Below are 56,021 nucleotides of genomic sequence, written 5' to 3' on the forward strand. Positions count from 1 at the left end.
ACCTTCTTCGCCTTGGTCCGGCTCATGGTCCGTCCGGCGCCGTGGCTGCAGGAGCAGAACGACTCTTCATTGCCCAGCCCACGGACGATGAAGCTCTTGGCACCCATCGAGCCGGGAATGATGCCGAGCTGACCCTTCTGTGCGGACACCGCGCCCTTGCGGGTTACCAGGACCTCCTGGCCGAAGTGGCGCTCCTTCTGCACGTAGTTGTGGTGGCAGTTGACCGCCTCCAGGTCCGCCTCGAAGGGCTTGGTGATCACCTTGCGTGCGGCCTCGATCACGGCATGCATCATCAGTGCCCGGTTCTGCCGCGCGAAGTCCTGGGCCCAGCCCACTGCCTCCACGTAGTCGTTGAAGTGCTTGCTGCCCTCTTCGAAGTAGGCCAGGTCCCGGTCCGGCAGGTTGGCGATGTGCTGGCGCATATCGGCCTGGGCCAATTCGATGAACAGGCTGCCGATGGCGTTACCCACGCCTCGCGAACCGCTGTGCAGCATGAACCAGACGCGATCGGCCTCGTCCAGGCAGACCTCGATGAAGTGGTTGCCGGTTCCCAGGGTGCCCAGGTGATTGCGGTTGTTGGTTTTCTCCAGTTTCGGGTACTTGCCGGTAATGGCCTTGAAGCGTCCGGCCAGGGCCGACCAGGCATGGTCGGCAACCCCCGGCACATGCTCCCAGGCGCCCTGGTCGCGGCGGCCGAAGGTCTTTCCGTGGGGGACGGCACGTTCGATGGCGCTGCGCAGGCCGTGCAGGTTGTCCGGCAGGTCGGCGGCCACCAGCGAGGTACGGGCGGCGATCATTCCGCAGCCGATATCCACGCCGACGGCGGCCGGAATGATGGCGCCGACGGTGGGGATCACGCTGCCGATGGTCGAGCCCTTGCCCAGGTGTACGTCTGGCATCACGGCCAGGTGCTTGAAGATGAAGGGCATCTTGGCCGTGTTGATCAGTTGTTGGCGGGCGTCGTCCTCGACCGGCACGCCCTGGGTCCAGAGCTTGATCGGCTTGCCATTGGCGACTTCCAGCAGTTGGTATTGCTTGTTCACGGTCCTGTCCTCTCTGTAGCCGGCGGCACGCGGGCCGCCGGCGTCCTATTCAGTGTGGGGCGATTTTCACCAGACCGTTGAGCACCTGGTCCAGTCCGCCGAATACCGAGATGCGGTCGATGCGCTCGGCCACGCGCTCCAGGGTTTCCAGCTCCTTCAGGCGCAACGCCACCGGGTTCTCTTCCATCACCTTGGCGGTATTCAGAAGCGAGCGGGTCGCAGAGGTCTCTTCGCGACGGCGGATCACGTTGGCCTGGGCGGCCTTTTCCGCTTCCACCACCTGTGCCAGCAGGGTCTTCATCTCGCCCGGCAGGATGATGTCGCGCACACCCAGTCCGCACAGTTCAAGGCCAGTACCGGCGAGCTTCTCCGCAAGGTAAGCGCTGACCGATTCGTCGATTATCCGCTTGTTCTCCAGCAGCTCATCCAGGGTGCGGGTTCCTACGGCTGCACGCAGGCCGAACTGCACTTCGCGATACAGGTGTTCCAGCGGTTTGGTCAGGGTCGAGAACGCTGCCAGGACATCGCTGTAGCGCCAGTTCGCCGCCAGATTGAGGCGCAGGCTCACCTTGTCGCGGGTAAGGATTTCCTGGCCGCTCACTTCCAGCGCCTGGATCCGGGTATCCACCAACTCGACGCTGATCTGACGGTTGAAGCGCCAGAACCCGTAGCTTCCGGCCGGCAGGAGTTCAACCAGGGCGCCGTCGACCTTGAGCACGCCGATCTGGAAGGCCGGGACCTGGGCTACCAGCACGGCATCCAGGCCCGCCAATGCACGGCCGCGCAGGCCTGGCTGGTTCAGTTGGGCCACCAGGGCGGCCAGCAGGCGGTAATCCTGGCCAAGGTCGATGCGCTCCAGCCGTTGCTCGGTCTGGCCTTTCCAGTAAAGCCGGCGGCTGCCCGGTGCCAGCAGTTCGACCAGTACGTCGTCTTCGTAGCGCAGGCCGGCTTCGCTTTCGCCCAGGTCCATCCGGGTGAAGAAGCGCTCCACCAGTTCCGGCTCGCTCTGACGCAGATAACCGGCCAGGTGGTGCTCGAACAGCGGGGTGTTCAGGCTGAAGGTTTCCAGGCTCAGGCGATTGCGAGGGTCGAAGTGGCGGTAGGTGCCCGGCTCGAGCACGGCGAGGAAGTCGCCCTCGGAGTACAGCAGGCCACGTTCATTCTTCTTCACGATAAAGCGCTTCAGCATGTTCATCTCGATAGTCCTTCGTTCTTCCGTGGTGCCGGTGTTCGCCGACCCACCGGGGGCCACGAGTGGAGTTCGAGGGGAGGTGGCGTGTCCGGGCTTCCTGCCCAGGTGGCTGAGTCCCTCAGCCTGACGCGTGCCTTGCCGCGAACCCGATGCGTGGACCGGGTGGGTCGGCGTTGGCCTCGGCTCCTTTGCGTGTTCCAGCCATCCTGGCTGCGGGCGCAGTCGCCTCGGCCACACCGGCGGTGTTGCCGTTTTCATGAACTGCCGTGTGAGGGCAGTGTTCGAGCGGGACTCGAACCCGCGACAGACCCTCCGTAGAGGGTTGCTCTACCCGACTGAGCTATCGAACGCGTCCGGGCAGGATTCGAACCTGCGACCCTCCCCAAAGGGGCGCTCTACCTGACTGAGCTACCGGACCTGACCTTTCGTTGCGGCGGCGGCATGCACGACACCGACACCTGGGTGGGTTCGTGCACCGGCGGGACTGGAAGTCCCTTGCCCGTTGGCCTGCCTGGCGATGCGGTCGGAAGGGATATAGCGAGAGCTGTGCCAGCTTCTGTGGCTTTGCCGCAGATTTCTTTTAACTGATTGTTTTCTAACGATTAACTATTTTTCCGCGTCAGGCGGCCAGTTCGCGGATGGATAAAGTGCTATCAGAAAACATATAGTTTGCTATCTGCTTTTATCCTGAGGGATAAGTCATGGTTTCCAAGCGCACCGTCGCTATCGGATTTGTCGGCGCCACGCTGGACCGGGTCGGCAAGGGGGCTGCGCGCTGGCAGAAATGGCGGCCGACCGTCGCGCTGTGCCAGCAACAGGATCTGCTGGTCGACCGTCTGGAGCTGATCCATGGCGTTGATGCGCGGGATGTCAGTCTGGCCGAGCGCATCCGAGCCGATATCGCTGCGATTTCGCCGCAGACCGAGGTTCAGCTGCGGCCGATGGCGCTGCGCAATCCCTGGGATTTCGAGGAGGTCTACGGTGCCCTGCACGATTTCGTCAGCGCCTATGCGTTCGACATCGAGCAGGAGGACTACCTGGTGCATATCACCACCGGTACCCACGTGGCACAGATCTGTTGGTTCCTGCTCACCGAGGCGCGTTACCTGCCGGCCCGCCTGGTGCAGACCTCCCCGGCGCGGCGCAAGGACGAGGCACGGCACCCCGAGGGGACGGCGACCCTGATTGATCTCGATCTGTCGCGTTATGATCGCATCGCCTCGCGCTTTCGCCGGGAACAGCAGGAGAGCCTGGCGTTCCTCAAGTCCGGTATCGCCACCCGCAATGCCGCGTTCAACCGCAGCATCGAGCAGATCGAGCGGGTTGCGGTGCGCTCGCAAGCGCCGATGCTGCTGGTGGGGCCGACCGGTGCGGGCAAATCGTTCCTCGCCCGGCGCATCTTCGAACTCAAGCGCAGCCGGCATCAGTTGGAAGGACGGTTCGTCGAGGTGAACTGCGCGACCCTGCGTGGCGACGGCGCCATGTCGGCGCTGTTCGGCCATGTCAAAGGGGCCTTCACGGGGGCGCAGAATGCTCGCGAGGGCCTATTGCGCGCAGCTGACGGAGGGATGCTGTTTCTCGATGAGATCGGTGAACTGGGCGCCGACGAGCAGGCCATGTTGCTCAAGGCCATCGAAGAGAAGCGTTTCTTTCCGCTGGGCTCCGATCGCGAAGTGGAAAGTGATTTCCAGCTGATCGCCGGCACTCATCGCGACCTGCGTGGGCGGGTGGCGGAAGGTCTGTTCCGCGAGGACTTGTACGCCCGGATCAACCTCTGGACGTTCGAACTGCCGGGTTTGGCCGGGCGCAGGGAGGACATCGCGCCGAACATCGACTTCGAGCTGGAGCGCCATGCGCGGGACCAGGGACGGCAGGTGCGTTTCAACGTGGAAGCCAAGCGGCGCTACCTGGCGTTCGCCGACTCGTCCGAGGCTCGCTGGACAGGTAACTTCCGCGAGCTGTCAGCGTCCATCACGCGGATGGCGACCCTGGCCGACAGCGGGCGCATCGACGAATCGCTGGTGGAGGAGGAAATTGCGCGGCTCCGTCAGGCCTGGGGCGTGGCGCAGCAGCCCGAGCCATTGCAAGCCCTGCTGGGCAGGCAGGTGGCTGACCTCGACCTGTTCGACCGGGTGCAGTTGCAGGCGGTATTGGCGGTTTGCCGCGAGGCGAAGAACCTTTCGGATGCTGGACGCCGTCTGTTCGCCGTATCCCGTCAGGGGAAACAGAATCCCAACGACGCCGACCGCCTGCGCAAGTATCTGGCGCGCTTCGGTCTGGGGTGGTCGCAGCTGCGAGATTAGGAGGGCCGGCGAGGATTACCCATGGCCGGCCCTTCTCCGCTTAGTAGTGGTACCACTTCAGCTCCAGCATCACCTCGTTTTCCGGCGCGGTGAGCTGGCTGAACTCCCGTTGTGCAGACAGGCGCACGCCGAGGTTGCGGGAGAGTTCCCATTGCTGGTTGAGGGACAGGCGACGGCGCACTTCGCCGTTGTGGAAGTAATCGCCGGACGCCTCCAGGCTGAGGCTGCCCAGGGGGTTGTGCCAGAGCAGGCCGGTATTGAAGCCGGCGGCGGTGGCGATGAAGGGTGCGAAGTCTTCATTGTGCTCGACGCGGGCGGTGGCCAGGGCGAAGCCGAGGGTATCGTCGCCAAGGTTCCATGAACCGCCGATACCACCGTTGAGGTGGCTGACCAGACGCTCGTCGCCGTCCACGCCCGGTACCCGCTCCAGGCCGCCGGCCACTTGCCAGGACCAGGGCTTGAGCAGTTCGCCGCGAGGGGTGAGGGAGCGGATGGTCGCCAGGTCCAGGCGCTGCAATTGCCAGTGGTGGTCTTCGTACTGGCGCAGTTTGAGCTGGAGGATTTCGATCTGCGCGCCCAGGGGGAACCCGGACAGGTTGTCGTTGAGGTCGTGGTAGGCCATGCGCAGGCCGTATTCGGCGAAGGCTTTGTCCTCACGGGTGCCCGCGCCCAGCTGCCAGGTACGCGATTCGTGACCTTCCTCGGGTAGATCGGGGCGATCGACGTCCAGTTGCGGCGGCGGATTGCGGTTGATGCTCTGCAGCAGCTTGTAGCTTCGGGTGGCGTTCTCGCGGGTGCGGTCCTCGCCGGCGGAGCGGTAGCGCACCAGGCGGAAGGCGGCGTCCTGGATCAGCGCGCGGCGTGGAGCGGGGAGGGCGAGGAAGGCCGGGTCGTCCAGCAGCTTCTCGTCATCGGCCAGACGCAGCACCCAATGCTGCTCAGCCGCGTCCAGGGGCTCGGCGCGGGCCAGCAGCTCTTTCTCCCGCGAGGGACGGTAGTCGATGGATTCCACCAGCCCCCCCTGCTTGACCGCGCGCACTGTGTCGGTGGGAATCGCCGTGATCGGGAACTGGTCCGTGAGTTCGGTGCCGGGGCGGGCGATTTCCAGCAGCTCCAGCAGGCGATAAGAGCAGTTCTCGTCGAAGAAGTAGTAATCGAAGCGAATCTGCTTGAGCTCCCAGACGTGCTCCACCATGCGCCCGGTTTCCTCGGGGGTGAGGTTCAGGCGGTATTCCCAGAGGTCACGGTTCTCCAGGCGGCTGTATTCCTTGAGCTTGTCGCGGTAGGGGACCAGGGCGAACAGGCCGGGGTAACCACCCATCAGCCCCTTCCAGGCGTAGAGGATGCTGTTGTCCGCGCCTTCGATGAAGGCGCCGAAGTTCAGCGCGTAGCTGAGCATCACGGTGTTGTTTTCGTGGATGTCCGGCTGGTCGATGCGCAGCAGGGTGTGGCCGAACATGGACGACGGGCTGTTCAGGTAGGCGGCGGGGAACACCAGCACCGTGCTGTGCGGGTTGATGTCGGCGTACCAGGCCTTGTACTCGCTGCAGTCCGGCTGCGGCAGGTCGCTGAGCTGGAGCTGTTCCTTCAGCCAGCGGGTGCGCGCCGGGTAGGTGCACTGCGGGTGTTTGTCACCGAGGTTGGCCGGTGCATAAAGGGCGTCCAGGGTGGCCCTCAGCTCGTCGGCAGGGTTGCTGGCCCCGTTCTCGGCGAGGAAGAAGTCGGCGTCATCCACGTAGCTGCGCCAGCCGCCCAGCTTGCCGGTCTCGTAGTGGCCCAGGGCTATCCAGTAGGGATCGCCGGCCAGCGCCTGGAGGCGTTCGACGGAGACTTGCGGGGAGGCGTGTGCGGTGATCCAGGTGCAGAGAGCGAGGTACGGCAAAATCCGTTTCAAGGGCGCAACTCTTCTTCTTGAGAGGTTCGTCGGCCGGAGCTTTGAGTAAGGCCGGGGCGGGTGTCAAGCAAGGCGATGGCGCGCTTTTGCGCAAGTTTGCAGGCGCGGGATGCAGGCTGCGTTACAGCGTCCACACTTAGGGAGTGAACCGGGGAGATTCCAGCATGACCGTTACTGATCCAGGGGCTGCTCTTGATGCCCTGATAGTGGAGTACACCGCCCGCGCCAACGCCATTCGCGAGGACCTGGCCCGCAGCCATTCGCCAGATTTCGCCGAGCAGGCCATCCAGCGGGAGAATGACGAGGTACTGGAGGCCATCCTCGTCGAGACCGAGGCGGCCTTGCGTCGCGTGGGCATGGCGAAGCTGCGCCTGGCAGACGGCAGCTACGGCTACTGCCAGCGCTGCGGCGAACCCATCGAACCGGCGCGCCTGGCGGTGCTGCCAGCGGCTGAGTTCTGCCTGAGCTGCGCCGATCTGGCGCGCTGATCCTGCACTGGCGCCATGCCTTGCCAGTGATGTCAGGGCGGCGCCAGAATGCGGCCATCGCTTTCTTGCCGAGCCAATAAGGACACTCGATGCCTGACTCCTTCGCTGCCAGCCTGCGTCTGGCGCCCGATGCGCTGACCCGTCCCTTCGAGCCTCATCAGTTCAGCTTCACGAGCACCGACGACCTGGAGCCCTTTCGCGGCGTGCTCGGCCAGGAGCGTGCGGTGGAAGCCCTGCAGTTCGGCGTGGCCATGCCACGACCCGGCTACAACGTCTATGTGATGGGCGAGCCGGGCACCGGCCGCTTCTCCTTCGTGCAGCGCTACCTCAAGGCTGAGGGCAAGCGTCTGCCGACGCCGATGGACTGGGTCTACGTCAACCGCTTCGACGAACCGCGCGAACCCCGTGCCCTGCAGTTGCCGCCGGGGGAAGCGAGCGATTTCATCTGTGACATCGAACACCTGGTGGACAACCTGCTGTCCACCTTCCCGGCGGTGTTCGAGACGCCCACCTTCCAGCAGAAGAAGAATGCCATCGACCGTGGCTTCAACCAGCGCTACGACCGCGCCCTGGATGTGATCGAGCGCCTGGCCCTGGAGAAGGACGTCGCCCTCTACCGTGACAGCGCCAACATCGCCTTCACGCCCATGAAGGACGGCAAGGCCCTGGACGAGGCGGACTTCGCCCAGTTGCCGGAAGCTGAGCGCGAGCGCTTCCATGACGACATCGCGGCCCTGGAGGAGCGTCTGAACGAGGAGCTTTCCAGCCTGCCGCAGTGGAAGCGCGAGTCCAGCAATCAACTGCGCCAGCTCAACGAGGAAACCATCACCCAGGCCTTGCAGCCGCTGCTGTCGCCCCTGTCGGAGAAGTACGCGGAAAACGCCGGCGTGGTCGCTTACCTCCAGGCCATGCAGGTGAACCTGCTGAAGACCGTGGTGGACCAGTTGCTGGACGAGAAGCCGGACGCCCAGCGCCGTGAGCTGTTGGAAGAGCAGTATTGCCCCAGCCTGGTGGTGGGCCACCACGCCAGCGGCGGTGCGCCGGTGGTGTTCGAGTCCCATCCCACCTACGACAACCTGTTCGGCCGCATCGAGTACGGCACCGACCAGGGCGCCCTTTACACCAGCTACCGCCAGTTGCGGCCGGGCGCGCTGCACCGCGCCAACGGCGGCTTCCTGGTGCTGGAGGCGGAGAAGCTGCTGGGTGAGCCGTTCGTCTGGGATGCTCTGAAGCGTGCGCTGCATTCCCGGCAGCTGAAGATGGAATCGCCCCTTGCCGAGCTGGGCCGCCTGGCTACGGTGACCCTGACGCCCCAGGTGATTCCGCTGCAGGTGAAGGTCGTGATCGTCGGCTCGCGCCAGCTCTATTACACGCTGCAGGACCTGGATCCGGACTTCCAGGAGATGTTCCGGGTGCTGGTGGACTTCGACGAGGAAATCGCCCTGTCGGACGACAGCCTGGAGCAGTTCGCCCAGTTGCTGAAGACGCGGACGTCGGAGGAGGGCATGGCGCCGCTCACCGCTGCCGCCGTGGCCCGCCTGGCCACTTACAGTGCCCGCCTGGCTGAGCACCAGGGGCGTCTGTCGGCCCGTATCGGCGACCTCTTCCAGTTGGTGAGCGAGGCCGACTTCATCCGCCACCTCGCCAGTGAACCCGTTACCGATGCCGGCCACATCGAGCGTGCCCTGAAGGCCAAGGCCACGCGCACTGGCCGGGTTTCGGCACGCATCCTGGATGACATGCTGGCGGGCATCATCCTGATCGACACCCAGGGCGCCGCAGTGGGCAAGTGCAATGGCCTGACCGTGCTGGAAGTGGGCGATTCGGCCTTCGGCGTGCCGGCGCGGATTTCCGCCACCGTCTACCCGGGCAGCTCGGGCATCGTCGACATCGAGCGCGAGGTCAATCTCGGCCAGCCGATCCACTCCAAGGGTGTGATGATCCTGACCGGCTACCTCGGCAGTCGCTACGCCCAGGAATTCCCCCTGGAAATTTCCGCGAGCATCGCCCTGGAGCAGTCCTACGGCTATGTGGACGGCGACAGCGCTTCCCTGGGCGAGGCCTGCACCCTGATCTCCGCCCTGTCGCGCACGCCCCTCAAGCAGTGCTTCGCCATCACCGGTTCGATCAACCAGTTCGGCGAGGTGCAGGCGGTGGGCGGGGTCAACGAGAAGATCGAGGGCTTCTTCCGCCTCTGCGAGGCCCGTGGCCTCACCGGCGAGCAGGGGGTGATCATCCCTCATGCCAACGTCACCAACCTGATGCTCGACGAGCGTGTGCTGGAGGCGGTGCGCAAGGGCAAGTTCCACGTCTACGCCGTGCGCCAGGCGGATGAGGCCCTGAGCCTGCTGGTGGGTGCACCGGCGGGGATGCCGGACGAGAAGGGACAATTCCCCGAAGGTAGCGTCAACGCCCAGGTCGTGGCGCGCCTGCGGGAAATCGCGGAAATGGGCCTGGAGGAAGAAGAGAAGCCCGCGCCGGCGCAGGAGGTGGCGGACGTCGTTTCCAAGGCCGCCGCGCAGCCGAAGCCTTCTCGCAAGGGACCGAAGCAGGAGCCGGGCAAGACGCCGGTTCCGGAAAAGACTCAGGGACCGTCCTGAGTGATGCCGCGACCTGCCGGCCGTACCGGGTTCCCGGTGTGGCTGGTCGGTCACTGAGCGGCAGGGACGAAAGCCTCCATGGTCTGCATCCTGCCGCCTTTCCCTCATGCTATTCACAAGGTTATCCACAGCTCGCGTGGATAAGCATCGCGCTTTCGCAGGTCCAATCTCGGGTGTAGGCTGAAAACAGGCTCCTGTGAGGAAAGCCGCCATGACGCGCAACCTCTGCCTTACCCGCCAATGCCTGGGACTGGTAACCCGGATCGAATGCGTGATCCGTCCGCTGGCGGGAGAGAACGGACTCTGGACGCTGCTCTGTGCGGCGGGGATGTCGGGGGAACAGCCCTCGGCAATCAAGGCCCAGGGTCCGTTCCATGGGCCGCTGGTGGCCGAATCGGTGCTCACCGCCATCGCTGAATGCTTGGCCGAGCAGGGCTACATCGAGGCCCACGATCCGCCGATCTGGCGCATTCACCTCCAGGGTGAGCTGCGGCGGATCAACGGAACGCGCTGCCGCAATCTGGGTGACTGCCAGTTCCACCCTGAAAGCTGACGCGCCCGTTGGCCAACTTCTGAGCAGCTGCCGCGGGCCGGCGGCGGAAGCGCCCTACGCAGGACATTCCAGTGCTCGCCCACAGACTTATCCACAGCGTTTGGGGATATGTGAGGGGCTGTTTCGGTTGGGAGCTTGCCGGCGTTTTCGTGGATAGCGGCAAGGCTTTGGCCAGGCTCTACCTGGACAAGGAGGCCGGAAACGACCATTGATCGTCGTTTTGCTTCCTTCCAGACCCGGCAGTTACCGAAAGCGGACGGGCGGTTGCGTTTCCGTCGCCCGTATTCAGTCCTGTGCATTAGATTTGAGGTGTACAGCGCGCGAGGGCGACGCCATGAAATTGCACGACCTCACCAGCCATGCCCGTGCCGGGCACGTCGAAGAAATCAACCTGATCTCCCTGGAAGGTGGCATCTACCTGCTGGAAGCCCGGATCGATGGCCGCTCCCATGCCCTGGACGATGGCCATGGGCACGCCATGCACCTGCGGTCCGTGGAGCACGCCCGGGAGGTACTGCACGAGTTCCCTGAACTGCCATTCCACCTGGTGCACGACGTGGTGCATGACGAGATGTGCGGGATGGAATCGGACACCCAGGATACGGTGCGTGTACCGATGTCCACCCGGGTTTCCCACTGAAGGGCCTCATCTGACCGGAGCTCGCGCCGGGAAAAGGAAGCTGTGCTAGTCTGGCCGACCTTTTTCCCGGAGCGGAGTTCCGCCATGTCTCAACTCGATCTTTCCACCGACGAAACCCGCGTCAGCTACGGTATCGGCCGTCAGCTCGGCGACCAGATCCGCGACAATCCTCCGCCCGGCGTGAGCCTGGACGCTGTCCTGGCCGGTCTCAGCGACGCCTTCCAGGGCCTGGAAAGCCGCGTTGACGGCGCCGCCCTGTCCGCCAGCTTCCGCGTCATTCGCGAGCGCATGCAGGCCGAAGCCGAGGCCAAGGCCGAAGCCGCTGCCGGCGCGGGCCGTGCTTACCTGGAAGAGAATGCCAAGCGTAACGGCGTGACCGTCCTGGCGTCCGGCCTGCAGTACGAAGTACTGGTAGCGGGCGAGGGTGCCAAGCCGTCCGCCGAGGACACCGTGCGTACCCACTATCACGGCACTCTGATCGACGGCACCGTGTTCGACAGCTCCTACGATCGTGGCCAGCCGGCGGAATTCCCGGTGGGCGGCGTGATCGCTGGCTGGGTCGAGGCTCTGCAGCTGATGAACACCGGCAGTAAGTGGCGTCTGCACGTTCCGAGCGAACTGGCCTACGGTGGCCAGGCTGTCGGCAGCATTCCGCCTCACAGCGTGCTGGTATTCGACGTGGAACTCCTGGATATCCTCTGATCCGGAAATTGCTCCCGGGCGAGCCGTCCCTGGCCTGCCCGGGAACCGGCGAGGGCGCCCTTGCCCTCGCTGCAGGTCCGGCCCCCCGGCGCGAGACCTGCGGATGACGCCGTCCTGGCGTCACCGAACCCCTTCGTTTATGTCTGCTCAGTGGGGCTCGCCATGGGGCCGCAGCGCCCTGGCGTAGCAGAACAGGAAGAGGTTGCGCACCAGTTCCTTGAGCACCAGAGGCTCGCTGGAACTCAGGCTGGCCAGGTCGAGGTCGCCCTGGTCCCGCAGTTCGTCGAGATCATCTTCTTTCAGCACGGCGCAGACTTCGCCGGTGTCCCGGTTGAGTATCCGCAGGTAGGGGTGGGGTCGATCCAGCCAGGCATCGATCAGGTAGGTCATGGCTCATCTCCTTGAAAAGCGTAGAGATGAGAATAATTATTATTAGCCAAATGACAAGTGCCAATGGATGCTTTTCGTCGAGGCAGAAAAAAGCCCGTCGCGGGGACGGGCTTTTCGTCGGTGCCGAACTCAGTGGGTTCGGGCTACGGCGAACTCGGTGAGTTCGGTCAGCGCATCGCGGTAGGGGCCGGACGGCAGCACGTCCAGGCAGGCGATGGCGCGGGCTGCGTAGTCGCGGGCCAGGCGCGCGGTGTAGTCCAGGGCGCCGGCGGCTTCCACGGCGGCACGGATGCCTTCCAGGTCCTGGCTGCCGCCCTGCTGGATGGCCTTGCGTACCAGCGCGGCCTGCTCCGGGGTGCCATCGCGCATGGTGGCGATCAGCGGCAGGGTGGGCTTGCCTTCGGCCAGGTCGTCACCGACGTTCTTGCCGAGGGTGGCGGCGTCGCCGCGGTAGTCCAGCAGGTCGTCCACCAGTTGGAAGGCGATACCCAGGGCGTCGCCGAACTGGCGCAGGGCTTCTGCTTGCTCGGCGGGGGCGCCGGCCAGCATGGCGGCGCTGTGGGTGGATGCCTCGAAGAGCATCGCGGTCTTGCCGCGAATGACTTCCATATAGGTTTCTTCGGTGGTGCTGGCGTCGCGGATCTTCGACAGCTGCAGCACTTCGCCTTCAGCAATCACCCGGGTGGCCTGGGAGATGATGCGCATCACCGGCATGGAGCCGAGATCCACCATCATTTCGAAGGAACGGGCGTAGAGGAAGTCGCCGACCAGCACGCTGGGTGCGTTGCCCCAGAGCGCGTTGGCGGTGGAGCGGCCGCGGCGCATGCCGGAGGCATCCACGACGTCGTCATGGAGCAGGGTGGAGGTGTGCAGGAACTCGATGGTGGCGGCCAGGAGGCGCAGTTGGTCACCGCCGAAGCCCAAGGCGTTGCCGGTCAGCAGGACCAGCAACGGGCGCAGGCGCTTGCCGCCGGCGGACACGATGTAGTCGCCAATCTTCTCGACCAGGGGAACGCGGGAGGTCAGCTGCCGACGGATGATGTCGTCGACTGCGGTAAAATCGTCCGCCACCACGCGGTAGAAAGCCTGGGGTTGCATCGGCCTGAGGTGCTCCTATTGGGATGCGCGGCATGCTAGGGACCGGGCCGGGGGCTGTCAAGGCGAGCCCTGGCGGTGCTTGCGCGGCAATCGCGGCTTGCGTACAATCGCGGCCCCTGAACTTCCTTGGGCATTTTCCTGCCTTACGCAATTGCACGGGCGTCAGTTCCGGCCCCATGCAGCCATGCCGACCCATTTCTCTTTTTATAAAGCGTCGGGTGAGCAGGTTTAACGGAGAAAATCCATGTACGCAGTTATCGTTACCGGCGGCAAGCAATACAAAGTCGCTGAAGGTGAATTCCTGAAAGTCGAGAAGCTCGAAGTCGCCACCGGCGAATCCGTGACTTTCGACCGCGTCCTGCTGATCGGCAATGGCGAAGACGTGAAAATCGGTGCTCCGGTTGTTGATGGCGCCAAAGTAGTCGCTGAAGTGGTCTCTCAGGGCCGTCACGACAAAGTGCGCATCATCAAGTTCCGCCGTCGTAAGCACCACATGAAGCGCCAGGGCCACCGCCAGTGGTTCACTGAAATCAAAATCACCGGCATCCAGGCCTAAATTTCCTTTTTGGAGGATTTGACTCATGGCACACAAAAAAGCTGGCGGTTCTACCCGCAACGGCCGCGATTCCGAAAGTAAACGCCTTGGCGTGAAGCTGTTCGGCGGCCAGGCTGTCAAGGCCGGCAACATCATCGTGCGTCAGCGCGGCACCAAGTTCCACGCCGGCGTCGGCGTTGGCCTGGGCAAGGATCACACCCTGTTCGCGAAAGTGGACGGCGTGATCAAGTTCGAGGTCAAAGGTGCTTTCAACCGCAAGTACGTAAGCATCGTCGCAGCCTGATCGCGACCTCGCTGGAAAAGCCCCGTCTTGCGACGGGGCTTTTTTGTTTCTGCTTCACGGAAACTCTGCATTGAGCGGGGTTCCCTGTATCCTATGTGCTTTGTTTCACTCAACCCGTCCCCGTGGCGGGAGGCGTCCTGATGAAATTCGTCGATGAAGTATCGATCTTTGTAAAAGCGGGCGACGGCGGCAACGGCCTGATGAGTTTCCGTCGCGAAAAATTCATTGAAAAGGGCGGCCCCAACGGTGGTGACGGGGGCGATGGCGGCTCCGTGTTCATGGAGGCTGATCCGAACCTGAATACCCTGGTGGACTATCGCTATACCCGTCGTTTCGACGCGCAGCGCGGCGAGAACGGCGGCAGCAAGGACTGCACCGGGCGCAAGGGGGATGATCTGGTCCTGCCGGTGCCGGTAGGCACCACCATTATTGATGCGGCTACCCAGGAAATCATCGGTGACCTGACCAAGCCGGGCCAGCGCCTGCTGGTTGCGCAGGGTGGCTGGCATGGTCTGGGCAACACTCGCTTCAAGTCCAGTACCAACCGTGCGCCGCGCCAGACCACCAAGGGGAAGCCGGGCGAGTCCCGCGACCTCAAGCTTGAGCTGAAGGTGCTGGCCGACGTCGGTCTGTTGGGTCTGCCGAACGCGGGCAAGAGCACCTTCATTCGTGCCGTATCCGCAGCCAAGCCGAAAGTGGCCGACTACCCCTTCACCACCCTGGTGCCGAACCTGGGCGTGGTCAGCGTCGGTCGCTTCAAGTCCTTCGTCGTGGCTGACATCCCTGGCCTGATCGAGGGCGCTGCTGACGGTGCCGGCCTGGGCATTCGTTTCCTCAAGCACCTGGCGCGTACTCGCCTGTTGCTGCACATCGTCGACATGGCGCCGCTGGATGAAAGCGACCCGGCCGAGGCTGCGGCAACCATCATCGAGGAGCTGGGTCGCTTCAGTCCCGCCCTGACCGAGCGTGATCGCTGGCTGGTGCTGAACAAGGCTGACCAACTGCTCGACGAGGACCGCGACACGCGCTTGAAGGCCGTGCTCGAGCGTCTGGGCTGGGATGGTCCGGTGTTCGTGATCTCCGCCCTGGAGCGCGAAGGTACCGAAGCGCTGTCCCAGGAGATCATGCGCTACCTCGACGAGCGCACCCTGCGCATGGAAGAGGAGCCGGAGTACGCTGAGGAGCTCGCCGAGCTGGATCAGCGCATCGAGGACGAGGCCCGTGCTCGTCTGCAGGCGATGGATGACCAGCGCGCCCTGCGCCGTGCCGGTCTGAAGAGCGCCGGTGCCGATGATGATGACGATTTCGATGACGACGAGGATGACGGCGACGGGCCGGAAATCTTCTACGTACCCTGATCCCCGCGCCGCCCGGCGCTGTGGGGTGTTCGCATGGCCGCGCGCCTTGCCGCGCGGCCTTCTAGCTAAGGTTGGACGATATGCGGGACAAGGTGACTGGCGCGCAGCGCTGGGTGGTGAAGATCGGTAGTGCTTTGCTGACGGCCGACGGTCGTGGGCTGGATCGCTCGGCCATGGCGGTCTGGGTCGAGCAGATGGTCGCCCTGCGTAACGCGGGCGTCGAGCTGGTACTGGTGTCCTCCGGTGCCGTGGCGGCGGGCATGAGTCGTCTGGGCTGGAGTTCCCGCCCAAGCGCCGTGCATGAGCTTCAGGCGGCGGCGTCGGTGGGGCAGATGGGGCTGGTCCAGGCCTGGGAGTCCAGTTTCGCCGAGCATGGCCGTCACACTGCGCAGATCCTGCTGACCCATGACGACCTGTCCGACCGCAAGCGCTACCTGAATGCCCGCAGCACCCTGCGTACGCTGGTGGAGCTGGGAGCTATCCCGGTGATCAACGAGAACGACACCGTGGTTACCGATGAGATCCGCTTTGGTGACAACGACACCTTGGCGGCCCTGGTGGCCAACCTGGTGGAGGCCGACCTGCTGGTAATCCTCACTGACCGCGACGGCATGTTCGATGCTGATCCGCGCCACAATCCCGATGCCCAGCTGATTTTCGAAGCCCGTGCCGACGACCCGGCCCTGGATGCCGTGGCTGGCGGTACCGGCGGTGCCCTGGGGCGTGGTGGCATGCAGACCAAGCTGCGTGCGGCTCGTCTGGCGGCGCGTTCGGGTGCCCACACCGTCATTGTGGGTGGTCGTATCGAGCGAGTATTGGATCGCCTCAAGTCGGGCGAGCGTCTGGGAACCCTGCTGGCGCCTGAGCGTGGTCTCCTGGCGGCGCGCAAGCAATGGCTGGCTGGCCACTTGCAGACTCGCGGCACCCTTGTCCTGGACGCGGGGGCGGTAAAGGCCCTGCGCGATGACCGCAAGAGCCTGCTGCCGGTTGGGGTGAAGGCGATCCAGGGAAGCTTCCGCCGCGGCGAGATGGTGGTCTGTGTCGGGCCGGATGGTGCCGAGGTGGCGCGCGGTCTGGCCAACTACAGCGCCCTGGAGGCGCAGAAGATCATTGGTCAGCCGTCCGACCTGATCGAAAAGTTGTTGGGCTATGTGGACGAACCGGAGTTGGTGCACCGGGATAACCTGGTCCTGGTCTGAGTTGCGGAGGGAATCATGGGTCTGATCAAGGGATTGGTGGCGGCTCTGGCGGCGCTACCGCTGCTGGTGGCGGCCGAGGAAGTCGGCTCAGTGTCCACCGTGTTCAAGTGGGTGGGACCGAACGACAAGATCGTGGTCGAGGCCTTCGATGACCCCAAGGTGGAGGGGGTGACCTGCTACCTGTCGCGAGCCAAGACTGGCGGCGTCAAGGGTGGGCTGGGGCTGGCGGAGGATCGCGCCGAGGCGTCCATCGCCTGCCGTCAGGTGGGGCAGATTCGCTTCAATGGTGAGCTCAAGGATGGCGAGGAGGTGTTCAAGGAGCGCACTTCGCTTGTGTTCAAGACCATGCAGGTGGTGCGCTTCTTCGATCGCAAGCGCAACACCTTGGTCTATCTGGTCTACAGCGATCGGATAATCGAGGGTAGTCCGCAGAATGCGGTGACCGCCATTCCGATTCTGCCTTGGCCGAATCGGCCTTGAGCTGACGAAAAAGCCCGGTGAGTCCGGGCTTTTTTGTGGAGTTGAAAAACTCCAGGCAATAAAAAACCGGCCCGAAGGCCGGTCTTCTACAAGAACTCAAGCTTAGGCAGCAGCCTGGCCGAGCGCCTTGATGTGGGCGTTCAGGCGGCTCTTGTGACGAGCAGCTTTGTTCTTGTGGATGATGCCTTTGTCGGCCATGCGGTCGATCACCGGTACAGCAACGGTGAAAGCGGCTTGGGCCTTGGTCAGGTCCTTGGCGTCGATCGCCTTCACTACATTCTTGATGTAGGTACGGACCATGGAGCGCAGGCTGGCGTTATGGCTACGACGCTTCTCAGCCTGTTTGGCGCGTTTTTTGGCAGAAGGTGTATTGGCCACCGTCAAGCTCCTCGAAACTGGGGAATTGAATCAATTTAAGGCCGCGAATCATGCCGACGCAGTTTGGCCTTGTCAAGGGTAATCAGGCAGGTCCGGCGACGAGCGTCAGCTTTCCACGCCAGATGATTTTATCCTGCCCGGACTCTACACTCGGCAGCCTTGACCGCCCGGCGCGCCAATTGCCGCCGGGGTGCGCGATTCCAGCCCGGACCCCTGAATGAACCTGCTCAAGTCGCTGGCGGCCGTCAGCTCCATCACCATGCTTTCCCGCGTCCTGGGCTTTGTCCGCGACACCATCGTCGCGCGCTACTTCGGCGCCGGCATGGCCACCGACGCCTTCTTCGTTGCCTTCAAGCTGCCCAACCTGCTGCGCCGCGTCTTTGCCGAGGGGGCTTTCTCCCAGGCCTTCGTGCCCATCCTGGCGGAGTACAAGACCCAGCAGGGCGAGGAAGCGACCCGGACCTTCATCGCCTATGTGTCCGGTTTGCTGACCCTGGTACTGGCGCTGGTGACGCTGTTGGGCATCCTGGCTGCGCCCTGGGTGATCTGGGTCACCGCACCGGGCTTTGCCGACACGCCCGAGAAATTCGCCCTGACCACCGACCTGCTGCGGGTGACGTTCCCCTACATCTTCCTGATCTCCCTTTCGTCCCTGGCTGGCGCGATCCTGAATACCTGGAACCGCTACTCGGTACCGGCGTTCGTCCCGACCTTGCTGAATGTCAGCATGATCATCTTCGCGCTGTTCCTGATTCCCTATTTCGACCCGCCGATTATGGCCCTTGGTTGGGCGGTGCTGGTCGGCGGCCTGGCCCAACTGCTCTACCAACTGCCGTCCCTGAAGCGCATCGGCATGCTCGTTCTGCCGCGCCTGAATCTGCGTGACACGGGCGTCTGGCGTGTACTCAAGCAGATGGGGCCGGCAATCTTCGGGGTATCCGTCGGACAGATCTCACTGATCATCAACACCATCTTCGCGTCCTTCCTGGCGGCGGGGTCGGTGTCCTGGATGTACTACGCCGACCGCCTGATGGAGCTGCCGTCCGGGGTCCTGGGTGTGGCGCTGGGCACCATCCTGTTGCCCTCACTGGCGAAAACCTACGCCAGCGACGACCGCCACGCTTACTCACAACTGATGGACTGGGGCCTGCGCCTCTGCTTCCTGCTGGTGCTGCCCTGCACCCTGGCGCTGGCGCTGTTGGCCGAGCCGCTGACGGTGGCATTGTTCCAGTACGGCAAGTTCACTGCCAACGATGCGCTGATGACGCAGCGCGCGCTGATCGCCTATGCCGTGGGCCTGCTCGGGATCATTCTGGTGAAGGTGCTGGCGCCCGGCTTCTACGCCCGGCAGAACATCCGCACGCCGGTGAAAATCGCTGTCTTCACCCTGGTGGCGACCCAGCTGATGAACCTCGCCTTCGTTTTCCCCCTGCGTCACGCCGGCCTGGCCCTGGCCATCAGCCTGGCAGCCTGCATGAATGCCGGCCTGCTCTATTGGCAGCTGCGCAAACAACGCCTGTTCCAGCCGCAGCCGGGATGGGGGCGGTTCCTCGCCAGGCTGGTGCTGGCTGTCCTGGTGATGTGCGCCGTGCTGCTGGGCGTGATGTACCTGCTGCCGGCCTGGGAGCTGGGCAACATGACAGCGCGCCTGCTGCGCCTCGGTCTCCTGGTGGGTTCCGGTGTGATTGCCTATTTCGGCATGCTGGCGTTGCTGGGCTTCCGGCTTCGCGACTTCGCCCGGCGCGCCGTCTGACCTGCATGCGACCGGTCGCCGCTTATCGTGCTGGCCGGTTTGCGGCGCCTGTTGTCCGGCGTCGGCTGTGCGTATAATCGACCACTTTGTGAACAAGACTTGTGCTATGCAGCTGGTTCGAGGCCTACACAACCTGCGGCCCCAACATCGGGGCTGTGTCGCCACCATCGGCAATTTCGACGGCGTGCACCGCGGCCACCAGGCCATTCTCAAGCGGTTGCGCGAGCGTGCGGCTGAGCTGGGATTGCCCACCTGCGTGGTGATCTTCGAGCCGCAGCCGCGGGAATACTTCGGCCCGGATACCGCTCCGGTACGCCTGACGCGCCTGCGTGACAAGCTCGAGCTGCTGGCCCGGGAGGGTGTCGACCAGGTGCTCTGCCTGGCGTTCAACCGCCGTCTGCGTGAGCTGAGCGCCACCGAGTTCGTGCATGCGGTCTTGGTGGAAGGGCTGGGCGCCAAGCATCTGGAAATCGGTGACGATTTTCGCTTCGGCTGCGACCGTGCCGGCGATTTCGAATTCCTCCAGCAGGCTGGTGACGCTGAGGGTTTCAGCGTCGAAGCCGCCGCTACTGTGGAACTGGATGGCCAGCGAGTCAGCAGCACGCGCGTGCGGCAGGCCCTGGCCGAGGGCGATTTCCCCCTCGCCGAACGGCTGCTGGGACGACCGTTCACCATCACTGGCCGAGTTCTGCACGGGCAGAAGCTTGGTCGGCAACTGGGCACGCCGACCGCCAACGTGCAGCTCAAGCGCCGCCGGGTACCGCTCAATGGCGTGTACCTGGTCAGCGTCGAGCTGAACGGCCAGCAACAGCCCGGAGTGGCCAATATCGGCGTGCGCCCCAGCGTCAAGGGCGACGGGCGCGCCCACCTGGAGGTCCACTTGCTGGACTTCGCCGGCGATCTCTATGACCGGCGAGTCAGTGTGACCTTCCATCACAAGCTGCGTGATGAGCAGCGTTTTGCCTCCCTGGAGGCGTTGAAGTCGGCGATCGATGCGGATGTCGCTGCCGCCCGTGCCTATTGGCAGGGTACTCAATCAAATTGAAGAGCCTGGACTGAAATGACCGATTACAAAGCGACGCTCAACCTGCCGGAGACGGCATTCCCGATGAAGGCCGGTCTGCCCCAGCGCGAACCGGAGCAGCTGCAGCGCTGGAACGGTATCGACCTGTACGGCAAGCTGCGGCAGATCGGCGAAGGGCGCCCGAAATTCGTTCTGCACGATGGCCCGCCTTATGCCAACGGCAGCATCCACATCGGTCACGCGGTCAACAAAATCCTCAAGGACATCATCATCCGTTCCAAGACCCTGGCGGGCTACGACGCCCCCTATGTGCCGGGCTGGGACTGCCATGGCCTGCCCATCGAGCACAAGGTCGAGACCACCCACGGCAAGAACCTCCCCGCCGACAAGACCCGCGAGCTGTGCCGCGCCTATGCCGCCGAGCAGATCGAGGGTCAGAAGGCCGACTTCATCCGCCTGGGCGTACTGGGCGACTGGGACAACCCCTACAAGACCATGGCCTTCGCCAACGAGGCCGGAGAAATCCGCGCCCTGGCCGAGATGGTCAAGCAGGGCTTCGTGTTCAAAGGCCTGAAGCCGGTGAACTGGTGCTTCGACTGCGGTTCGGCCCTGGCTGAAGCGGAAGTGGAGTACGCCGACAAGAAGTCCGACGCCATCGACGTCGCGTTCCCGGTGGAGGATGCCGACAAGTTGGCTGCCGCTTTCGGTCTTGCCAGCCTCGGCAAGCCGGCCGCCATCGTGATCTGGACCACCACCCCCTGGACCATCCCGGCCAACCAGGCGCTGAACGTCCACCCCGAATTCAACTACGCGCTGGTGGATACTGGTGCGCGCCTGCTGGTCCTCGCCGAGGAACTGGTGGAGTCCTGCCTGCAGCGCTACGGCCTGGACGGCCAAGTCATCGCCACTGCCAAGGGCGAGGCGCTGGACCTGGTTCGCTTCCGCCATCCGTTCTACGAACGCCTGTCCCCCGTCTACCTGGCCGAGTACGTCGAACTGGGCGCCGGCACCGGTATCGTTCACTCCGCGCCTGCCTACGGCGAAGACGACTTCCGTACCTGCAAGCAGTACGGCATGAGCAATGACGACATCCTCGGCCCGGTGCAGAGCAACGGCGTCTACGTCGAGGCGCTGCCCTTCTTCGGCGGCCAGTTCATCTGGAAGGCCAACCCAGTCATCGTCGCCAAGCTGGAAGAAGTCGGTGCGCTGCTCAAGCACGAGAGCATCAGCCACAGCTACATGCATTGCTGGCGCCACAAGACTCCGCTGATCTACCGCGCCACGGCCCAGTGGTTCGTCGGCATGGACAAGCAGCCGGAGCAGGGGGCCAATCTTCGTGAGCGTGCTCTGGCCGCCATCGATAAGACCGAGTTCGTGCCCGCCTGGGGCCAGGCGCGCCTGCATGGCATGATCGCCGGCCGTCCCGACTGGTGCATTTCCCGCCAGCGCAACTGGGGCGTGCCGATCCCGTTCTTCCTGCACAAGGCCACCGGCGAGCTGCATCCTCGCACCGTCGAGCTGATGGACGAGGTCGCCAAGCGCGTCGAGCAGGAAGGCATCGAGGCCTGGTTCAAGCTGGATGCCGCCGAACTGCTCGGTGACGAAGCGGCCCAGTACGACAAGATCAACGACACCCTGGACGTCTGGTTCGACTCCGGTACCACCCACTGGCACGTGCTGCGTGGGTCCCACGCCGAGCTGGGCCAGGCTAGTGGTCCGGCGGCCGACCTGTACCTGGAAGGCTCCGACCAGCACCGCGGCTGGTTCCACTCGTCCCTGCTGACGGGCTGCGCCATCGACGGCCACGCGCCGTACCGCCAACTGCTGACCCACGGTTTCACCGTGGACGAGAGCGGTCGCAAGATGTCCAAGTCCCTGGGCAATGTGATCGCGCCGCAGCAGGTCACCGACAGCCTGGGCGCCGACATCCTGCGCCTGTGGGTATCGGCCACCGACTATTCCGGCGAGATGGCCGTTTCCCAGCAGATCCTCCAGCGCAGCGCCGATGCCTACCGCCGCATCCGTAACACTGCTCGCTTCCTGCTGGCCAACCTGAACGGCTTCGATCCTGTGACGGACCTGCTGCCTGCCGAAGACATGCTGGCCCTGGACCGCTGGGCCGTTGACCGTGCCCTGCTGCTGCAGCGCGAGCTGGAAGAGGCCTACCGCGAGTACCGCTTCTGGAACGTCTACTCCAAGGTGCACAACTTCTGCGTGCAGGAGCTGGGCGGCTTCTACCTGGACATCATCAAGGACCGCCAGTACACCACCGCTGCCAACAGCGTGGCGCGTCGCTCCTGCCAGACCGCGCTGTTCCACATCGCCGAGGCGCTGGTGCGTTGGGTTGCACCGATCCTGGCCTTTACCGCCGACGAAATCTGGCAATACCTGCCGGGCGAGCGTAATGAGTCGGTGATGTTGAACACCTGGTACCAGGGCCTGAGCGAGCTGCCCGAAGGCATCGAGCTGGACCGCGACTTCTGGGAGCAGGTCATGGCCGCCAAGGCCTCGGTCAACAAGGAGCTGGAGAACCTGCGCAGCAACAAGGCCATCGGCGGCAACCTGCAGGCCGAAGTGACCCTGTTCGCCGAAGAGACCCTGGCTGCACGCCTGGCCAAGCTGGGCGACGAGCTGCGTTTCGTGCTGATCACCTCCGCTGCCGATGTGCAGCCGCTGGCCAGCGCCCCGGCTGATGCCGTGGAAACCGACGTCGCCGGTCTCAAGCTGAAGATCCACAAGTCTGCCCACACCAAGTGCGGCCGCTGCTGGCACCACCGCGCCGATGTCGGCCAGTTCGTGAAGCACCCGGACCTGTGCGGCCGCTGTGTGGAAAACATCGATGGCGCTGGCGAGGTTCGTCACTATGCCTAAGGCATACGGCCGCCTTGGGTGGCTCTGGCTGACCGCGCTGGTGTTCGTGCTGGACCAGGCGAGCAAGTGGTTCTTCGAAACCGAGCTCAATCTCTACCAGCAGATCGTGGTCATTCCCGATTACTTCAGCTGGACCCTGGCCTACAACACCGGCGCAGCCTTCAGTTTCCTTGCCGACAGCTCCGGCTGGCAGCGCTGGCTCTTCGCCGTGATCGCCCTGGTGGTCAGCGGTGTGTTGGTGGTCTGGCTGAAGCGCCTGAAGCCCGAAGAGACCTGGCTGGCCGTCGCGCTGGCCCTGGTCCTGGGCGGCGCCCTGGGCAATCTCTACGACCGCGTGGTACTCGGCCACGTGGTCGATTTCATCCTGGTGCATTGGCAGAACCGCTGGTACTTCCCGGCGTTCAACCTGGCCGATAGCGCCATCACCGTCGGCGCCGTGATGCTGGCGTTGGACATGTTCAAAGCGAAGAAGTCCGGAGAACCCGCCCATGACTGAACATCGCATAGGGCCGGACATGGAAGTCACCCTGCACTTCGCCATCAAGCTGGATAACGGCGACGTGGTGGACAGCACCTTCGAAAAGAAACCAGCCACCTTCAAGGTGGGCGACGGCAACCTGCTGCCGGGTTTCGAGAGCGTGCTTTATGGCCTCAAGAGCGGCGACAAGCGCGTCCTGGCCATCGAGCCCGAGCAGGGTTTCGGCCAGCACAATCCGCAGAACGTGCAAGTGATGCCCCGCGGCAATTTCCAGGACATGGAACTCTCCGAAGGCCTGCTGATCATCTTCAATGACGCGGCAAACGCCGAGCTTCCTGGGGTGGTCAAGTTCATCGATGACTCCCATGTGACCATCGACTTCAACCACCCGCTGGCCGGCAAGCCGCTTTCCTTCGAAGTGGAAATCCTGTCGGTCCAACCGGCCTGATTCATCCGCTTTGGGGCCGGCACGGCCGGACGAGGTAACCGCCATGCAAATCAAACTCGCCAATCCCCGCGGCTTCTGTGCCGGCGTCGATCGCGCCATCGAGATCGTCAACCGCGCCCTGGAAGTCTTCGGTCCGCCGATCTATGTGCGCCATGAAGTGGTCCACAACAAGTTCGTGGTCGAGGACCTGCGGGCCCGTGGCGCCGTGTTCGTCGAAGAGCTGGACCAGGTGCCGGATAACGTCATCGTCATCTTCAGCGCCCACGGCGTTTCCCAGGCCGTGCGCCAGGAAGCCGCCCGCCGCGGCCTCAAGGTGTTCGACGCCACCTGCCCGCTGGTGACCAAGGTGCATATGGAAGTCGCGCGCTACAGCCGCGATGGCCGCGAGTGCATCCTTATCGGCCACGCCGGTCATCCGGAGGTGGAAGGCACCATGGGCCAGTACGACGCCAGCAATGGCGGCGCCATCTATCTGGTGGAAGACGAGGGGGATGTCGCCAACCTGCAGGTGCGCAACCCGGAAGCCCTGTCCTTCGTCACGCAGACCACGCTGTCCATGGACGACACCAGCCGAGTGATCGATGCGCTGCGGGCGAAGTTCCCCAACATCGGCGGCCCGCGCAAGGACGACATCTGCTACGCCACCCAGAACCGCCAGGACGCGGTGAAGCAACTGGCCCACGAAAGCGATGTGGTCCTGGTGGTGGGTAGCCCCAACAGCTCCAACTCCAACCGCCTGCGGGAACTGGCCGAACGCCTGGACACCCCGGCCTACCTGATCGACGGCGCCGAGGATCTCAAGCGCGAGTGGTTCGACAAGGTGCAGCGTGTTGGTATCACCGCTGGCGCTTCCGCGCCTGAAGTTCTGGTGCAAGGCGTGATCGAGCAGCTCAGGGCGTGGGGCGCGGAAGTGGCCGTCGAGCTGGATGGCCGGCAGGAGAATGTGACGTTCTCCATGCCGAAAGAGCTGCGGGTGGTGGACGTCGGCTGACGGCCCCTCATTGATTCGGCAGCTCCAAAGCTCAGGGAAATGTGGTGGTTCGTAAGCAACGCTTTCTTGCCACGCCCATTTCCATGGCTGGAGCTCAACAGCGCCCTGGCTTTCCTTTGGCGCTGCGCACCCTGCCCACAGCGTTCAACACCAGTTTTCTCACTGGAAGCCGGCCGTCGACATGGCAAAGCGTTAGCGTGCCGGCCTGAAACGCACCGCCCGCAAGGGATGCCTGGCCCGTCGGCGTGTAGCGCACATAGCGTCGTACCGGCGAATTGCCTGTTATGACCAACCCCTCTGGCTGCGGGGCAACCAGCCTGAGCACGGGGTCGCCTTCATCCCAGAGGCCATTGCCGTTCTGATCGGCATAGACCAGCCAACCTGTTGACCAGTCGCCGTCCTGATTGTCCACCAGGACGGGAACCCTCTGTGTGATCGATGCCTGCCGCGCATAGGCAAGGCTTGAGATCAGCGTCTGGGTGGCGGCGTTCAGTTGTTGGGCCTGAATGAACTGGGTCAGTGCAGGTATGCCAAGGCCTATGCACAAAGCTACGAGTGTCAGCGTTATCAGCGCTTCGATGAGCGTGAATCCGCGTGAATTTCCAGTCATGGCTTCCTTGCCCTTCTTGAGAAAGTCTACGGTATTGGTGGCCTGTCATCCCCGGTCTTTGCCCGCCCGTCGCCGACGAAAGGACCAGATTCAAACCAGACCTGTAAGCTTCTGGAATTGAAGGGATTTCTCAAGGTCATCAGGTTGATGCTGAGGCAGGGAAAACTCCTGAAATTGGCGGCAGATCACTCTGCGTCCTAGAGGAATGACGCATGCTGTATGTACGAATGTGCTAGGGATACATGTGTAACGCCCGTATTACAGCGCTGGTAGCTGGCTGCCAGACTTATGCTGTGAATCTGAGGCAGAATCGGGTGACGTTGCGACAGGAGTCGGAGGAAGCAAAATGGCAGTAACTGAAGGGATTCCAACCGGCGTTGGGATCAAGAAGTCAAATCAGACATTCCTCCGGTCGTCAAACCAAGTAGGTGACTCAGTGGGCGGAAAGAAACAGCGTGGGTTTACCCTCATAGAAGTCTTGATTGCGGTCGCCATCGTTGGCGTCCTGGCCGCTATTGCCTATCCGAGTTACCAGAAACATGTGATTCGTGGCAATCGTACGGCTGCACAGGCGCAGATGATGGATATCGCAAATCGCCAGCAACAATACCTTCTGGCCAACCGCACCTATGCAACCAAGGCTCAACTGGGTTACAGCCTGCAGAGAGAACTGGTCGGCAGGTACACCGATAGCATCACTCTTGGCACTGGTGCCGTTCCCAGCTTCACCATCACCTTCACCGCCACCGGCCAACAGTTGAGCGACGGTGACCTGACGCTCGACAGCTCGGGGGCCAAGACTCCCCCAGGGAAATGGTAGGTGCCATGAACGTTCGATCTCAATTGCGCCTTCAGCGCGGCATGACTTTGATCGAGGTGCTGGTGACCATCCTCATCCTTTCGGTTGGGTTGCTCGGTATGGCGGCATTGCAGTCACGTCTGCAGCAGTCTGAAATGGAGGCGTACCAACGTTCTCAGGCCCTGCTGCTTCTGAATGACATGGCCAATCGTCTTGCCATCAATCGCAATAATGTCGCCGCGCTGGTAACCGGCACTACGAGTGTCGGGGCCAATACCGCTTCATGCGCCAGCCTCGGGAATGCCAACAAGGTGCAATGGTGCTCTGCTTTGCAAGGAGCGGGCGAAACCCAGGGTAACAGCAAGCTTGGCGCCATGGTTGGTGGGAGGGGGTGTGTCGAGTCCCTGGGAGGCGGTGAATACCTGGTCACCGTTGCCTGGCAAGGATTGGCGCCGCTGTCTGCGCCACCTGCAAGTATTGCTTGTGGGAAGAATCAGTATGACGGCGATTCAGGTTGCGCCAACGACATGTGTCGCCGAGTTGTGACCACCATCGTGCGAATTGCGAACCTATGAATATGAATGGAGTTGTGCCGGGTGTCCTGAGTGGCCATGGTAGAAAGCCGAGCAGCCAATCAGGGTTCAGCCTGATCGAGTTGATGGTGGCGGTGACCGTTAGTTTGCTGATGATGGCGGCCATTCTCAAACTCTTCGTCGATGTTGCGCGTACCAATACGGAAATGGAGAAGACTAACGCCCAGATCGAGAATGGGCGTTTCGCCATCCAACTGATTGCCGACGACCTGTACCATGGCGGGTTCTGGAATGGTTATATCCCGCAGTTCGATGATCTGACCGCGACGGCAGTACCCGCCGACCTGCCAGACGCGGTCCCCGAGCCTTGCCTCGCCTATTCATCCTGGGATGCCACTTACAAGACCAGGATCATGGGCATTTCGCTACAGACATATGATGCGGTTCCACCTGGTTGTTCTACCGTGGTGCAGAACAAGAAAGACGGTACTGATGTCGTGGTCGTTCGCCATGCGGAAAATTGCATTCCTGGTGTCGCAAACTGTGAAGCTGACGATGCTGCCAAAGTTTATTTTCAGTTTTCCAGGTGTTCCAGTGTGTCTCCTTATGCCTATGTGTTGAGCAAGTCTGGCTTCACCCTGCAGAGAAGAAGTTGCCTTGCTACTGAGTTGGCGGAGAAGCGTAAGTTCGTCTCGAATATATATTTTGTTCGGGATGACAATACGCTGATGCGGGCGGAGTTTACTGGTGGTGGTGGCAGTGGTTGGAATGTACAGCCAATTGTCGACGGGGTTGAGGGTTTAATTGTTGAGTTGGGTGTGGATAGCGTTAGCGACAGTGGCGCCGCCGTCAATTATACGCAGGCAGTTACCTGGGCCAACCCCCTGAACAAGGTGTCTCCTACCAATAGGGGAGATGGCGTTCCAGATGGGGATTTCATCCGTTGCACGACAGCCTCAGCCTGCAATGTAAGTCAACTGGTCAATGTGGTAGCGGCCCGCATCTACTTGCTGGTTCGGAGTACCGAGACTTCGTCCGGTCACTCTGACAGCAAGACCTACAACCTGGGGGCGACTAGTGCTGGGCCATTCAATGACGGTTTCAAACGTCATGTCTACACCACTACGGTTCGCTTGAACAATGTTGCGGGACGGAGGGAGACTCCGTGAGTAAGGTTCAATTCAAGAATAGGGAACAGGGCGCCGCACTTGTAGTTGGGTTGATCATGCTGCTGTTGCTGACCATGTTGGTCTCGAGTGCATTTACCATGAGTTCGGTAAACCTCAAGTCCGTTGGCAATATGCAGACCCGTGACGAGGCCCTCGCGGCTGCCAATACGGCAATTGAGCTGGTTGTGAGTACCGACTTTACTGCGGCTCCCAAGGAAACACGTTCCAACGTTGACATTGATAACGATGGGAACGTGGACTATGTGGTCGACATTGCCACGCCCGTATGTATCCAGGAGTCGCTGGCACAAGTGGTTGCGCCAAGTAGTGAAAACCTATCCATGTCGAGTAATACCTGGAATACCGTGTGGAGCGTCAACGCTACGGTTTCGGACTCGAAAACCGGCGGGTCCGTGCAGGTTCGTTCCGGCGTTCGAGTGCTGCTGACCGATGCGAAGAAGAATGCAGTTTGTCCGTGAGATTTGCACTGATTGGAGTCAGTCATGAATGCTCAATTGTTGAGTAGGGTAATGGCAGCATTGCTGGTGCTGCCAATGGCCGTTGCGGCTGAGGACATCGACCTGTTCGTGGGGTCGACTCCCACCCAATCTGCGGACAATCCCAATGTCATTATATTGATAGACAACACCACTAACTGGTCAGCGCAAAATCAGGGGTGGCCCAGTGGGGCGACTCAGGGGCGCTACGAACTCGATGCGATCAAGACGGTTATCAATTCGTTGGCACCTGCTAACGAGGATGCGAAGGTCAATCTGGGGCTGATGTTCCTGACGCAGGGAAAAGCGAACAAGAGCAATTCAGGAGGATATGTACGCACGGCAGTGAAGCCAATGACCGTCGCTAATCGGGCTGCGCTGTCAACGATCCTTGATGGAATAAATGTCAACGATAATAGTGAGACGGTTCCCGCATCGGTTGGCTATGACCAGGCGATGTTTGAGGTTTTCAAGTATTTCGGTGGCTATACGAGCGTTGCCAAGTCCTCGCTGAACCAAGCGGGAGGGACTACAGATGCAACCCATTTTGGTGCGATAAGGTATTCGGGGGAGCCCGACGCTAAAACGGATACGGATGCTTTTAGCGATCCGACGACAAAGAATAACTATATTCCGGTTATTTCGGGGAGTTCGACTGCCTGCTCGGGAAAGAATTATCTGATTGTCATCGGAAACGGTTGGCCGACACCGGCCGAGAAGAGTGGAAATACCTTTATCGGTGAGACGCTGTTGGGCAATGTGGGTGGAAGTACCAGTCAGATATACGCGACTTCAACTGCGGATGTGCGCTACGCGGATGAGATGGCTCGTTTCCTGTATCAGACTGACGTAAGTTCTGCGCTGGGCAAGCAGAATGTCATTACGTATGCGATCGATGTTTTCAAGAATCAACCAAGTTCAGAGTTGACGGCCCTGCTGAAAAGCATGTCCGAAGGCGTTGGTGGCGGCAAATATTTCGAGGCTAACAGTGCCGTGGAGATTGTCGACAGCCTGGCAACGATCATGGCGGAGATTCAGTCTGTCAACAGCGTATTCGCCTCGGTAAGTCTGCCGGTCAGCGTGAATACTCAAGGTACTTACCTGAATCAGGTGTTCATTGGGATGTTTCGCCCTGATAAGGACGCGCTGCCCAGATGGCACGGTAACCTGAAGCAATACAAGTTGGCGTTTCTGAACGGGGTGCTGAGACTGGCCGATGCTGATGATTCATCAGCTATTTCCTCGAGTGGTTCAGGCTTCATCTCCGAGTGTGCGCGTAGTTATTGGACGCCGGCTAAGACGGCGACAGATAGCTATTGGACAAGTATCGATGTACAGAACTGTTCTGAACCCGCTAGTTCCAATACCCGCGATGGTAACGTGGTAGAAAAAGGTGGGCAGGGCTACAAACTCAGGGCCATTACGCCCGCCAGTCGAAATGTCAAGACATGTGGCACCACATGCGAGGCAACTCTTGAACCATTCGACACCGGCAATAGCGCGATTACAAAAGATGCGTTGGGCAACGCCAGTATGACTGACGCCGATCGACTCGACTTGATCAATTGGGCTCGTGGTTTGAATACCAAGGGAGAAACCTTTGCTGGCAAGAGCGCCACTGATTTAGCGGTGTCGATGAGGCGGACGTCCCATGGTGACGTCGTTCATTCGCGTCCTGTTGCGATCAACTATGCCGCTTCGGACACTGATTCTCCTCAAGTTGTGGTTTTCTACGGCGGCAACGACGGCATGCTCCGGGCCGTGAATGGCAATCGCGACGGTGGGTCGAATATTGCCGATAGAGCGCCGGGTGAGGAGATCTGGTCGTTTGTAGCGCCGGAGAGCTACGGGATGTTCCTGCGCAACAGGGAAAATCAACCCAAGATAAGCTTTCCGAACAGCCCGACTGGTTTGCCTAAGGCCTATGGATTTGACGGACCGGTCGTCGCTTACAAGGACGGTAGCAAGGCGTGGATTTATGCAACCATGCGCCGTGGTGGTCGTGCGGTGTACGCATTCGATGTGTCCACCGCTGGCACGCCGAAGCTCCTTTGGAAACTGGGCTGCACGTCAGCGGATGACACCACCTGCACATCGAACTCATCTGATATCGGACAGACGTGGGCGAGCCCGGTGGTGCTCAAGTCATCCGGATATCAAAGTAGCGGTATCGCCAAGCCGATGCTGATCATGGGGGGCGGATATGACGCCTGCGAAGACAGCGACCCCGCGACCAGCAGTTGCAAGTCTTCTGGTAAAGGGCATGTGATCTATCTGGTCGATGCTGAAACGGGGGTGATCAAGCAATCCTTCCAGACCGCTGGCGGTGTGGTGGGTGATATCACCGTTGCCAAGGATGCCAATGGCATGGCCAAGTTCGCCTATGCGGCCGACTTGAGCGGAAACGTCTATCGCATTTCGGGAAGTACAGCCAACTCACCGATCGGCACGACGTCCCCGGGTGGCTGGACCATTACGAAAATCGCGGCTCTGGGCGGTACCGGCGTTGATGCGCGCAAGTTCATATATGGCCCTGATGTAGTCAACGACAATGGGACCTATGTCCTTCTGCTAGGGTCTGGCGATAGGGAGAAGCCTGTCGGCTTCTATGATGATGCTGCGGCAGTGCAAAACTATTTCTTCATGCTCAAGGACCGCCCTACTGACTCCGAATGGCTTGCTTCGGAGGGGACTAACTGCGCAGGTGCTTCAATCCTGTGTAAAGCGTCTTTGTTTGCCATTACTGACAGATCTACCCCAGCCCAGGACGCGCTCGACCTGAAGAAAGGCTGGTACCTCGCATTGGATCCAACTGAGCAGGTTGTGACTTCCGCGTTGACCATTTTCGGTAACGTGACGTTCAGCACCCACAGGCCGAGAATTGCGAACGCAGCAGCCTGTACTCCAGACCTGGGGGATGCGAGGGTGTACAACGTCAACTTCAAGAATGCCGAGGGCAAGAACGGAGAGCGTTATGCTGAATTGGCGGGCGATGGCTTGCCTCCGTCACCCGTAGCGGGTTTGGTCAAGCTCGATAACGGACCCACGGTGCCCTTCTGTATCGGCTGTGGCAGTACGTCCTCGCTCGAGGGTGGCGAGCCGCCGAAGCCGCCCATTGCTGTACAACCCAAGGCGCGCGTGTTCTGGAACATTGAGAAGTGACTCCTGATATGAGCCGTGAAGTCAGCGATCGAGTGTCCAGCCCCACGTTTTCCGGTTTGTCCAGGCAATCCGGTTTCACGGTGATCGAGTTGATGATCACACTGGTGGTCGTGGCGATCCTTCTCGGGATCGCCGTTCCAAGCTTCACCAATGCGACCTTGGGCAGCAAACTGCGATCCCAGGCCAGCGACCTGGTAGGGGGCGTCGCGCTGGCTCGGAGCGAAGCAATCAAGCGTAATCAGGCGGTCACACTCTGTGCCTCTTCGAATGGCACGACCTGTGCGACATCGGGGGGCTGGCAGCAGGGCTGGATCGTCCGAAGTTCAACCGGCACCGTGCTCCAGTCCCATCCGGCGGCACCAAGCGGATTCCTGATCACAGCCTCTGCTCACAGCATTGCATTTCAGCCCTCGGGCGCAGCGTCCGTAAGCACGGTATTGAAAGTCTGCCGTGCGTCTCCAACTGTCGGGGCCGAGGAACGGTCGGTCTCGATCAGCCTCACGGGACGGACCTCTGTGTCAAAGACCACCGAGGGTACCTGCTCCTGACAGGTGCTTGAATAGTCGTTCTTGGGCAACAGGCGCGCATTACCTTTTCCCTCTGACTTAGAATCTCCAACCCGGTGCGGGGCCTTTCCCGCACCTTGGTGTTGAGATCGTATTATCCATGCGCCGTTTGTGTGAGGCGGGCTATGCAGGCTTCTGGCTCAGGCGACGCTCCGGATGTTTCTGTTGTTCTGGAGGTTCCATGCGCGTGTTGTTGGTCGGAGGGGGGGCTATCGGGTTGCTGTCTGCATACTCGCTGGCGCAGGCAGGGCTCGAAGTCTGCCTGCTGGACAAGGGCGAATGTGGACGCGAGTCCTCCTGGGCAGGCGGCGGCATCGTTTCCCCTCTCTATCCCTGGCGTTATTCCTCAGCTGTAACGGCCCTGGCTCATTGGTCTCAGGACTACTACCCCGGCCTGGGACAGCGTCTGTTCGCTGAAACCGGGATTGATCCCGAAGTCCATGAAACTGGCCTGTACTGGCTGGACCTTGAGGACGAATCCGAGGCCCTGGCCTGGGCTGCGCGGGAAGGCCGGCCTCTGGCGCCAGTGACAATGGACCAAGTCCACACCGCCGTGCCTCCGCTGGGGCCGGGGTATGCCCGGGCTATCTTCATGGCTGGCGTGGCCAACGTGCGAAATCCGCGTTTGACCCGGGCACTGCGCGCAGCCTTGCTGCAGATGCCCAACGTGTCGCTGCGCGAGAACAGCGAAGTGCACGGTTTTATCCGGCAGGGCGAGCGTGTGGTGGGTGTGAGCACTGCCGACGGCGATGTCCTGGCCGATCGCGTGGTGCTGGCCGCCGGTGCCTGGAGCGGCGAACTGTTGGCCAGCCTCGGGCTGAAGCTGCCTGTGGAGCCGGTCAAGGGGCAGATGATTCTGTTCAAATGTGCGCCAGACTTCCTCCCGGCCATCGTGCTGGCCAAGGGGCGTTACGCGATTCCACGGCGGGATGGCCACATCCTGGTGGGCAGCACCCTGGAGCACGCCGGCTTCGACAAGACGCCCACGGAGGAAGCCCTGGAAAGCCTCAAGGCGTCTGCCTTCGAGTTACTGCCGCAACTGGCGGACGCCGAGCTCGTGGGGCACTGGGCGGGATTGCGCCCAGGTTCGCCGGAAGGGATTCCCTTCATCGGGCCGGTGCCCGAAGCGGACGGCCTCTGGCTGAACTGTGGCCACTACCGCAATGGGTTGGTCTTGGCGCCAGCCTCCTGCCAATTGCTGACGGACCTTATTCTCGGCAGTGATCCCGTCATCAACCCGCAGCCCTACGCTCCCGAGGGCCGCTTGGGCTGACCTCAGCCTTTGCCCGCACGGGCGTCGCAAGCCCTTCTCCCATGCGAGCTTGCCCATTCTTGTGGGCAAGCTCGCAGTTCGCGAAATCCAATTTAAAACGAACGTCCCACTCAGCTACTATTCGCGCGAAATTTGCCGCTGGTCGTTAAATCTGACCGCTCGTCATGGAAGGCTGGCAAAGCAGGAGCAGGAAGCTTCGTTGCGCGGGCGCTCGCCCGCTCGAGTTCGCACCGTTTAGCTGGAGAGGGGCAGGGAATGTCGCAGCGAGGTTTTACGTTGATCGAACTGCTGGTCACGCTTGTCGTGCTCGCGGTTCTGATTGGCCTGGCAGCACCGAATCTCTCCAAATTGCTTCGCGATAGTCAGGCGTCGGCTGAATTGAGCGCGTTTTCCGACATGCTCAATTATGCGCGGCGTGAAGCTGTGCAGGGATCGCAAACGATCCGGTTGCGTGGTCCGCTGGCCGCCGACGGTGCATGGCAGGTGCTACGCGATCGTGATGGCCAGGAGATACGCCGGTTCGCGCCGCTGACTTTGTTCTCGGTCGAGCCCGATGGGTTGCAAAGTGTCCTCTTCGATGCACAGGGGCGCCTGTTGAGTGCGGCCAGGGTGAGTCTCGATCTGGTGGTGAAGGACTCCAGACTCGATTGCGCCACCTTCAATCGCATTGTCTCTGTCGAGCTGTCCGGTTCGATTTCCCTGGAGAAGGGGAGTTGCCAATGACTGCCGGATTTCAGCGGGGGTCCTCCTTGATCGAGGTCTTGGTCGCGGTGCTGCTTTTCTCTGTCGGTGTCCTTGGGCTGGCGGCCATGCAGCTCACGGCGCTGAAGGCCAATCAGACGGCATCCGTGCGCTCTCACGCAATCTTCCTCGCCTATGAGATGGCGGACCGGATGCGGGCGGGGCGGGGTGACGCGCAAGCCGGCTTTTACAGTTTGGCGGTCGGTGCCGAGTTGCCTTGTGACCCGGCGAAAGAGACCTGTCTGCCGTTCCAGCGTGACCTGGCGGAGTGGCGGGCCAACCTGGCGCAGCAACTGCCTGACGGGAATGGCGGAGTGGTGCAGAACGGAGACCGTTTCACGGTCGTCGTGCAATGGAACGAGGAGCGGGTGGGTGGAAGCCGCGCCCAGCAGTTCTCCTTCGTCACGCAGATTTGACGGGGTGCGCATGCACAAGCAACACGGCTTGAGCCTGGTGGAGCTGATGGTAGCCATGGCGCTTGGCCTGGTTATCAGCCTGGCGGTGCTGCAAGTATTCATCAGCAACAAGAATACTTTTCTGCTTCAGGGGGCCGCCGGCCACTTGCAGGAAAACGGTCGCTTCGCTCTTCAATACCTGGCCGCCGAGTTGCGTCCGGCAGGCGTTGGGGTGGGAACCCGGCTGGATGAGGAGGATATCTGCGTAGTGGCCAGCAACGGCACCGCAGCGGAATGGAGTGCGATGAATCGCCCGATCTGGGGCAAGCGTAACGCCGCAGCTGGCGGACTGGGCGCGGTGGGCACCGATGAGCTGTCAATCTTCGCCAATGACGGTTGCGAGTCCTTCCTCACCGTTGGCGAACTGCTCAAGCCTGCGCAGAACGCGAATCTCAAGGTCACGGCCTATTGCCCGAGCATGCAGAAGGATCATGCGGTGATGGTGCTGGACATGGAAAAGGCGGTGGTCGTCCGCATAACCAACAAGCCGAATTCATCTGGGGCCGGTCAAGTGACCCTTACCCATGCCGCTGGCACCAATGCCAAGGACGCCAAGTGCGGTGGCTTCAAGTTTTCCGATATCCAGTTCACCAGCCCGGCGCGGGTGGTGGGGTTCGCTCACAGGACGTTCTACGTTGCCGATACCGGACGCACCTCGGTGACGGGGCAGCCAGTCCGTGCCTTGTTCGTCCGCGACCTGGCGCAGGTGCCGGTGCAGACCAACGAGATCATCGAGGGGGTGGAATCCCTGCGCACCAGCTACGGCGTCGCAGCGGGCAACAACGTCGGTGTGCAGACCTACCTTAGCCCGGCCGAAGTCGAGGCGGCCAACCGCTGGCGCGATGTACGGACGGTGAAGATCGATCTGCTGCTGGTCAGCGAGGAACGGGTGGCGGGGGCGCGGGACCAGGCCATCCAGTTCGGTGGCGCGACCGTGGCGGCGGATGGGCGCCTGCGCCAGGTATTCAGCACGGTCGTCGCCCTGCGCAATCGCATTGACTGACAAGACAAGGATGAACATGCAAGAGCAAAAAGGGGCGGTGTTGCTGGTCTGCCTGATCGCAATCCTGGCCTTGACCGTGCTTGGGGTGACTGCAATGTCCAGTAGCACCCTGCAAGAACGCATGGCCGGTGGCGCCCGGGATTACAACGTGGCGTTCCAGGCGGCAGAAAGCGCATTGCGGGTCGGCGAGGCCCACGTACGCGAGCAGGTGGAGGCCAGCGTCGACCCGGCGCAGTTGTTCCTGGCGAGCACGGATTGTCCGGCCGTCACAGAGGCACAGTGGTCGCCTCCCGTTGAACTTAATGCCAAACCCCGGCAACCGGACTGCCGGGTACGCAGTTTCTACGGCGCCTCGGGTGGGGCGAACGCTTTCGTTTGCGAAACCGATGGTTCGATCGCCGAGAACCGTGCCTTTGACTGCCTGAGCCGCACCTATCTGTTCAACGTCGAAGCCACCGGATACGGCACCGGGGATGCGGAGGTACACCTGCGCTCCACCGTGGCCATTGCCGTGCGCAGCCAGAACTGACCGAAGGGAGATGCAGATGATCGGGTCGAAGTTCCTGTTCGTGGCACGGACAATCACAGCCAGCCTGTTGACCGCCGCCATCAGCCACAGCGCTCAGGCGGCCTTCGTGCCGTCGCAGATTCCGCTGAACCTGGGCGGCCAGGTCGAGCCCAACCTCACGTTCATCCTGGATGATTCGGGCTCCATGCGCTGGGGCTTTCTGCCGGACGATCTGAAACCCTCCTACCTGGAGCGCTCGGACGACTGGTACGAGCGCAAGGAATGCGCGGGGCGAGGCACGTACGCTGGCAAGAATCTGCATTTCTGCCCGAAAACCGGCCTTCGTTACCTGGCCTCAAGCCACTTGAACAAGTCTTACTACAACCCGGCCGTGCAGTACCTGCCACCCATCAAGAGCGACGGGCAGCGCTATGCCAATGCGAGCTTCGCGGCCGCATACGTGGACGGTTATGCGGGAGGGACGACGGTCAATCTGGGCAATGACTACCTGGCGATCATGGACGACTATTTTTCGCCCAACAGCTACGAGTGCTTGAACAAGCGCTGCAGCAAAGTCGAGTACTACAACGGGTTTGCCGTGGGGGCGGAGAGCGGGGGCGTTGCCGCCTTCTATTACGAATACGTTGGCGGTGGCTCCTGCGCCAGCAATCCCCGCCAGGATGCCTGCTATGCCGAACGTAGCGTAGGGACTGCCGAGCGGCAGAATTTCGCCAACTGGTTCTCCTACTACCGTAACCGCATGATGTCGGCCAAGGCCGGGGTGAGCCAGGCATTCTCTGGATTACCGGGGGACATCCGGGTCGGCTACGGCGCGATCAACGTGACGGGGCAGACCGTCGATTCGAGCAGCACCGATACGCTGGTTCGCGGCGTGCGCCGTTTCGAGGGTAGCGGCCGTTCCGAATTCTACGATTGGTTGTTTTCCGCGTCGGCCTCCGGAGGAACACCATTGCGCCGGGCATTGGGAGACGCTGGCGAGTATTACTCCCGCACGGGCAGCGGCGGGCCCTGGAGTTCGACTCCGGGTCAGTCGGGAGGCAAGGAGTATTCCTGCCGGCAGAGCTACACGATCCTGACCACGGATGGCTACTGGAATAACGATGCCGCCTCCAAGCCCGCAGCGCGGGCTAACGTGGACAATACCAACGGCCCGGCCATCAGTGGGCCAGACGGTCAGAGCTATCGCTATGTGCCAAAGGCGCCGTTCAATGACAGTCAGGCCAATACCCTGGCCGACGTAGCCATGTACTACTGGAGCCGTGACCTGCACCCCGACCTGGCAAACCGGGTACCGACCGACCCGGCTGATCCTGCGCTCTGGCAGCACATGGTGACGTTCGGCGTCGGGTTGGGGGTCAGCGGAACCATCGATCCACAAGCAGCCTTTACTGCTGCCCGGAATGGGGGGGCCATCTCCTGGCCAGACCCGGCAGACAGCGACCCTGCAAAGCTGGATGACCTGCTGCACGCTGCGGTGAACGGTCGAGGTGGCTTCTACAGCGCTCAGGATCCCCAGCAGTTCGCCAGCGCGCTGGGCGATACCCTCGCGTCGATCGCCGACCGTACCGGATCGAACACCGCCGCAGTGCCCAATGCGCGGCGCCTGGACGGCAACACCCTGGTTTACGAGGCGTATTACAGCAGTGCGGATTGGTCCGGCAAATTGCTGGCGAAACGACCGAAGCGAACCAGCGCGGGGGTGGTCTTCGAAGAGATGTGGGAGGCCGGACGCACGTTGGGTACGGGCAGCCGCAACCTGTTCACCCATGATGGCAGTGCAGGGCGGAACCACGGCCTGGCCCTGAATTGGGGCGCGCTTCCGACTGGCCTCAAGACTCACTTCAATGACAGCGAGGCACTGTTCACGTACCTGATGGGCAGTCGTGAAAACGAGGCGCCGGCAGGTTTGAAGTTCCGCAAGCGTTCCACCCTGCTAGGCGATATCGTCAACTCCACCCTGGTGCTCGCCAACCGGCAGGACTGGGGGTTTCACGGACGCGTGCCGGTGCCGGCCAACGAGCAGACGTATGCGCAGTTCGTTGCCGCCAAATCGAGCCGAGCACCGGTGCTGTTCGTCGGAGCCAACGATGGCTTCCTGCATGCCCTCAATGCCAACACCGGCAACGAACTCTTCGCCTACATGCCCAACGGTGTGCTGGGCAACGTCAAGACCCTGGCCAATAGCGATTACAAGCACCGCTACTTCGTGGACGGCAAGCTGCACATCCGTGATGCCCGCCTCAACGATCAGTGGCGAACCGTGCTGCTGGGCAGCCTGGGCGCGGGTGGCAAAAGCGTCTTCGCCCTCGATGTCACCGATGCATCCCAAAGCGGCTTCAGCGCCACCAACGTACTTTGGGAAATCAGCAACGACGCGGACCTCGGGTACAACTTTGGCGAGCCGTTGATTGGACGCATGAAGGATGGCAGCTGGGCAGCCATCTTCGGCAACGGCCACGGGAGTACCAGTGACGACGCAGTGCTGTTTATCGTTGATCTGGCGACGGGCGCGGTTAACAAGGTCCGGGCGGGCTCCGCCACTGGCGGGCTCTCGAGCCCGTCCTTCGTCTACGCCGTGGACGGGTCCGGCAACATCTATGTCAAGGACGTGTATGCCGGGGACCTCAGTGGCAACCTGTGGAAATTCAACCTGAAGGACAATGGTGACGGCTCGGATGATTTCGAGGTCAGCCTGAAGTCCGGAAATACACCGCAGCCGCTCTATGTCGCTACTGATGCCCAAGGCAATCGCCAACCCATCAGCGTCAAGCCGGAGATCGCCTACCACCCCGATGGCGTGTCCCAAGGTGTGATCGTCTATTTTGGGACGGGGCGCCTGTATACCGCAGGCGATGTCGCCGAACAGGGCACCCAGACCGTTTATGGCATTTGGGACAAGAAGGCGAGCAGCGGTTCGTCCATCGCTTTCAGCGGCAGAACCGCGCTTGAAGGGCGTTCCATCCTGTTCGAGGGCGAGGCTTTTTCCCGCAATGTGCGGGTGCTCGACGCGCCGACCAGCGCCATCGACTGGAGCAGGAAGCGCGGCTGGTACCTTGACCTGACGTCACCCGTCCACGGGGCGCAGGGCGAACGCATGATCTTCGCCCCCCGCATCCTGCTCAATCGCCTCGTTGTCGAAACCGCTATCCCCTCCGCAGATCCCTGCCTGGCGGGTGGTTCCGGCTGGACCATGGTGCTGGACATGGCCACCGGCGGGCGGCTCAACTACGTCCTGCTGGATCTGAACAAGGACGGCAAGTTTACCGAGGCCGACATGGTCTCGAACGATGGGACGAAGTTGCCACCGTCCGGTATCGGCTCCTCCGGCAGCATACCCACAGGCTCGTACGACCTGATCGACCCACAAAAATACTGGCTCTGCCGGGGTACCGGCGTGGATGACTGCATCCCCGCTGCCAATACCCTGGACATTCTCGAAGGGCGCCAATCCTGGAACCAGATCCGATGAAACACAGTAAGGCGTTCACCCTGATCGAACTGATGATCGTGCTGGTGGTGATCGGCATCCTCGCCGCGATCGCCTACCCCAGCTACACGGAGCACGTGCGCAAGGGCAAGCGCGCCGAGGTGAAGGCCGCCTTGATGGAAGGCGCGCAGGCGCTGGAGCGCTATTATTCCGCCCACGGCTCGTACCTGGATGCCGAAGGCCACTTTGCGGATGCCGTTGCCACCCAGGCGCCGGCTTCGGGGGCGGCCAACTACACCATCGCCGCCCAAGGCGCGGCGACCGCAACCGCCTACCTGCTGCGTGCCACCCGTGCCGGCAGCATGGCCGGCGACCCGTGCGGCGACTTCCAGATCAGCCACACCGGCGAGCGCACGCTGGCCAATGCCACGCGTACCGTGGCCCAGTGCTGGTAGATGGCAGGGGGCGTGCATTTCCAGACCGGGGGTTCAGCGCTGTTTGATGGCTATCCACCCCACGGGCCCTCCGGGCATCAATCGATGCCCAGCTTCTTCAGGCGATAGCGCATCGAGCGGAAGGTCAGGCCCAGGCGCTGGGCTGCGGCGGTACGGTTCCAGCGGGTTTCTTCGAGCGCCTGCATGATCAGCTTGCGCTCGATGTCTTCCAGGTAGTCTTCCAGGTTGTCGATCTGCGCCAGGCTGGCCTCGCCGCCTTCGGTGGTGCCGGCGGCTTCTGCCAGGCGCAGGTCACGGGCCTGGATCTGGTCGTCCTCGCAGAGCGTGTAGGCGCGTTCGAGCATGTTCTCCAGTTCGCGCACGTTGCCCGGGAAGCGGTAGCACTTGAGCTTGTCCAGGGCTTCCGGGGCGAGGCGCGCTGCCGGCAGACCGCTCTGCTGGGCCAGGCGCTTGAGCATGGACTCCGCCAGCAGCGGGATGTCTTCGCGGCGCTCCCGCAGGGGCGGCACGCTGAGTTCAATGACGTTGAGACGGTAGTAGAGGTCCTGGCGGAAGCGGCCGGCGGCCACCTCGGCGGCCAGGTCTTTATGGGTGGCGCTGAGGATGCGCACGTCCACCACCACTTCCTGCTGGCCGCCCACGGCGCGCACGGCCTTTTCCTGGATGGCGCGCAGCAGTTTCACCTGCATGGGTAGCGGCAGGTCCGCCACCTCGTCGAGGAACAGCGTGCCGCCGTTGGCGGCCTGGAACAGGCCCTGCTTGTCTTCCACCGCGCCGGTGAAGCTGCCCTTCTTGTGGCCGAAGAACTCGCTTTCCATCAGCTCGGAAGGAATGGCCCCGCAGTTGACCGGCACAAAGGGCCGGTCGGCGCGCGGGCCCTGTTCGTGGATCAGCCGCGCCACCAGTTCCTTGCCGCTGCCGGATTCGCCGCTGATATAGACCGGCGCCTGGCTGCGGGCGAGTTTCTGGATCTGCTTGCGCAGGGCGCTCATGGGCGGTGAGGTGCCCAGGAGACGGCCATCTACCGGCGCTTCGTCCTCTTCGGGAGCGCTCAGGCGCAGGGCGGTGCTGACCAGCTCCCGCAGGCGGCCGAGGTCCACCGGCTTGGTGACGAAATCGAAGGCGCCGGCCTTGAGCGCGTTCACTGCGGTGTCGAGGCTACCGTAGGCGGTGATCATGGCCACCGGGACCATGGGATGGCGCTGCTGGATGTGCTGCACCAGTTCCAGGCCGGTTCCGTCGGGCAGGCGCATGTCGGTCAGGCACAGGTCGAAGGGCTCGCGGGCGAGCCACTCGCGGGCTTCCTTGAGATTGCGGGCGCTGCGGGTGTCGAGCTTCATGCGCCCGAGGGTGATCTCCAGCAGCTCGCGGATATCGGGCTCGTCATCGACGATCAGGGCTCTCTGTCGGGTCATGGTCAGCTCAGTTTGCGCGGGTGGGCAAAGGTGATGCGGAAGCAGCTGCCGCCTTGTTCGCGCGGTTTGTAGTCGAGGCGGGCCTGGTTGCTCTCGCAGAGTTCGCGGGAAATGTACAGGCCGAGGCCGGTGCCTTTGCTTTCAGTGGTGAAGAAAGGTTCGAAGATAGTGTGGACCTGCTCCGGCGGGACGCCTTCCCCATCGTCTTCCACTTCCAGCACCGGCAGGTCGCTCTCCGGATCACGGAAGAGCTTGATCCAGACCTGGCCCTGGGTGTGTTTCTTGGAGCTATAGCGCAGGCCGTTCTGCACCAGGTTGGTCAGTACCTGGGTCAATTGATGCGGGTCCATGCGGGTCTGCAAGGTGCTGCCGAGGGTGGCCAGGTGCAGTGTCTGGTTGGGGCCTGACGAAGTGCGGAACTCGCTGGCGAAGCGGGTCAGCCAGTACTTGAGGTCCAGCAGCTGCGGTTCCGACTGACGGCGCCGGGACAGCTGCAGCACGTTCTCGATCACCAGATTCATGCGCCGCGAGTGATCCTGAATGATCTGCGCTAGGCGCCGGTCCGGTCCCTGGAGCTCTTCCGACTCCTGCAATAGCTGGGCGGCGTGACTGATGGCACCCAGAGGGTTGCGGATCTCGTGGGCGATGCCGGCGGTCAGGCGGCCGAGGGCGGCGAGCTTGAGTTGCTGGGCCTGTTGGGCGATCTGGGAGATGTCTTCCAGGAAGACCAGGGTGTTCTGCTGGTTGCCCCGTTGCAGGTGGACGAAGCTCGGCTGCAGGGTTGGGCCGTCGGCAAAGGCCTGGATGCTCTGGGGGCGCAGGGTGGGGTTGGCCAGCCAGTGCTCCAGGCTCTTGCGCAGCTCGACGCATTGATCCTCGAGTGCAAAACCCACCAATGTGTCCTTGCCCAGCAATGCCTGGGCGCCATTGTTGGCCAGGAGGATCTGGTTCCGCGGGTCGAGCACCAGGATGCCGGTGCGCATGCGTTCGAGGATCTGGGCGTTCAGGGCCTCCAGGTTGGCCACGTCGGCGGCACGTTGTTCGGCGAGCGTTTCACTGAGCTGCAGGCGGCGGCTCAGGCCCTGGATGATGAGGGCCGCGGCGAAGCAGAGCGCGCCGAAGCCACCGGCCTGGACGAACTGGCCGGCGTCTTGCGGGTGGCTGAGGCTGAGGTAGAAGGTCAGGTAGATCAGGGCGATGGCCGCCACGGCGGCGACCAGCAGTCCTATACGCCCGCGCAGCAGGATATTGGAGATGGCCACCGAGACCACAATCAGGTTGGCAACCCCGCTGGCGGTGCCACCCGAGGCGAAGAACAGGCAGGACAACAGCAGGACATCGACCAGCGCGAGGCTGAACACCTGCACCATACCCTGGGGGCGCGGCACCAGCGCGGCGATCAGGGTGTTGAGAATCAGGTAGAACCAGCTGGCGTTGCGGAAAAGCTCGGGGCGGGCCAGGTCGAGCAGGCGGTCGTCCAGTTCGCTGGAAATCAGCACCACCAGCACCAGGCCGATGACCAGCCGGTACAGGCTGTAGAGGCGGAAAATGCGCCGCCCCTGGGCGCTGAGCGCGCTGTTGGCGGGCAGGCTATCAGCGCTCACCAGGGGTCTGGTCCTGTTCGAGGTGGGCTCGGCTGCAATACCAGCGATCATCCCGGGAAAGCGCATGGGCCCGAGGCACATGCACACCGCATTGGGCGCAACGCACCATGGGCTGGGTATCTTCCTGCTGGCGCGGGGCGGGGCGGGGCGTCGTCGGGGTCTTGAAGCGGCGCCACACCCAGATGGCGGCGAAGATCACGGCAATCCAGAACAGCAGGCGAAACATGCCGAAGGTGCTCTCTTCTTGGTGGAAAGTCGGCAGTTTAGCCAAGCCGGTTGTCCGCGCACAGAGACCCACAGCACGCTGGCGCTGCTTACGTGGTTTTCGCTGCCGGGGCGGGAGAGTATCGTGGCGTTGAGACGCAATCGATGCTTGGACAACGCTCGGGAGGCGGCCATGCGCCAGAGCCTGCGAATCGTGATGGCCCAGCTCAATTTTCGCGTCGGCGACGTTCAGGGCAATGTCGAGCGGATCGTCGAAGCGGCCAATTCCGCCCGCGAATCCTGGGAGGCGGACGCCATCGTCTTCCCTGAACTCTCCCTGTGTGGCTACCCGCCGGAAGACCTGCTGCTGCGCTCCAGCATGCAGCGGCGTATCGAGCAAGGCCTGCAGCGCCTGCGTGATGACGTGCGCGGCATCTACCTGGTGGTGGGCTACCCCTGGCTGGAGGATGAACTGCGCTACAACGCCTGCGCCGTGATTGCCGATGGCCAACTATTGGCGACTTACTACAAGCAGCGCCTGCCCAACTACCGGGGATTCGACGAGAAGCGCTATTTCGAGCCCGGTCAGCAACCCTGCGTGGTGGATATCAAGGGCGTGCCCGTGGCGCTGTCTATCTGCGAGGACATCGGGTTTCCCGAGCCGATGGCCCAGGCCCGCGCCGCCGGTGCGCAACTGATGCTCAGCCTGAACGCCTCGCCGTTCCATCTGGACCGACAGATCGAACGCGAAGAGCTCCTGGCCGAACGGGTGGCGGAAGGCGAAATGCCGGTGATCTACGTCAACCAGGTTGGCGGCCAGGATGAACTGGTGTTCGACGGCGGGAGTTGCGTAATGGACGCCGGGGGCATGATCTGCCAGCGCGCGCCGGCTTTCGTCGAGGGGCTCTATCCGGTGGACCTGCTGCTGCAGGATGGCCGCTGGGTGCCGCGTCGGATTCACTGCGCTGAGCTGCCGGAGTTGGAGGCGAGCGTTTATCAGGCGCTGGTGGTGGGGGTGCGTGACTACGTGCAAAAGAACGGCTTCAAGGGGGCGGTATTGGGATTGTCCGGTGGCGTCGATTCCGCCCTGACCTTGGCAGTGGCTGTGGATGCGCTAGGACCGGAGCGCGTAGAAGCCGTGATGATGCCCAGCCAGTACACGGCGCAAATGAGCCTGGAAGACGCCGAATCCGAGGCGCGTCTGCTTGGCGTCGCCTATCGGGTGCTGCCCATCACGCCTGTGGTGGAGGCTTTGCAGCAGGTGCTGGCGCCAGCCATCGAGGGCCATGACCGCGATACCACTGAAGAGAACCTTCAGGCACGCTGCCGTGGCACGCTGCTGATGGCGATATCCAGCAGGAAGGGCGAACTGGTGCTGACCACCAGTAACAAGAGTGAACTGGCTGTGGGCCACGCGACCCTCAACGGCGACTTGCCTGGCAGCTTCGATGTACTCAAGGACGTGCCCAAGACCCTGGTGTTCCGCCTGGCGGAGTACCGCAACAGCTTGGGGCCGGTGATCCCGCCCCAGGTGATCGAACGGCCGCCGTCGACCGAATTGGCACCTGGCCGGCCGGTTGAGGAGGCGCTACCGCCGTATCCGGTGCTGGACGATATCCTCAAGCTTTATATCGAACATGACCTGTCGGCCAACGCCATCATTGCCGAGGGCTTCGACGAGGACACGGTGAACCGCGTGCTGCGCATGGTAGACCGCAACGAGTACAAGCGGCGCCAGGCCGCCGTGGGCGTGCGGGTGACCCAGCGTGGGTTTGGCCGGGATCGGCGTTATCCCATCACCTCGGGGTGGCGGCTGGGCGACTAGGCGAATCGTGTACGGACAGCGCTCAGATGCTCCAGTCGGAAGCGGGAACAAAAAAGGGAGGCTATTGGCCTCCCTTCCTGTTTTCGGCGTCGAATCAGTCGAACAGGCCGAAGGTCATGTAGCTGAACCAGGAACGGTTGCTGTCGTCGGCTTTCGACTGCGGCTCCGGCTCTTTCTCCTGCTCTTCGCCCTGGTTCTGCGGCAGCAGTTCTTCCGGGATCTGTTCCTTGGCGTCTTCGTACTGCCTGATCACGTCCTGGGCCGCGCGGGTTTCGCCCGGGGGCAGCGGCGCTTCGCTCTCGATCAGGCCCAGGGTGGCCTTGGCCAGCCAGGAGCGGTTGTCGGCCTCTTCTTCGCGTGGCACGAACTGGCCATCCACCAGGGTCGGGTGGTCCGGGTAGTTCAGCTTCAGGGTTTCCAGGCTGGAGGTGGCCAGCTCGTTCAGGCCCAGGCGCTGATAGGACTCGACCATCACCGCCAGGCCATCGCCCACGGCGGGGGTTTCCTGGAAGTTTTCCACCACGTAGCGGCCACGGTTCGCGGCGGCGACATAGGCCTGACGGGTCAGGTAGTAGTGGGCGACGTGGATTTCGTAGGCGGCCAGCAGGTTGCGCAGGTAGATCATGCGCTGCTTGGCGTCGGGGGCGTAGCGGCTGTTCGGGTAGCGGCTGGTGAGCTGGGCGAACTCGTTGTAGGAGTCGCGTGCGGCGCCCGGGTCACGCTTGGTCATGTCCAGGGGCAGGAAGCGCGCCAGCAGGCCGCGGTCCTGTTCGAAGGAGGCCAGGCCCTTCAGGTAATAGGCGTAGTCGACGTTCGGGTGCTGCGGGTGCAGGCGGATGAAACGCTCGGCAGCGGACTTGGCGGCTTCCGGTTCGACGTTCTTGTAATAGGCGTAGATCAGTTCCAGCTGCGCCTGCTCGGCGTAGCGGCCGAAGGGGTAGCGGGACTCGAGGGCCTTCAGCTTGGCGATGGCGGGGGTGTAGCTGCTGTTTTCCAGGTCAGCCTGGGCCTGCTGATACAGCTCGGCCTCGCTCAGGTTCTCGTCCACCACTTCTTTGTTGGAGGAACAGGCGGCGGTGAGGGCGAGAGTGGCGATCAGCAGCAGGTGTTTCACTTGCATGGCGGCTTGCGTCCCTGTGACGGCTGGCTGTCGTGGCTGGAGCCGTCCTGTTATGATGGGCGCCCCGGAACCCCCGGGACAAAGACGCAGTATTTAACCACAAGCGCGTAACCGAAACCAAAGGCTGCGCCCCCTCCGTTCCCGAGCATGTCTTCCATCAACAAGCAGGTCATCCAACTCAGCGCCGAGGTGCCGTCCGAACTGGGCGGTCAACGTCTCGACCAGGTCGCTGCACAACTCTTTTCCGAGCACTCCCGTTCCCGCCTTGCCGGCTGGATCAAGGATGGCCTCCTCACGGTCGACGGCAACGTGCTCCGTCCGCGCGATATCGTCTATGGCGGTGCGCAGCTGGAGCTGAACGCCGAGCAGGAGTCCCAGGGCGAGTGGGTGGCCCAGGACATCGAGCTGGACATCGTCTATGAAGACGACCATCTGCTGGTGCTGGACAAGCCAGCCGGCCTGGTGGTGCATCCGGCTGCCGGTCATGCCGACGGCACGCTGCTGAATGCCCTGCTGCACCACGTTCCGGGGTTGGAAAACGTGCCGCGCGCCGGCATCGTCCACCGCCTGGACAAGGACACCACCGGCCTGATGGTGGTGGCCAAGACCCTTGAGGCCCATACCAGCCTGGTCGCGCAGCTGCAGGCGCGCAGCGTGAGTCGTGTCTACGAGGCGGTGGTGGTTGGTGTGATCACCTCCGGCGGCAAGGTCGATGCCCCCATCGGTCGTCATGGCCAGCAGCGTCAACGCATGGCGGTGATGGCCGGTGGCAAGCCTGCCGTCAGCCATTACCGGGTACTGGAGCGCTTCCGCTCCCACACCCACACCCGCGTCAAGCTGGAAACCGGCCGTACCCACCAGATCCGCGTGCACATGGCGTACGTGAACTTTCCTCTGGTGGGCGACCCCGTCTACGGCGGGCGTTTCCGCATTCCGCCGGGGTCCAACCCGACGCTGGTGCAAACCCTCAAGGAGTTTCCGCGCCAGGCGCTGCATGCGCGCTTCCTCGAGCTTGACCACCCGGCGACCGGCGAGCGCATGAAGTGGGAATCCCCGCTGCCCGACGATTTCGTCTGGCTGCTCACCCTGCTGCGCCAGGATCGCGAGTCCTTCGAGCAATGAAAGGCTGGCTGACGCCTGACTGGCCCGCTCCGGCGCGGGTGCGGGCCTGCGTCACCACCCGCGAGGGCGGCTTCAGCCTGCCGCCATTCGAAGGGCTCAACCTCGGCAGCCATGTGGGCGACGACCCCGTGGCCGTCGAGCGGAACCGTGAATTGCTGACCTCCACCCTGGGTTGCAAGCCCGCCTGGCTCAGCCAGGTGCATGGCGTGCGTGTGGTGGAGGCCAACCCCGGACAGGTGCATGAAGCGGACGGCAGCTGGAGCGCTGAACCTGGCGTCGCCAGTGCGGTGCTGACCGCCGACTGCCTGCCTGCGCTGTTCTGCGACCGCGCCGGCACCCGGGTGGCCGCAGCACATGCTGGCTGGCGTGGGTTGGCCAATGGCGTACTGGAGGAGACCCTGGACGCCCTGGCCCTGCCGGCTGAAGACGTACTGGTCTGGCTCGGCCCGGCAATCGGCCCCGCTGCGTTCGAGGTTGGACCCGAAGTGCGCGAAGCCTTCCTCGCCAGCCACCCGGAAACGGACAGCGCCTTCCAGCCCAGTGCCAATGAAGGGAAGTTCATGGCCGATATCTACCAGCTGGCGCGTATCCGTCTGGTCGCCCGTGGCGTTCAGGCCGTATTCGGCGGTGGCTACTGCACCGTCAGTGATCCCCGCTTCTATTCCTATCGCCGCGCCGCCCGCACGGGGCGCTTCGCCAGCCTGGTCTGGATGGCCGACTGATCCTTACTGCGGGGCTACGTGGAGTAGGGTGAGCGATGTTCCGCGAGCGAGGCGAAACCCAACGCCTCCGGCCTGATGGGTTTCGTACCTCAACCCAGCCTACGGTTAACCTCTTCATGATGTCGGTCAATTCCGCAGAGGTTGAATCGCCCAGAATCGTCCCTATCTAAGCTTCATCCCGGCGGGTTTTCGTATCTGGTGCCGTCATCGCGCCGCCCGCTATCTGAAGGAAGGACGAACCTATGCGAATCGACCGTTTGACCAGCAAGCTGCAACTGGCGCTCTCCGACGCCCAGTCCCTGGCGGTTGGCCACGACCACCCAGCCATCGAGCCCGTTCACCTGGTGCTGGCCCTGCTTGACCAGCAGGGCGGCTCCATCAAGCCCCTGCTGATGCAGGTGGGCTTCGACGTGGCGGCCCTGCGCCAGGGCCTGACCCGCGAGCTCGACCACCTGCCCAAGATCCAGAATCCCACCGGCGACGTGAACCTGTCCCAGGACCTCGCACGCTTGCTCAACCAGGCCGACCGCCTGTCCCAGCAGAAGGGCGACCAGTTCATTTCCAGCGAACTGGTGGTGCTCGCCGCGATGGACGAGAACAGCCGTCTCGGCAAGCTCCTGCTCGGCCAGGGCGTGACCCGCAAGGCACTGGAAAATGCCATTGCCAACCTGCGTGGCGGCCAGGCGGTGAATGACCCCAACATCGAGGAATCCCGCCAGGTACTGGACAAGTTCACCGTCGACCTGACCAAGCGTGCCGAAGAGGGCAAGCTGGATCCGGTGATCGGCCGTGACGACGAAATCCGCCGCACTATCCAGGTGCTGCAGCGCCGTACCAAGAACAACCCTGTGCTGATCGGCGAGCCCGGTGTCGGCAAGACCGCCATCGCCGAAGGCCTGGCCCAGCGCATCGTCAATGGCGAGGTGCCGGATGGCCTCAAGGACAAGCGTCTGCTGTCCCTGGATATGGGCGCGTTGATCGCCGGCGCCAAGTTCCGCGGCGAGTTCGAGGAGCGCCTGAAGGGCGTCCTCAATGAACTGGCCAAGCAGGAAGGCCGGATCATTCTCTTCATCGACGAGCTGCACACCATGGTCGGCGCCGGCAAGGCCGAAGGTGCCATGGACGCCGGCAACATGCTCAAGCCGGCCCTGGCTCGTGGCGAGCTGCACTGCGTCGGTGCCACCACCCTGGATGAGTATCGCCAGTACATCGAGAAAGACGCCGCGCTGGAGCGCCGTTTCCAGAAAGTGCTGGTGGACGAGCCCTCTGAGGAAGACACCATCGCCATCCTGCGCGGGTTGAAGGAGCGCTATGAGGTTCACCATCAGGTGACCATCACCGACGGTGCCATCATCGCCGCCGCCAAGTTGTCGCACCGCTACATCACCGATCGCCAGCTGCCGGACAAGGCCATCGACCTGATTGACGAAGCCGCCAGCCGCATCCGCATGGAGATCGACTCCAAGCCCGAGGCCCTGGACCGTCTGGAGCGTCGCCTGATCCAGCTGAAGGTCGAGCAGGAAGCGCTGAAGAAGGAGGAAGACGATGCGGCCCTCAAGCGCCTGGAGAAGCTGAAAGAAGACATCGCTCGCCTGGAACGCGAATACGCCGACCTGGAAGAGGTCTGGAAATCGGAGAAGGCCGAGGTGCAGGGCTCCGCGCAGATCCAGCAGAAAATCGAGCAGGCGCGCCAGGATATGGAGGCCGCCCGGCGCAAGGGTGACCTGCAGCGTATGGCCGAGCTGCAGTACGGCGTGATCCCCGATCTTGAGCGCAGCCTGCAGATGGTCGCCCAGCACGGCAAGGCGGAGAACCAGTTGCTGCGTAACAAGGTCACCGATGAAGAGATCGCCGAAGTGGTTTCCAAGTGGACCGGCATTCCGGTGGCCAAGATGATGGAAGGTGAGCGCGAGAAGCTGCTGCGCATGGAGGATGGCCTGCACAAGCGGGTGATCGGCCAGCACGAGGCTGTGGTCGCCGTCGCCAACGCTGTGCGCCGTTCCCGTGCCGGCCTGGCCGACCCGAACCGGCCCAGCGGTTCCTTCCTCTTCCTCGGCCCGACCGGTGTGGGCAAGACCGAGCTGTGCAAGGCACTGGCCGAGTTCCTGTTCGACACCGAGGAAGCGCTGGTGCGCATCGATATGTCCGAGTTCATGGAAAAGCATTCCGTGGCTCGCCTGATTGGCGCCCCGCCGGGATACGTTGGTTACGAGGAAGGTGGCTACCTGACCGAGGCCGTTCGCCGCAAACCCTATTCCGTGGTGCTGATGGATGAAGTGGAAAAGGCCCACCCGGATGTATTCAACGTGTTGCTGCAAGTGCTGGAAGATGGCCGGCTGACCGACAGCCACGGCCGTACCGTGGATTTCCGCAACACTGTGGTGGTGATGACCTCCAACCTGGGTTCCGCGCAGATCCAGGAACTGGTGGGCGACCGCGAGGCCCAGCGCGCGGCGGTGATGGATGCGGTGAACGCGCATTTCCGCCCCGAGTTCATCAACCGGATCGACGAAGTGGTGGTGTTCGAACCGTTGGGGCGCGAGCAGATCGGTGGTATCGCCGAGATCCAGCTGCAACGCCTGCGCAAGCGCCTGGCTGAGCGCGAGCTGAGCCTGGAGCTGAGTCCGGAGGCCCTGGATAAGCTGATCGCTGTGGGTTACGACCCGGTGTATGGCGCCCGTCCACTGAAACGGGCCATCCAGCGCTGGATCGAGAACCCGCTGGCCCAGCAGATCCTGGCTGGCCGGTTCGCACCGGGTGCCACCATCTCGGCCAAGGTGGAGGGTGAGGAGTTGGTATTCAGCTGATCCTGGCTACAGAAGAAAGCCCCGCGACGCGGGGCTTTCTTTTGCGAATGGAAAAGTCGCGTGCCGGGAATGACCTATGGGGTGCGAATGAAGCTCAGCAGCTCTTCCAGGGCAGCCTCCTGGTCCTCGGCGAGATCGATGATGTGGAAACCCGCCCAGCAATTGCGTTCGTCTTCGCCCTGGCGCGTCCACAGGCAGTCGGCGCCCAGCCGGATTTCTTCAATGCCCTCGACCCAGGTCAGGGGCACCAGCCGGCATTCCCAGACCGAGTCGGCATCCAGCGGCAACTCGCTCAACAGCATGAAGCCGTCCATGGACAGGTCGACGATTCGTCCCAGGCGTTGCCCGGAATGCAGGTCGAATAACTCCAGCTGCAGCTCGGTGGCATGGCGACTGTGCTGGCGACGTTCTTCCATGGTGAACTCCTGTGGCGGGCTCAGGCGGGGGCGCGGCCGGTGAAGCGTTGCAGGACCCGGTAGATGGCGCTCAACGCGCGGTCCACCAGGGGGGCGGCTCGTTCCGGCGGGACCAGCCGTGCCAGTCCATGTTCCATATCCAAGGCCAGTTGGGTGATGGGAATGATTGCCACGCGTTGGCCGCTGTGGTCGACAAACATGTAGTTGCGCGTGGTCGGGCTGTACCAGGACAGCTTGAGAACCCGGGTTTCCGGGCCATCGATGAATTCGAACCAGGTGCCGAATTCGAGGCTGGCCAGATCCTTGACCAGGGCTTGGGCTTGGCTGGACAGGTTGGCTGGCTGTGGGGAGTTGGCCAGTGCGGCGTCATCGCCGAGCATTTCACCCAGCTTGCTTTCCGGCAGCGGGCTTTCGATTCGGGCGGCTACCTGGGGTTGTTGCGATTGCACGGCGTGCTGGCAGGCCACCAGATCCTGTAGCAGGCGGCGGATGCCATCTTCGTGGTAGCCCCCCAACAGCTCCAGGCCCTTGCGCAGGTCCTCCAGCATGGGGATGCGTAACTGTTGCAGGCGAGCGCGGCCGTCGGCATCCAGCGGGGTGCCGCTCCACGCCAGTTGCTCCGCCACTTCCACGGAGCGTTGCCATTCCGTGCTGCGATCACCATGGCGGAGCAGGGCGAAGACCAGTACGTCGGTCCAGGTGAGTTCAAGGAAGTGCTGGATCATGCCCGGCAATTCGCGATCGGCAAGTATCCGGCCCATCTCGTCCACTGCCTGCTGGCGGGCGCCGAGCAGTTTGTCGCGACCCTTGGCGGCTTCCACGGCACGTTGCTCGCGCAGTTCCACCTTGTGCCGCAGGTTGCCTACGTACTCGTTGAACTCGTCCAGCAGGCTGTCGAACAACAGTAGGTCGCCGCTGAAGCCATGAACGACGCGCTCCACCACCCAGTGGATCTTGGCCAGCAGCCCGCGCTCTTCACCTTCACCGGCATAGAGCACACCGGCTTGAGCCATGGTGTTCAGCAGGCGGCGGGCGGGGTGGTGGTGCTGGGTGAAGAGCGCCTTGTCCTGCAGGGCGACCTTCAGATAGGGGGTGTGCAGGTGGGAGAGAGCGGTCTTGTAGATGTCGGCCAGGTTGTCGTCATCGAGAATGAAGTCGAACAGCATGCCCACCAGGTCGATCACGTCGGCTTCGTAGTCCGATAACTTCTGCTGGCCCGGTAGCTGGCTGAAGCTTTCCAGTTGCTGTTGCAAGTCAGCCTTCAGGCCATCCACGCGCTGCGGTTGGCGCAGCTTGCTGGCGAGGTCCTGGGCGGACTGCTGCTGCAGCCGGTTCAGGGCCTCAAGCAGTTCCGCGGCGCTGTAGGTGCGCGTGGCACCGCGCGGAGCGAGGCTGGAAATGCTTGGTGTTCCGCCAGGTAGCGGGGCCCCGCTGTGGTGCAGGCGGCGCTCCCCGAGGAGGGCGGCCAGACCGCTGAAGAGCTGGCCGGGGTCGCTGGGAGGCGCTGCGGAAAGGTCCACGGGGCTGGATGTTGGCGGTGTGGACGGCTGCGTCGGCGGGCTCTGGGGCGCTTGTCCGGCCGCAGGCGATTGCGGATGGGGCACGCTGGTAGAGCGCTGCACGCTGTATTTGAGGTTGGGCAGCACGCCGGCTTGCACCAGCCGCTGATTGAGGGCCTCGTAGACGCCATCCAGTGCCTGCATCACATGCCGGTCGAAGAGCGTGTAGAGGATGGTCTTGATCCGCATCGGGAAGGGGCAGGGCTCCAGCGCTTCACGGAAGGCCAGCGCCACGGCCTGAGGACCGAAGGGGTTTTCGTCATCACTCAGCTTGCGCCCGCCATTGAGCACTGCCAGCCGCTGGTCGAGGGCAAACAGGGACTGCATGCAGCGCGACCTGACCCGGCTGACCATGTTGGTGACCAGCATGCTTTCTTCATACTCGTCATTGCCCATCAGTTGGAGATGATCGGCATTGAGCTCGTTGGCATTCAGCTCGGGTTTCAACTTGCCGGCGAGGAAATCCTCGAAGCTTTTGGCAATGCGCTGGTGATAGGCGCGTTCAATCTGCGGGCGCTGCTTGCGAATGTCCCGCATGCTGTCGAAGAACAGGGTCTGGACCTGATTGTTCTCGGCCTTCTCGGCGCATTCGAAGAGGGTGTCGTCAACCTGGCCGAATACGGCTGTCAATTGCTCTGCCAGCCGGTTCATCACCAGCTTTCGGCAGCTCTGTACCAATTCACCGAAGCGCGGTTGGATACCGCGGCTGGCCAGGGTCGTCACGGGGCCGGGAGGGGGTGGGGGCCGATCCTGATTGCTCATGGCTTTCCTATTGAGATTCAGGTCGCGACCACGACCTGCAACGATCTCACCACGGGTCAGGTATAGCACTCGGACGGCTATCTGCAAGTCATTGTCGGAATTCGTGTTTTTAGGGGTTGACAGCGGGTTCGCGATACGTAAAATGGCGCGCCTCAGCAACGCGATCCAAAACGGAAAGCGCTGATGAGTTGGAAGACCGAAGTTCCGCGATAGCTCAGTCGGTAGAGCAAATGACTGTTAATCATTGGGTCCCTGGTTCGAGTCCAGGTCGCGGAGCCAACTTCCAGACGGGGTATAGCGCAGTCCGGTAGCGCGCCTGCTTTGGGAGCAGGATGTCGGGAGTTCGAATCTCTCTACCCCGACCACCTCAAATATGGGTCGTTAGCTCAGTCGGTAGAGCAGTTGGCTTTTAACCAATTGGTCGTAGGTTCGAATCCTACACGACCCACCATACAAGGCCTCCTCGGGAGGTCCGAAGAAGCGGTAAGGCGAAAGCCTTACCGCTTTTTTGTTTGCCTCGGTTTTTTCTCGTTGCCAGCCGGGTAACGGCGTTACCCGGCTGGTGTCGCTGATATCAGTGAAGTTTCAGGCGCGGGTCGGTGCTGCGGCCGATCCGGTCGCTGAGCATCAGCAGGAAGGTTCGGAAGCTGCCGTAGAGCGCCATCTGGTGCATGCGGTAGAGGGAGATGTAGAACATCCGCGCTAGCCAGCCTTCCAGCTTCACGCTGCCCATCAGGTTGCCCATCAGATTGCCGACCGCACTGAAGCTGGACAGGGAAATCAGCGAGCCATAGTCCTTGTACTGATAGTCGGGCAGCGGCTGGCCCTGGAGACGCTGCTTGAACGACTTGACCAGCAGCGACGCCTGCTGGTGGGCTGCCTGGGCCCGGGGCGGCACGTTACGGTCGCTGCCATCGCCCAGGGGGCAGGCGGCACAGTCGCCAAAGGCAAAGATGTCGTCGTCACGCGTGGTTTGCAGGGTCGGACGCACCACCAACTGGTTGATGCGGTTGCTCTCCAGTCCGTCGAGATCCTTGAGGAAGGCCGGGGCGCGGATGCCGGCAGCCCAGACCTTCAGGCTGGCGGGAATCCTCTCGCCTTGCGCAGTCAGCAGGCTGTCCGCCGTGACTTCCTTCACCGCCGCGCCGGTCATCACCCTCACGCCGAGCTTTTCCAGGGTGCTGTGTACCGGAGCGCTGATGCGTTCCGGAAGGGCAGGCAGTACCCGCGGACCGGCCTCGATCAGGGTGATGCGCATGTTTTCCGGTTGGATCTTGTCCAGGCCGTACGCAGCCAGCTCGTGGGCGGCGTGGTGCAATTCGGCCGCCAATTCCACGCCCGTGGCGCCGGCACCAACGATGGCCACGCTGATCTGGTCGGTGGCGTCTTGCTGGGCATGGGCGCGCAGGTAGTGGCTGAGGAGCTTGCGGTGGAAGCGCTCTGCCTGCTCGCGGGTGTCGAGGAAGATGCAGTGCTGCGCCGCGCCTTCGGTGCCGAAGTCGTTGGTGGTGCTGCCGACCGCCAGGACCAGGCTGTCATAGGCCAATTCGCGGGCAGGCACCAGCTCGCGCCCGTCCTCGTCATGGGTGGCGCCCAACTGGATGACCTTGCGCCTGCGGTCCAGCCCGCTCATGCGGCCAAGCTGGAACTCGAAATGATTCCACTTTGCCTGGGCCACGTAGTTCAGCTCGTTCTCCGTGGAGTTAAGCGAACCGGCCGCCACTTCGTGAAGCAGGGGTTTCCAGATATGGGTGAGGTTGGCGTCGGCCAGGACGATCTTGGCCAGGCCTTTCTTGCCGAGGGTTCTACCCAGACGGGTAGCGAGCTCCAGGCCGCCGGCGCCGCCGCCGACGATCACGATGCGATGGGACATGGGAAGGTCTCACAAGGCTATAGGAATTCGTTGTCGCCGAGGGCGAGCGCAGGAGGCAGCTCATAGCACCAGTCGGCTCAGGAGGCGGCTGAGGATGCCCAGGGCGATCACCACGCCCAGTACGACCCACAGGAGGCGCCACGGTTTGAACGGCTGGCGTTCCACCTGGTGCTGCGGGAGATTCAGGTACTGGTCGACCTTCTGCTGGTCTTCGGGTGTCAGGCGGCTGGGCATGGGGGCCTCGACTTTGGCGTGATGGGCATTCTAGCCGGCGAAATCACTGGGGCTCAACGCGCCGGTGACTTTATTTCCGCAGTCGCTACAGGCCGATTCCTACGTCAAACAGGATGGTGCGGCCGAGGTTGTTGCGCAGGAAGTCGGGCGCGTCGCCGTGGGCGAATAGCACCCGGGCAAAGTTTGGTCCCACCAGCGACAGCGAGCGCCAGCCCTGGCGCAGGTACTCGGTAGGCGGCGGAAAAGGGCTGTTGAAGTCAGGTGTGGCGCGCTTGAGGTTGACGAAGGCGAGCAGGTCGAGATCGCCCAGGTCGAGACCACGTTCCCCGTAGTTGCTGGCCTTCTTGCGTAGCGTCGGCGCCAGGCGGGCCTGGAGCTCGGCTGCCGGAATCCGCTTTGGGCGGCTTTCCCGGCGCA

Annotated in this window: 50 protein-coding genes and 5 tRNA genes (2 of these 55 only partly in view); 37 read left to right on the top strand and 18 right to left on the bottom strand. The window is 62.8% G+C overall.

All coding sequences use genetic code 11. The annotated features are described in order from the left end of the window. The 4 genes from TQ98_RS03470 to TQ98_RS03485 form a co-directional block, all read right to left on the bottom strand. Nucleotides 1–1,043: the 5' portion of an RtcB family protein gene (locus TQ98_RS03470; RefSeq protein ID WP_044872201.1), read on the bottom strand. It extends 175 nt beyond the left edge of the window; only the first 1,043 of its 1,218 coding nucleotides appear in the window; its start codon is at nucleotides 1,041–1,043; its stop codon lies off the left edge, out of view. A gap of 49 nt (nucleotides 1,044–1,092) precedes the next feature. Next, a complete protein-coding gene (locus tag TQ98_RS03475; RefSeq protein WP_044872200.1) occupies nucleotides 1,093–2,238 on the bottom strand; it encodes a slipin family protein in 1,146 nt (381 codons plus the stop codon). 274 nt (nucleotides 2,239–2,512) lie between these two features. Then, nucleotides 2,513–2,585: transfer RNA gene (locus tag TQ98_RS03480), tRNA-OTHER, on the bottom strand. Continuing rightward, nucleotides 2,584–2,653: transfer RNA gene (locus TQ98_RS03485), tRNA-Pro, on the bottom strand. The genes TQ98_RS03480 and TQ98_RS03485 overlap by 2 nt, the downstream gene beginning before the upstream one ends. Before the next feature lie 283 nt (nucleotides 2,654–2,936). Between TQ98_RS03485 and rtcR the strand changes: the two genes are divergently transcribed. Next, nucleotides 2,937–4,538, top strand: a complete 1,602-nt coding sequence (rtcR, locus tag TQ98_RS03490) for an RNA repair transcriptional activator RtcR (protein WP_044872199.1) — start codon at nucleotides 2,937–2,939, stop codon at nucleotides 4,536–4,538. A 40-nt stretch (nucleotides 4,539–4,578) separates the two neighbouring features. Here the strand turns inward: rtcR and TQ98_RS03495 are convergent, their stop codons facing one another. Beyond that, nucleotides 4,579–6,432: a DUF4105 domain-containing protein gene (locus TQ98_RS03495; RefSeq protein WP_044872198.1), complete on the bottom strand. Its 1,854-nt coding sequence runs from the start codon at nucleotides 6,430–6,432 to the stop codon at nucleotides 4,579–4,581. Between the two features lie 164 nt (nucleotides 6,433–6,596). Here TQ98_RS03495 and TQ98_RS03500 point away from each other — a divergent pair, with 164 nt between their 5' ends. The 5 genes from TQ98_RS03500 to TQ98_RS03520 all read left to right on the top strand — a co-directional run bounded on the left by TQ98_RS03500 (nucleotide 6,597) and on the right by TQ98_RS03520 (nucleotide 11,415). After that, entirely contained in the window at nucleotides 6,597–6,920 is a 324-nt protein-coding gene (locus TQ98_RS03500; protein WP_044872197.1) for a TraR/DksA family transcriptional regulator, read from the top strand. 89 nt (nucleotides 6,921–7,009) lie between these two features. Beyond that, a complete protein-coding gene (locus tag TQ98_RS03505; RefSeq protein ID WP_044872196.1) occupies nucleotides 7,010–9,520 on the top strand; it encodes an ATP-binding protein in 2,511 nt (836 codons plus the stop codon). Between the two features lie 211 nt (nucleotides 9,521–9,731). Next, nucleotides 9,732–10,073, top strand: coding sequence for a hypothetical protein (locus tag TQ98_RS03510; protein WP_044872195.1), 342 nt, complete (start codon nucleotides 9,732–9,734; stop codon nucleotides 10,071–10,073). Between the two features lie 334 nt (nucleotides 10,074–10,407). Further along, complete coding sequence (locus tag TQ98_RS03515; protein WP_044872194.1) at nucleotides 10,408–10,713, top strand: DUF6482 family protein; 306 nt, start codon at nucleotides 10,408–10,410, stop codon at nucleotides 10,711–10,713. An 84-nt stretch (nucleotides 10,714–10,797) separates the two neighbouring features. Beyond that, on the top strand, nucleotides 10,798–11,415 hold the full coding sequence (locus tag TQ98_RS03520) for an FKBP-type peptidyl-prolyl cis-trans isomerase (RefSeq protein WP_044872193.1): 618 nt from the start codon (nucleotides 10,798–10,800) through the stop codon (nucleotides 11,413–11,415). Nucleotides 11,416–11,562: 147 nt separating this feature from the next. On the opposite strand, the gene TQ98_RS03525 is transcribed toward TQ98_RS03520, so the two are convergent. Beyond that, nucleotides 11,563–11,805 carry a hypothetical protein gene (locus TQ98_RS03525; RefSeq protein ID WP_044872192.1) on the bottom strand — a complete coding sequence of 81 codons (243 nt, stop codon included), beginning with the start codon at nucleotides 11,803–11,805 and terminating at the stop codon, nucleotides 11,563–11,565. A gap of 129 nt (nucleotides 11,806–11,934) precedes the next feature. After that, nucleotides 11,935–12,903 (bottom strand): polyprenyl synthetase family protein, encoded by a 969-nt coding sequence (locus tag TQ98_RS03530; RefSeq protein ID WP_044872191.1) that lies wholly within the window; start codon nucleotides 12,901–12,903, stop codon nucleotides 11,935–11,937. Nucleotides 12,904–13,147: 244 nt separating this feature from the next. On the opposite strand from TQ98_RS03530, the gene rplU reads away from it, so the two are divergent. The 5 genes from rplU (at nucleotide 13,148) to TQ98_RS03555 (ending at nucleotide 16,779) form a co-directional block, all read left to right on the top strand. Beyond that, nucleotides 13,148–13,459, top strand: coding sequence for a 50S ribosomal protein L21 (rplU, locus tag TQ98_RS03535; protein WP_044872190.1), 312 nt, complete (start codon nucleotides 13,148–13,150; stop codon nucleotides 13,457–13,459). Nucleotides 13,460–13,484: 25 nt separating this feature from the next. Beyond that, entirely contained in the window at nucleotides 13,485–13,742 is a 258-nt protein-coding gene (gene rpmA / locus TQ98_RS03540; protein WP_044872189.1) for a 50S ribosomal protein L27, read from the top strand. Between the two features lie 140 nt (nucleotides 13,743–13,882). Continuing rightward, nucleotides 13,883–15,100: an Obg family GTPase CgtA gene (cgtA, locus tag TQ98_RS03545; RefSeq protein WP_044872188.1), complete on the top strand. Its 1,218-nt coding sequence runs from the start codon at nucleotides 13,883–13,885 to the stop codon at nucleotides 15,098–15,100. Nucleotides 15,101–15,180: 80 nt separating this feature from the next. Continuing rightward, nucleotides 15,181–16,299, top strand: a complete 1,119-nt coding sequence (proB, locus tag TQ98_RS03550) for a glutamate 5-kinase (RefSeq protein WP_044872187.1) — start codon at nucleotides 15,181–15,183, stop codon at nucleotides 16,297–16,299. A 15-nt stretch (nucleotides 16,300–16,314) separates the two neighbouring features. Further along, complete coding sequence (locus TQ98_RS03555) at nucleotides 16,315–16,779, top strand: CreA family protein (protein ID WP_044872186.1); 465 nt, start codon at nucleotides 16,315–16,317, stop codon at nucleotides 16,777–16,779. 102 nt (nucleotides 16,780–16,881) lie between these two features. Here the strand turns inward: TQ98_RS03555 and rpsT are convergent, their stop codons facing one another. Continuing rightward, nucleotides 16,882–17,157: a 30S ribosomal protein S20 gene (rpsT, locus tag TQ98_RS03560; protein WP_044872185.1), complete on the bottom strand. Its 276-nt coding sequence runs from the start codon at nucleotides 17,155–17,157 to the stop codon at nucleotides 16,882–16,884. Nucleotides 17,158–17,374: 217 nt separating this feature from the next. Between rpsT and murJ the strand changes: the two genes are divergently transcribed. From murJ to ispH, 6 genes are all read left to right on the top strand, one after another. After that, nucleotides 17,375–18,910 carry a murein biosynthesis integral membrane protein MurJ gene (murJ, locus tag TQ98_RS03565; RefSeq protein WP_044872184.1) on the top strand — a complete coding sequence of 512 codons (1,536 nt, stop codon included), beginning with the start codon at nucleotides 17,375–17,377 and terminating at the stop codon, nucleotides 18,908–18,910. A gap of 106 nt (nucleotides 18,911–19,016) precedes the next feature. Beyond that, on the top strand, nucleotides 19,017–19,955 hold the full coding sequence (ribF, locus tag TQ98_RS03570) for a bifunctional riboflavin kinase/FAD synthetase (RefSeq protein WP_044872183.1): 939 nt from the start codon (nucleotides 19,017–19,019) through the stop codon (nucleotides 19,953–19,955). A 15-nt stretch (nucleotides 19,956–19,970) separates the two neighbouring features. Next, entirely contained in the window at nucleotides 19,971–22,805 is a 2,835-nt protein-coding gene (ileS, locus tag TQ98_RS03575; RefSeq protein ID WP_044872182.1) for an isoleucine--tRNA ligase, read from the top strand. Beyond that, nucleotides 22,798–23,301, top strand: a complete 504-nt coding sequence (gene lspA, locus TQ98_RS03580) for a signal peptidase II (protein ID WP_044872181.1) — start codon at nucleotides 22,798–22,800, stop codon at nucleotides 23,299–23,301. Before ileS ends, lspA begins: the two co-directional genes overlap by 8 nt. Then, a complete protein-coding gene (gene fkpB, locus TQ98_RS03585; protein WP_044872180.1) occupies nucleotides 23,294–23,731 on the top strand; it encodes an FKBP-type peptidyl-prolyl cis-trans isomerase in 438 nt (145 codons plus the stop codon). The genes lspA and fkpB overlap by 8 nt, the downstream gene beginning before the upstream one ends. A 43-nt stretch (nucleotides 23,732–23,774) precedes the next feature. Beyond that, nucleotides 23,775–24,722 (top strand): 4-hydroxy-3-methylbut-2-enyl diphosphate reductase, encoded by a 948-nt coding sequence (gene ispH, locus TQ98_RS03590; protein ID WP_044872179.1) that lies wholly within the window; start codon nucleotides 23,775–23,777, stop codon nucleotides 24,720–24,722. A gap of 94 nt (nucleotides 24,723–24,816) precedes the next feature. Here ispH and TQ98_RS03595 read toward each other — a convergent pair whose 3' ends face one another. Further along, nucleotides 24,817–25,332, bottom strand: a complete 516-nt coding sequence (locus TQ98_RS03595; RefSeq protein ID WP_044872178.1) for a GspH/FimT family pseudopilin — start codon at nucleotides 25,330–25,332, stop codon at nucleotides 24,817–24,819. A 346-nt stretch (nucleotides 25,333–25,678) separates the two neighbouring features. On the opposite strand from TQ98_RS03595, the gene TQ98_RS03600 reads away from it, so the two are divergent. From TQ98_RS03600 to TQ98_RS03660, 13 genes are all read left to right on the top strand, one after another. Continuing rightward, nucleotides 25,679–26,152, top strand: a complete 474-nt coding sequence (locus tag TQ98_RS03600; RefSeq protein ID WP_082073187.1) for a type IV pilin protein — start codon at nucleotides 25,679–25,681, stop codon at nucleotides 26,150–26,152. Nucleotides 26,153–26,157: 5 nt separating this feature from the next. Then, the gene (gene pilV / locus TQ98_RS03605) at nucleotides 26,158–26,706 is read left to right on the top strand and encodes a type IV pilus modification protein PilV (RefSeq protein ID WP_242443038.1); all 549 of its coding nucleotides are present in this window, start codon (nucleotides 26,158–26,160) and stop codon (nucleotides 26,704–26,706) included. After that, nucleotides 26,703–27,833 (top strand): PilW family protein, encoded by a 1,131-nt coding sequence (locus TQ98_RS03610; protein ID WP_242443040.1) that lies wholly within the window; start codon nucleotides 26,703–26,705, stop codon nucleotides 27,831–27,833. Before pilV (TQ98_RS03605) ends, TQ98_RS03610 begins: the two co-directional genes overlap by 4 nt. Then, nucleotides 27,830–28,312 carry a PilX N-terminal domain-containing pilus assembly protein gene (locus TQ98_RS03615; protein WP_242443042.1) on the top strand — a complete coding sequence of 161 codons (483 nt, stop codon included), beginning with the start codon at nucleotides 27,830–27,832 and terminating at the stop codon, nucleotides 28,310–28,312. Before TQ98_RS03610 ends, TQ98_RS03615 begins: the two co-directional genes overlap by 4 nt. Before the next feature lie 24 nt (nucleotides 28,313–28,336). Then, the gene (locus TQ98_RS03620) at nucleotides 28,337–31,492 is read left to right on the top strand and encodes a PilC/PilY family type IV pilus protein (protein WP_052659185.1); all 3,156 of its coding nucleotides are present in this window, start codon (nucleotides 28,337–28,339) and stop codon (nucleotides 31,490–31,492) included. Between the two features lie 8 nt (nucleotides 31,493–31,500). Then, nucleotides 31,501–32,040, top strand: coding sequence for a GspH/FimT family pseudopilin (locus TQ98_RS03625; protein WP_044872175.1), 540 nt, complete (start codon nucleotides 31,501–31,503; stop codon nucleotides 32,038–32,040). 199 nt (nucleotides 32,041–32,239) lie between these two features. Further along, nucleotides 32,240–33,331 (top strand): glycine oxidase ThiO, encoded by a 1,092-nt coding sequence (thiO, locus tag TQ98_RS03630; protein ID WP_044872174.1) that lies wholly within the window; start codon nucleotides 32,240–32,242, stop codon nucleotides 33,329–33,331. A 255-nt stretch (nucleotides 33,332–33,586) separates the two neighbouring features. Further along, entirely contained in the window at nucleotides 33,587–34,054 is a 468-nt protein-coding gene (locus tag TQ98_RS03635) for a GspH/FimT family protein (protein ID WP_052659184.1), read from the top strand. Beyond that, a complete protein-coding gene (gene pilV / locus TQ98_RS03640) occupies nucleotides 34,051–34,488 on the top strand; it encodes a type IV pilus modification protein PilV (RefSeq protein ID WP_044872173.1) in 438 nt (145 codons plus the stop codon). Before TQ98_RS03635 ends, pilV (TQ98_RS03640) begins: the two co-directional genes overlap by 4 nt. 10 nt (nucleotides 34,489–34,498) lie before the next feature. Then, nucleotides 34,499–35,530 (top strand): PilW family protein, encoded by a 1,032-nt coding sequence (locus TQ98_RS03645; protein ID WP_044872172.1) that lies wholly within the window; start codon nucleotides 34,499–34,501, stop codon nucleotides 35,528–35,530. A gap of 16 nt (nucleotides 35,531–35,546) precedes the next feature. Then, nucleotides 35,547–36,059 carry a PilX N-terminal domain-containing pilus assembly protein gene (locus TQ98_RS03650; protein WP_052659183.1) on the top strand — a complete coding sequence of 171 codons (513 nt, stop codon included), beginning with the start codon at nucleotides 35,547–35,549 and terminating at the stop codon, nucleotides 36,057–36,059. 16 nt (nucleotides 36,060–36,075) lie between these two features. After that, nucleotides 36,076–39,528 carry a PilC/PilY family type IV pilus protein gene (locus TQ98_RS03655; RefSeq protein WP_158249345.1) on the top strand — a complete coding sequence of 1,151 codons (3,453 nt, stop codon included), beginning with the start codon at nucleotides 36,076–36,078 and terminating at the stop codon, nucleotides 39,526–39,528. Beyond that, nucleotides 39,525–39,941, top strand: a complete 417-nt coding sequence (locus TQ98_RS03660; RefSeq protein WP_044872170.1) for a type IV pilin protein — start codon at nucleotides 39,525–39,527, stop codon at nucleotides 39,939–39,941. Before TQ98_RS03655 ends, TQ98_RS03660 begins: the two co-directional genes overlap by 4 nt. Before the next feature lie 77 nt (nucleotides 39,942–40,018). On the opposite strand, the gene TQ98_RS03665 is transcribed toward TQ98_RS03660, so the two are convergent. The 3 genes from TQ98_RS03665 to TQ98_RS03675 are packed head-to-tail and all read right to left on the bottom strand — an operon-like array spanning nucleotide 40,019 to nucleotide 43,186. After that, nucleotides 40,019–41,356, bottom strand: coding sequence for a sigma-54 dependent transcriptional regulator (locus TQ98_RS03665; protein ID WP_044872169.1), 1,338 nt, complete (start codon nucleotides 41,354–41,356; stop codon nucleotides 40,019–40,021). A gap of 2 nt (nucleotides 41,357–41,358) precedes the next feature. Next, a complete protein-coding gene (locus TQ98_RS03670; RefSeq protein WP_103102870.1) occupies nucleotides 41,359–42,960 on the bottom strand; it encodes an ATP-binding protein in 1,602 nt (533 codons plus the stop codon). Next, nucleotides 42,950–43,186, bottom strand: a complete 237-nt coding sequence (locus tag TQ98_RS03675; RefSeq protein WP_044872166.1) for a PP0621 family protein — start codon at nucleotides 43,184–43,186, stop codon at nucleotides 42,950–42,952. Before TQ98_RS03675 ends, TQ98_RS03670 begins: the two co-directional genes overlap by 11 nt. 171 nt (nucleotides 43,187–43,357) lie before the next feature. Here TQ98_RS03675 and TQ98_RS03680 point away from each other — a divergent pair, with 171 nt between their 5' ends. Next, entirely contained in the window at nucleotides 43,358–44,989 is a 1,632-nt protein-coding gene (locus TQ98_RS03680) for an NAD+ synthase (RefSeq protein WP_044872165.1), read from the top strand. Between the two features lie 94 nt (nucleotides 44,990–45,083). Here TQ98_RS03680 and TQ98_RS03685 read toward each other — a convergent pair whose 3' ends face one another. Continuing rightward, nucleotides 45,084–46,109 (bottom strand): outer membrane protein assembly factor BamD, encoded by a 1,026-nt coding sequence (locus TQ98_RS03685; RefSeq protein WP_044872164.1) that lies wholly within the window; start codon nucleotides 46,107–46,109, stop codon nucleotides 45,084–45,086. A 147-nt stretch (nucleotides 46,110–46,256) separates the two neighbouring features. Here TQ98_RS03685 and rluD point away from each other — a divergent pair, with 147 nt between their 5' ends. From rluD to clpB, 3 genes are all read left to right on the top strand, one after another. Continuing rightward, nucleotides 46,257–47,231, top strand: coding sequence for a 23S rRNA pseudouridine(1911/1915/1917) synthase RluD (gene rluD, locus TQ98_RS03690; protein ID WP_044872163.1), 975 nt, complete (start codon nucleotides 46,257–46,259; stop codon nucleotides 47,229–47,231). Further along, entirely contained in the window at nucleotides 47,228–47,953 is a 726-nt protein-coding gene (gene pgeF, locus TQ98_RS03695) for a peptidoglycan editing factor PgeF (protein ID WP_044872162.1), read from the top strand. The genes rluD and pgeF overlap by 4 nt, the downstream gene beginning before the upstream one ends. A 242-nt stretch (nucleotides 47,954–48,195) precedes the next feature. After that, nucleotides 48,196–50,760, top strand: coding sequence for an ATP-dependent chaperone ClpB (clpB, locus tag TQ98_RS03700; protein WP_044872161.1), 2,565 nt, complete (start codon nucleotides 48,196–48,198; stop codon nucleotides 50,758–50,760). A gap of 74 nt (nucleotides 50,761–50,834) precedes the next feature. On the opposite strand, the gene TQ98_RS03705 is transcribed toward clpB, so the two are convergent. Together TQ98_RS03705 and TQ98_RS03710 are read right to left on the bottom strand one after the other, a co-directional pair. Beyond that, on the bottom strand, nucleotides 50,835–51,176 hold the full coding sequence (locus TQ98_RS03705) for a PilZ domain-containing protein (protein ID WP_044872160.1): 342 nt from the start codon (nucleotides 51,174–51,176) through the stop codon (nucleotides 50,835–50,837). Between the two features lie 20 nt (nucleotides 51,177–51,196). Next, nucleotides 51,197–53,497 carry a DUF1631 domain-containing protein gene (locus tag TQ98_RS03710; RefSeq protein ID WP_044872159.1) on the bottom strand — a complete coding sequence of 767 codons (2,301 nt, stop codon included), beginning with the start codon at nucleotides 53,495–53,497 and terminating at the stop codon, nucleotides 51,197–51,199. A 203-nt stretch (nucleotides 53,498–53,700) separates the two neighbouring features. Here TQ98_RS03710 and TQ98_RS03715 point away from each other — a divergent pair. The 3 genes from TQ98_RS03715 (at nucleotide 53,701) to TQ98_RS03725 (ending at nucleotide 53,948) form a co-directional block, all read left to right on the top strand. After that, nucleotides 53,701–53,776 (top strand) — tRNA-Asn (locus TQ98_RS03715). 9 nt (nucleotides 53,777–53,785) lie between these two features. Beyond that, a tRNA-Pro gene (locus TQ98_RS03720) sits at nucleotides 53,786–53,862 on the top strand. Between the two features lie 10 nt (nucleotides 53,863–53,872). After that, nucleotides 53,873–53,948: transfer RNA gene (locus tag TQ98_RS03725), tRNA-Lys, on the top strand. A 123-nt stretch (nucleotides 53,949–54,071) separates the two neighbouring features. Here TQ98_RS03725 and TQ98_RS03730 read toward each other — a convergent pair. The 3 genes from TQ98_RS03730 to TQ98_RS03740 form a co-directional block, all read right to left on the bottom strand. Next, nucleotides 54,072–55,370 (bottom strand): NAD(P)/FAD-dependent oxidoreductase, encoded by a 1,299-nt coding sequence (locus TQ98_RS03730; RefSeq protein ID WP_044872158.1) that lies wholly within the window; start codon nucleotides 55,368–55,370, stop codon nucleotides 54,072–54,074. 60 nt (nucleotides 55,371–55,430) lie between these two features. Beyond that, nucleotides 55,431–55,604: a DUF3094 family protein gene (locus tag TQ98_RS03735; protein ID WP_044872157.1), complete on the bottom strand. Its 174-nt coding sequence runs from the start codon at nucleotides 55,602–55,604 to the stop codon at nucleotides 55,431–55,433. Nucleotides 55,605–55,689: 85 nt separating this feature from the next. Beyond that, nucleotides 55,690–56,021, bottom strand: the 3' portion of a protein-coding gene (locus tag TQ98_RS03740; RefSeq protein ID WP_044872156.1) for a DUF1780 domain-containing protein. It continues 295 nt past the right edge of the window; the window shows 332 of its 627 coding nt (coding positions 296–627); the start codon falls outside the window, past its right edge; the stop codon is at nucleotides 55,690–55,692.

The sequence above is a fragment of the Pseudomonas sp. LFM046 genome, assembly GCF_000949385.2.
Taxonomy (GTDB): Bacteria; Pseudomonadota; Gammaproteobacteria; order Pseudomonadales; family Pseudomonadaceae; genus Metapseudomonas.

Bases quoted from the DNA above. Each gene is read 5' to 3' on its own strand.
- TQ98_RS03475 (WP_044872200.1), bottom strand. From the start codon at position 2,238: ATGAACATGCTGAAGCGCTTTATCGTGAAGAAGAATGAACGTGGCCTG.
- rtcR (WP_044872199.1), top strand. From the start codon at position 2,937: ATGGTTTCCAAGCGCACCGTCGCTATCGGATTTGTCGGCGCCACGCTG.
- TQ98_RS03500 (WP_044872197.1), top strand. From the start codon at position 6,597: ATGACCGTTACTGATCCAGGGGCTGCTCTTGATGCCCTGATAGTGGAG.
- TQ98_RS03505 (WP_044872196.1), top strand. From the start codon at position 7,010: ATGCCTGACTCCTTCGCTGCCAGCCTGCGTCTGGCGCCCGATGCGCTG.
- TQ98_RS03510 (WP_044872195.1), top strand. From the start codon at position 9,732: ATGACGCGCAACCTCTGCCTTACCCGCCAATGCCTGGGACTGGTAACC.
- TQ98_RS03515 (WP_044872194.1), top strand. From the start codon at position 10,408: ATGAAATTGCACGACCTCACCAGCCATGCCCGTGCCGGGCACGTCGAA.
- TQ98_RS03520 (WP_044872193.1), top strand. From the start codon at position 10,798: ATGTCTCAACTCGATCTTTCCACCGACGAAACCCGCGTCAGCTACGGT.
- TQ98_RS03525 (WP_044872192.1), bottom strand. From the start codon at position 11,805: ATGACCTACCTGATCGATGCCTGGCTGGATCGACCCCACCCCTACCTG.
- TQ98_RS03530 (WP_044872191.1), bottom strand. From the start codon at position 12,903: ATGCAACCCCAGGCTTTCTACCGCGTGGTGGCGGACGATTTTACCGCA.
- rplU (WP_044872190.1), top strand. From the start codon at position 13,148: ATGTACGCAGTTATCGTTACCGGCGGCAAGCAATACAAAGTCGCTGAA.
- rpmA (WP_044872189.1), top strand. From the start codon at position 13,485: ATGGCACACAAAAAAGCTGGCGGTTCTACCCGCAACGGCCGCGATTCC.
- cgtA (WP_044872188.1), top strand. From the start codon at position 13,883: ATGAAATTCGTCGATGAAGTATCGATCTTTGTAAAAGCGGGCGACGGC.
- proB (WP_044872187.1), top strand. From the start codon at position 15,181: ATGCGGGACAAGGTGACTGGCGCGCAGCGCTGGGTGGTGAAGATCGGT.
- TQ98_RS03555 (WP_044872186.1), top strand. From the start codon at position 16,315: ATGGGTCTGATCAAGGGATTGGTGGCGGCTCTGGCGGCGCTACCGCTG.
- murJ (WP_044872184.1), top strand. From the start codon at position 17,375: ATGAACCTGCTCAAGTCGCTGGCGGCCGTCAGCTCCATCACCATGCTT.
- ribF (WP_044872183.1), top strand. From the start codon at position 19,017: ATGCAGCTGGTTCGAGGCCTACACAACCTGCGGCCCCAACATCGGGGC.
- ileS (WP_044872182.1), top strand. From the start codon at position 19,971: ATGACCGATTACAAAGCGACGCTCAACCTGCCGGAGACGGCATTCCCG.
- lspA (WP_044872181.1), top strand. From the start codon at position 22,798: ATGCCTAAGGCATACGGCCGCCTTGGGTGGCTCTGGCTGACCGCGCTG.
- fkpB (WP_044872180.1), top strand. From the start codon at position 23,294: ATGACTGAACATCGCATAGGGCCGGACATGGAAGTCACCCTGCACTTC.
- ispH (WP_044872179.1), top strand. From the start codon at position 23,775: ATGCAAATCAAACTCGCCAATCCCCGCGGCTTCTGTGCCGGCGTCGAT.
- TQ98_RS03595 (WP_044872178.1), bottom strand. From the start codon at position 25,332: ATGACTGGAAATTCACGCGGATTCACGCTCATCGAAGCGCTGATAACG.
- TQ98_RS03600 (WP_082073187.1), top strand. From the start codon at position 25,679: ATGGCAGTAACTGAAGGGATTCCAACCGGCGTTGGGATCAAGAAGTCA.
- pilV (WP_242443038.1), top strand. From the start codon at position 26,158: ATGAACGTTCGATCTCAATTGCGCCTTCAGCGCGGCATGACTTTGATC.
- TQ98_RS03610 (WP_242443040.1), top strand. From the start codon at position 26,703: ATGAATATGAATGGAGTTGTGCCGGGTGTCCTGAGTGGCCATGGTAGA.
- TQ98_RS03620 (WP_052659185.1), top strand. From the start codon at position 28,337: ATGAATGCTCAATTGTTGAGTAGGGTAATGGCAGCATTGCTGGTGCTG.
- TQ98_RS03625 (WP_044872175.1), top strand. From the start codon at position 31,501: ATGAGCCGTGAAGTCAGCGATCGAGTGTCCAGCCCCACGTTTTCCGGT.
- thiO (WP_044872174.1), top strand. From the start codon at position 32,240: ATGCGCGTGTTGTTGGTCGGAGGGGGGGCTATCGGGTTGCTGTCTGCA.
- TQ98_RS03635 (WP_052659184.1), top strand. From the start codon at position 33,587: ATGTCGCAGCGAGGTTTTACGTTGATCGAACTGCTGGTCACGCTTGTC.
- pilV (WP_044872173.1), top strand. From the start codon at position 34,051: ATGACTGCCGGATTTCAGCGGGGGTCCTCCTTGATCGAGGTCTTGGTC.
- TQ98_RS03645 (WP_044872172.1), top strand. From the start codon at position 34,499: ATGCACAAGCAACACGGCTTGAGCCTGGTGGAGCTGATGGTAGCCATG.
- TQ98_RS03650 (WP_052659183.1), top strand. From the start codon at position 35,547: ATGCAAGAGCAAAAAGGGGCGGTGTTGCTGGTCTGCCTGATCGCAATC.
- TQ98_RS03655 (WP_158249345.1), top strand. From the start codon at position 36,076: ATGATCGGGTCGAAGTTCCTGTTCGTGGCACGGACAATCACAGCCAGC.
- TQ98_RS03660 (WP_044872170.1), top strand. From the start codon at position 39,525: ATGAAACACAGTAAGGCGTTCACCCTGATCGAACTGATGATCGTGCTG.
- TQ98_RS03665 (WP_044872169.1), bottom strand. From the start codon at position 41,356: ATGACCCGACAGAGAGCCCTGATCGTCGATGACGAGCCCGATATCCGC.
- TQ98_RS03675 (WP_044872166.1), bottom strand. From the start codon at position 43,186: ATGTTTCGCCTGCTGTTCTGGATTGCCGTGATCTTCGCCGCCATCTGG.
- TQ98_RS03680 (WP_044872165.1), top strand. From the start codon at position 43,358: ATGCGCCAGAGCCTGCGAATCGTGATGGCCCAGCTCAATTTTCGCGTC.
- TQ98_RS03685 (WP_044872164.1), bottom strand. From the start codon at position 46,109: ATGCAAGTGAAACACCTGCTGCTGATCGCCACTCTCGCCCTCACCGCC.
- rluD (WP_044872163.1), top strand. From the start codon at position 46,257: ATGTCTTCCATCAACAAGCAGGTCATCCAACTCAGCGCCGAGGTGCCG.
- pgeF (WP_044872162.1), top strand. From the start codon at position 47,228: ATGAAAGGCTGGCTGACGCCTGACTGGCCCGCTCCGGCGCGGGTGCGG.
- clpB (WP_044872161.1), top strand. From the start codon at position 48,196: ATGCGAATCGACCGTTTGACCAGCAAGCTGCAACTGGCGCTCTCCGAC.
- TQ98_RS03705 (WP_044872160.1), bottom strand. From the start codon at position 51,176: ATGGAAGAACGTCGCCAGCACAGTCGCCATGCCACCGAGCTGCAGCTG.
- TQ98_RS03710 (WP_044872159.1), bottom strand. From the start codon at position 53,497: ATGAGCAATCAGGATCGGCCCCCACCCCCTCCCGGCCCCGTGACGACC.
- TQ98_RS03730 (WP_044872158.1), bottom strand. From the start codon at position 55,370: ATGTCCCATCGCATCGTGATCGTCGGCGGCGGCGCCGGCGGCCTGGAG.
- TQ98_RS03735 (WP_044872157.1), bottom strand. From the start codon at position 55,604: ATGCCCAGCCGCCTGACACCCGAAGACCAGCAGAAGGTCGACCAGTAC.